Origin of the sequence: Streptomyces sp. NPDC085596, assembly GCF_044541565.1 — a bacterium.
Lineage (GTDB): Bacteria > Actinomycetota > Actinomycetes > Streptomycetales > Streptomycetaceae > Streptomyces.
The window spans coordinates 448,817-504,831 of record NZ_JBITTC010000002.1 but is presented as its reverse complement, the minus strand read 5'-3'; the positions used below and the strand labels follow the sequence as shown (position 1 = coordinate 504,831).

Below are 56,015 nucleotides of genomic sequence, written 5' to 3'. Positions count from 1 at the left end.
GCGCGGGTACCGGACCTGCTGAAGGCGGGCGTGCCGGTCGGCCTGGGCGTGGACGGCACGGCCTCGAACGAGTCCGGCGAACTCCACACCGAGCTGCGCAACGCCCTCCTCGTGGCCCGCCTCGGCCCGCACCGGGAGTCCGCGTTGACCACCCGCCAGGCCCTCCGCCTCGGTACCTACGGCGGCGCCCAAGTCCTGGGCCGAGCACAGGAGATCGGCTCCCTGGAGCCCGGCAAGCTCGCCGACCTGGTCCTGTGGCGCATGGACACCCTGGCCCACGCCTCCATCGCGGACCCGGTGGCGGCGCTGGTCCTCGGGGCGCCTGCCCCGGTCACGGCCTCCTTTGTGGGTGGGCGGCAGATCGTGGCGGACGGGGGACTGCTGCACGTGGACGAGGACGCGATCGCCCGCACCACCCGCGAGCAGGCGCAGCGGCTCGCGCGGAGCTGACCGGGGTCTCACACCCGGCGCGGGGACGCCAGGAGGTGGCGGGTTCGGGTGCGGGCCTCGGTGTACTCGCCGCACTGCCAGCCCGCCGCCTCCAGCGTGGCCGCGTACGGCTGGAGCGCCGGGCCGTACACCGCGACCGCCTCCGGCTGCGGGGTCGCGCGGACGCGGTATCCCGGCGTGTCCGCGCTCTCCGGCTGGTGGCCGGCCGCCTCCAGGGCGAGGGCGGCGGCCCGGACCAGATGGGTGCGCTCCCAGGCGCACGGACGGTCGGTGGCGCTGTCCTGGTTGGTCATGCGGCGCAGCTCCAGGAGGCCCTGCCAGGCGTCGCGCACCTCGCGCGCCCGGGAGGGGCCGGGCGGTATCTCCTCCGCGCCGCCGACCCGCGTGGCGAAGACACCGGCGGGTTCGGGGGCGGCGGGTTCCGGTTCGGTCTCGCGGAGGCGGTGGCCGGCCGGGGTCAGGAAGTGGTCGTGGGGCGGGCGGGGGTGCCGGAAGGCGAGGCCGAGGCGGACCAGGGCGGCGAGCTGGGCGTCCGTGCCCCGCAGCCGCCCGGTGTCGGGATCGGCGCCCTCGATGACACGCTGCTGGGCGGCGGTGGGCGGTCGTGCCATCGCGCTGCTCCCTCCGGTCCGCTGCTGGTCCTCGAAGCGTACGGCCGGGCACTGACAGCCCCCTGCGGAACTACTGCCGGTACCCGCTCAGGAACCGCCCGATCCGGCCGATCGCCGCCTCGAGGTCGTCCGCGTAGGGGAGGGTGAGGATGCGGAAGTGGTCGGGGGTGGGCCAGTTGAAGCCGGTGCCCTGGACGACCTGGATCTTCTCGCGGAGCAGGAGGTCGAGGACGAACTTCTCGTCGTCGTGGATCTTGTGCACCTTGGGATCGAGGCGCGGGAAGGCGTACAGCGCGCCCTTGGGCCGGACGCAGGACACGCCGGGGATCTCGTTCAGCTTCTCCCAGGCCACGTTCCGCTGCTCGTACAGCCGGCCGCCCGGCGCGGTGAGTTCGTGGATGGACTGGCGGCCCCCGAGCGCGGCCTGGATGGCGTACTGGGCGGGCGCGTTGGGGCACAGGCGCATGGAGGCCAGCATGGTCAGGCCCTCCAGATAGCTCTTCGCGTGCTGCTTGGGGCCGGTGACCACCAGCCAGCCGGAGCGGAAGCCCGCCACCCGGTAGGTCTTGGAGAGGCCGCAGAAGGTCAGGACCACCAGGTCGGGGGCGAGCGCGGCGGCCGAGTGATGGACCGCGCCGTCGTAGAGGATCTGGTCGTAGATCTCGTCCGCGAACACCATCAGGCCGTGGCGGCGGGCCAGATCGAGGATGCCCTCGACGACCTCCTTCGGATACACCGCGCCGGTCGGGTTGTTCGGGTTGATGATGACCACGGCCTTGGTGCGGTCGGTGATCTTCGACGCCATGTCGGCCAGGTCGGGCGTCCAGTCGGCCTGCTCGTCGCACAGGTAGTGCACGGCCTTGCCGCCGGCCAGCGTCGTCACCGCCGTCCACAGCGGGAAGTCCGGGGCCGGGATGAGGACCTCGTCGCCGTCCTCCACCAGCGCCTGTACGGCCATGGACACCAGCTCGGAGACGCCGTTGCCCAGGAACACGTCGTCGACGTCCACCTCCAGACCGAGGGCCTGGTAGCGCTGGGCCACCGCCCGGCGGGCCGAGAGGACACCGCGCGAGTCGGTGTAGCCGTGGGCGCGGGGGAGCATCCGGATCATGTCCTGGGTGATCTCCTCCGGCGCCTCGAAACCGAAGAGCGCCGGGTTGCCGGTGTTCAGGCGCAGCACGCTGTGGCCCGCCTCCTCCAGCGCGTCCGCGTGCTCGATCACCGGGCCGCGGATCTCGTAGCAGACCTCGCTGAGCTTGTTCGACTGCCGGAACTCCATGCGCCGCAACCCCTCCGGTAACTGGTGGTACTTGGTTTTACCAAGTGAGAGCTTGGAAAGTCCAACAACATGTCTAGACTGCGTCGCATGCCACCTCGCCGACGCTACGACCAGTACTGCTCCGCGGCCCGCGCCCTCGACCTCGTCGGGGACCGCTGGACCCTGCTGATCGTCCGGGAGCTGCTGGCCGGGCCCCGCCGCTACACCGACCTGCACGCGGATCTGCCCGGCGTGAGCACGGACGTACTCGCCTCCCGGCTCAAGGACATGGAGCGCGACGGACTCACCGGGCGGCGGAAGCTGCCCCCGCCGGGCGCCGCCTACGTGTACGAACTCACCCGGCGCGGACGTGAATTGCTGCCTGTGCTGCACGCCCTGGGGGAGTGGGGGAGCCTCGAACTCGCTGAACTGCGGCCGACCGACGCGGTACGCGCCCACTGGTCCGCGCTGCCTTTGCTGGCCGCGCTGAGCGGGGCGGAGGTGGGTGCCGGAGTGGTCGAAGTCGCCCTGGACGAGGGCGAGTTCCATCTGTACGTCGGCGCGGAGGAGGGGCCGGTGTACGGGCACGGTCCGGCGCCGGCGGCGGTGGACGCCCGGCTGGTGATGGACGCGGCGACCTGCAAGGAGGTGTGCCGTGGTGAGTCCGCGATCACGGACGCGGTCCGGGCGGGACGGGTCACCGTGACGGGTGACGGCGCTCTCGCCAAGGCGCTGCGGGAGGACTGATGACGACGAAGGCCCGCCGGATCGGCGGGCCTTCGTCCGGGTCAGGCGCCCGGTGGGACGTACGTCGGACGGCCCCGGCCCCGGGTCAGCGCGTAGCCGCCGATGCCCGCCAGGGCGGCCAGGACACCGCCGATGGCGGTCCACACCCAGCGGCTGGACCACCAGTGCGACGACCAGCCGTCGTCCGGCTCGATCGCGGAGAGCACGGCCGACTTCGAACCGTCCTTCTCCGCCTCGGACGTGACCGCGATGCCGGGGACGAGCGGCTTGCCCAGCGAGCCGTCCACCGCCGCCGCGCCGCCGATGTTCTCGGAGTCCACGCGCACTTCGGCCCGCACCGGCAGACCGAGGTCGGCGGAGCCGAGGTTCAGCACCGTCAGCCGCGCGTAGTACGTGCCCGGCAGTGGGTCGTTCGCCCACGGCTCGGACCAGGCGCGCACCGTGCGCAGCACACAGGCCAGTTCGACCGAGGCCGTGCCCTGCTCGGCGGTGCGGGTGGCCGCGCCGTACTGGCAGGACTGGTGGCGCCGGAGGCCGTCGTAGACATCGAGCTGCCAGGTCTGCGCGGCGTGCGAACCCGGCAGCTTCACCGTCGCCTTGACGGTGGGGCGCTGACCGGTGTCGGCCGGGAACGACCAGTACAGGTAGTCACCGGTGGACGCGGAGGCGGTGGCCGTCTGGCCCTGCTCCATCTCGGCCGCCGTGCGGAAAGAAGTGCCCGCCTGGGTGGGGGCCTTGCTGTCCGACGACGCGCTCGGGGAGGGGGAGGAGTCGGCCGCGGCAGGTGCGGCGGCCAGGCCCAGCGTCAGCAGGGCCGCGCTCAGCACACGTATCGCACGCATCAGTTCGTCCTCCAGACCGCGACCCGCCAGCGTGACAGCCAGCCCCACAGCAGACCCGCCACGAAGCCGGTCAGTACCAGTGCGCCCAGCAGCCACCAGCCACGGCCGAGGCCGAAGGAAGCCACGTCACCGGCGGCGGAGGGCCCGTCCACCACGTCGACCGTCAGCTCCAGCGGCATACCCGGCGTGGTCTTCACACCGGGGGCGGCCGAGAAGGAGTTGGTCACCTGGAGACAGACCGTCTCCGGGGTCGCGGTGTCGTCGTCGGCCTCGGGCTTCGGGTAGCGCAGGCCGGTGGAGATCGCGTCGGTACGGCCGGTGCCCGCGCCCTCGCCGCGTACGATCTCGCGGCCCTGCTGGGTCACCGCCCGCAGGAGAACACCGTAGTTGGGGTCCGTGGCGCGGTCGTCGGCGACGCTCACCGAGGCGCGCAGCTCCTGGCCGGGCTGGACGTCCACCTTGTACCAGCGCTGCTTGCCGAACTCCTCGCGGTCCGTGTACAGACCGGACTTGAGCACGGGGGCCCCGGCACACGCGTCGGCGCCCTCGGTGGCCACCGGGGTCACCACCGGGTCGGCGGCCCGCTCGACCAACTGGCCGACACGGTCCGTCAGTTCTTCCTTGTGCTGGACGGAGGTGTACGTGCCGCCGGTCGCGTCCGCGATGCAGCTGAGCTGGTCGCGGGTCTTGGCGTCCGGCACCAGGCCCAGGGTGTCGATGGTCAGGCCGATGCCCTTGGCGGCTATCTCGCGGGCCACCTCGCACGGGTCGAGGGGCTGGCAGGTGTCCTCGCCGTCGCTGATCAGGACGATCCGGCGGGTGCCGTCACCGTTCCCGAAGTCGTCGGCCGCCTTCAGCAGCGCCGGGCCGATGGGCGTCCAGCCGGTCGGCGTCAGCGTGGCCACCGCGGTCTTCGCCTCGGTGCGGTCCAGCGGACCGACCGGGTAGAGCTGTTCGGTGTCCTTGCAGCCCGTTCTGCGGTCGTTGCCGCGGTAGTTGGCGCCCAGGGTGCGGATGCCCAGCTCCACCTCCTCGGGTGTCGCGTCGAGCACCTCGTTGAACGCCTGCTTGGCCGCCGCCATCCGGGAGCCGCCGTCGATGTCGCGTGCCCGCATGGAACCGCTGACATCCAGGACGAGTTCGACCTTCGGAGCGGGCTGCGGCTCGGTCTCGTCCGCTGCGGCCCCGCCGGGATACGCGATCCCGGCCGCCAGGGCGGCGAGCAGGGCGCAGACGCCCGCCGCCAGCCGTTGTCTTCTGATCATCGGCGGATCTTATTGATCGTACGTGTCGGGCTCCAAAACGAAGGGGCTGGGGAGTGCCGTCCACAGGTCGCCCGGGGTCTCCGGAGACAGCCTCATCAGGGTCAACGCCTTGACGGGCAGCGGATTTTCACACAGCGCCGTCAGGTCGGGCGTACGGGGCAGATCCGGCAGCGCGGCCCGCAGCGCGGCACCCAGCGCCGGGCCGGAACCCGCCGTCGCGGCGAGCGCACCCCCGACCAGCGAGCCGAACAGCTTGCGGCGCAGGGCGACTTCATCGTCCGTGACGAGACGTCCCGTCAACTCCGGTATGGATACGCCGTTCCGGGCCAGTCGGCCGGGGCTGATACGGATGTCGGCCAGATCGCGGTAGATGAGTCGCAGCGGGGTGTCGTCCGGCGCGAGCACCACCAGGAGGTTCTGGCCGTGCGCCTCCAGCGCGACGCCCAGGTCCAGCAGCCGCAGACCCGCCGTGAGCGCGAGCCGGGTGAACGCGGCCAGCCAGCCCGGGGACCGGGGCAGCGCGGTGGTGGCCAGCGCGGCCACCGGCAGCACCCGCTCACCCGGACCCGCGTACGCCTCGGGCGACTCGCGCAGCAGCACCGCAAGATCCGGCGAGTGGGCCGTGGCCGCGCCCAGCGTGTGCGTGATGTCCAGCAGCCCGTCCATGCGCCCGACCAGCTCCGCCGCGAGCACGGACAGCGCGGCCGACGCCTGAACCGAGTACGCGGAGATGTCCCGCACCGAGGAGGTGAGCCGGGCGCTCAGCGCGGTCTTCACATGCGGTCCGCCGGGCAGCGCCAGCGTGCGCAGCGACATCAGCGGATGCGCCGGACGCCAGGGTGCGCAGGACCGCTTGAGCACATGCGCCGCCTGCCAGGGATGCACCGGCAGCAACAGGTCGGCCCCGGAGCGCAGTTCGTCCGGCCACTCACCCGACACCAGGCACTCACCCGCCGGCACCGCCACCGTGCCCAGCTCCACCACCGGCCGGTGCTCCGGGCCGTACGCCAGCTGGTCGGCCACCGAGAAGCCGGGCCGGGAACGGCAGTTGGGATGGAAGGGATGCCCGTCCACCACCCGCTGCTCCCACTCCCAGTCCCGCTCCGGCCACCCGGCACCCGGCTCCGCCGCCCCGGCGCGGGACAGCGCCAGCGAGGCCACACTGTTCGCCAACTCGGCGGCGAACGCGGCCGCGTGGGGCACAGCGAGGTCCGTTATCAGCCGCGCCGGGTCCGCGTACCGCTCCCGGTCCAGCCGGACCTCGGTGACGCGGTCGCCGGTCGCGTACGGGTCGGAACGCGGGCCGTGCAGCGCCCGTCCGTCCGCCGTCCGTACCGTCAGCCCGTGCGCCCCCGCCGTCCGGGCCGCGATCCACGGCAGCGGCTCGTGCGCCAGCGCCCGCCACAGCCGGGTCAGCACCGCCCCGCGGGCTCCCGGCAGCGCGGCCGTATAGCGGTCGCGCAGGGCGGGCCGTACGGCGGCCAGCTCCTCGGCGACCTCGGCCTCGGCGGTGGGAGAGTGGTACACGGTCGGCTCCTCGGGGACTGGCAGCTCAGGGCACGATTGTCGGATACGGCAGACATACTGAGCACGGTCGGCCCCTCAAGAGCCCGATCAGCACGACGAGAACGAGTGGAACGCGTGGACCTCAAGCCCTCGACCGACGCCGCCGCCCGGCGCGCCGACGCCTACGCTTCGGCGCCGCTGCTGAACTGCCTGCTGCGCGAGGTGGCCCAGCCGGTTCCGGACGCCGGTGCGCGGCCCGTGTACCGGCTGCCCGGCACCGGCCGGCTGCTGCGGGTGCGCCCCGGCCGCCGCCCGGCCGACCCCGAGGTGCGCACGGACGGGGCGTGGCGCCGGGTGACCCACGCCGAGCTGGTCAAACTCGTCGCCGAGGAACTGCGCGGCCACACCGGGCTGCCGGGCGACGACCTGCCCGCCGAGATGCTGGACAGCCGCGACACCGTCGCCGCCCTGCTCGCCGCCCGCGCCCGCACCCTCGCCCCCGAGGACCCGTATCTGCGCTCCGAGCAGTCGCTGATCACCGGCCACCCGCACCACCCGGCGCCCAAGGCGCGCGGCGGCGGCCCGGTCGCGGCGTGGCTGCCGTACGCCCCCGAGGCGCACGCCCGGTTCCCGCTGGTGCTGCTCGGCGTCCGCGAGGACCAGGTCGCCGAGGAGGGCGACACCAGCGCCCTGGACGCCCTCGGCACCGCCCCGCCCGGCTACCGGCTGCTGCCCGCCCACCCCTGGCAGCTGGACCTCCTCGCCCGCGAACTCGCCCCCGCCTTCGAGGACCGGCGTCTGATCCGGCTCGGCACGACCGAGTCCGTGGTCTGGCCCACGGCGGCCGTGCGCACGGTGTACGAGCCCGGCCGCGACCTGTTCCTCAAGTTCAGCCTGGACGTCCGCATCACCAACGACATCCGCCGGCTGTGGCGCCACGACCTGGAGAAACTCGGCCGCACCGACACCGCGGCCCGCGAAGCCTTCGCCGCGATGGAGCCGCCCGCGGCCTGGCTGAGCGACCGGGGCTACCGCACGGCCGCCTTCGCCTTCGAGGAACTCGCCGTCCTGGTCCGCGACGGCCTGCGCGGCCACCTCCTGCCCGGCACCACACCCCTGCTCGCGGCCGGGCTCGCCGAGGGCTTCGACGGCAGCCCGCTCGCCGCCGCGCCTGATCCGGACGCCTGGTGGGCCGCGTATCTCCGCCAGGTCGTCCCGCCCGCGCTCCGCGCCTTCGACGACCACGGGGTCGTGCTGGAGGCGCACCTCCAGAACACCCTGGTCGCCGTCGACGCCTCCGGCACCCCCGTGCAGGCGCTGTTCCGGGACGCCGAGGGCGCCAAGCTGCTGCCCGAGGTGACCCGCGAGGCCGGGTGGGAGCGGCTGGTGTACTGCCTGCTCGTCAACCACCTCACCGAGATCGCCGCCGCCCTCGCCGAACACCACCCCGGCTTCGCCCCCTGGCCCGCCGTCCGCGCCGAGCTGTCCCGCCACCCCCTCCCGGAGATCCCGGCCCTGCTCACCGCGCCCACCCTCCCCGGCAAGACCAACCTCCTGCTGCGCTGGACCGGCGCGGACGGGGCGGACGCCCGCTACCTGCCGCTGCCGAACCCGCTGCGCGAGGGCGAAGGCAGGTAACGGGGACGCGGTCAGGCGTCCGGAGCCTCGGTCACGCCCTTGCAGGCCGGGTTGTTGTCGGCGGTGCCGGGGCTGGCGGCGCCACGTACGGCGTTGTAACGGGCCACGTAGCTCGCGTAGATCGCCGGGTCGTCGACCTTCAGCAGCGCCTCGTCGTTGTTGGTCAGCGCGGGCCCGCTGTAGTTGTGGCTGCCGGTCCACATCACCTTGCGGCCGGTGTCGTCCCCGTACTTGCCCTCGATCAGCAGGAACTTGGAGTGGATGATCTGGCGCTGGGTGGGCTTGGAGATGTCCGGATTGTTCTCGTCGTTGTCGTCGTCGAAGTTCACGCACCGAACGGCCGGCCCGCCGCTGTAGTGCAACGCCTCCCAGGTGCCGGCGCTGCCGGTGGAGTCGGCGCTGTCCATCTCGGTGTAGACGATGTCGACGTTGCACCCGGCGTTCTTCAGCGCCTTGAGCTTGTCGGCGACGGCCTGCCGGGTGATCTTGTACATGCCGACCCGCACCGTGGAGTGCTTGGTGGTGCCGCCCTCGGTGTAGGTGCAGCCGACGTTGTCCAGCACGTTGACGATCGTGTCGCCAGGTCGCGGATCATCCTTCGGACGCGGGAAGAAGTAGTACGTGTACGGGCTGTGCGGGGTGGGGGTCAGATAGGCCCAGTCGGCCGCGTTCTTCGCCTTCAGCTTGGCGAAGTAGGTGGTGTACGCCTGGTACACGCCCTGGTCGTCCTGGACGACCATCGCGTCGTTCCAGAACTTGGAGTAGTTGGAGGGCGTGAGGTTCGACGACGACTGGATGACGGTGGAGGAGGCGCCGTTGTTCACGTCGTAGATCAGGAACTTGTTGTGGTTGATCGACGGCTTCACCGTGGAGTTGCAGGCGTGGTTGGTCCCGCAAAGCGTCGCGAAGGAGGCGGCCGAGGTGTCCGTGCCGAGGGCGGCGGCCAGCAGGGGGTAGCTGGTGCCGTCACCCTCGCTGGAGGTCTCGGTGCTGTCCATGATCACCTGGACGTTCACCCCGCGGTCGTGCGCGTCGGCCATGGCCTGCGCCACGGTCGGGTCCCACAGGTGGTACATCGCCATCTTGAGGGTGGAGCCCGGTACGGCGTTCTGTATGACGTTCAGGAACTGGGTGCGTATCGCCTCCTTCTCCGCCTGGCTGCTGTTCGGACCGGGAACGTTGAAGACGGGCCCGCTCCCCGCCGCGAAAGCGGGGGTGACACCGCCCGTGGCGTTCAGCCCGGCGGTCAGCAGCGTCACCGCCAGGACCGTACCCGCTCGCCGCACTCCGCCGACTCTGCCACCGCGCATGTGAACTCCCTTGTGAATAAACGGTGATCGAACGAGTCGTGATCTTGGCAGAGCGGTACGGGCATTTCCAGGGTCGGGAGGGAGCCAGCGCGATCGCATAACCTGGGTGAATGCTGACCGAGGTCACCGCAACCCGCTACATCGAGCCACTGCGCTCCGGCGGCTCCGTACCCGGAGTCGTCGAGGCCGACGACCTGGGGACCTACGTCGTCAAGTTCACCGGCTCCGCGCAGGGCCGCAAGGCGCTCGTCGCCGAGGTGATCGTCGGCGAGCTGGCCCGCGCCCTGGGCCTGCGCTTCCCCGAGCTGGTCCTCGTGCACTTCGACCCTGCCGTGGCCGCCGACGAACCGCACCAGGAGGTGCGCGAGCTGCACGGTGCCAGCGCGGGCGTCAACCTCGGCATGGACTATCTGCCGGGCGCCCGCGACCTCACCCCCGAGATCGCCCGGCACTTCCCCGTGGACCCGCTGGAGGCGGGCCGGATCGTCTGGCTGGACGCGCTCACCGCCAACGTGGACCGCACCGTCCACAGCTCCAACCTCATGGTCTGGCCCACCTTCGGCATCGCGCCCCCGCGCCTGTGGCTCATCGACCACGGCGCCGCCCTCGTCTTCCACCACCGCTGGGACACCACCGACCCCGGCCGGAAGTACGACTTCCGCCACCACGCCCTCGGCCAGTACGGCCCCGACGTGCGCGCCGCCGACGCCGAGCTGGCCCCGAAGGTCACCGAGGAGCTGCTGCGCGGCATCCTCGCCGAGGTGCCCGACGCCTGGCTCGCCGACGACCCCGCCTTCGCCACCCCGGACGCGGCCCGCGCCGCCTACGTCGACCATCTGCTGGCCCGCGCCCGGCTCTCCGCCGAGTGGCTGCCCACCGACTTCCCCGACCGCGCGGAACTCGCCGCCGAGGAGGCCGCCCGTGCCGAGCGGTCCCAGCGGGGGCGGCCGGACTGGCTCAAGCGGGTCCCCGACCTGCACGGCCGCCCGCCGGCGGAACAGGACTGGTCGGTACACCTGGGATGAAGGGATCTTTGTGAGTCACCGCGTCGAGATCGAGTACTGCACCCAGTGCCGCTGGCTGCCCCGCGCGGCCTGGCTGGCGCAGGAGCTGCTCACCACCTTCGAGACCGAGCTGGAGGCGCTCGCGCTCAAGCCCGGCACCGGCGGCGTCTTCGTCGTCCGGGTGGACGGCGAGCCCGTCTGGGACCGCCGTGAGCAGGGCTTTCCCGAGCCCACGGCGGTCAAGCGCCTGGTACGCGACCGGGTCGCGCCGGAGCGGTCCCTCGGCCACTCCGACAAACTCGGCCACTCCGACGAATGAGCGCGCTCAGCCGGTGAGGTGCCGGTAGGCCGGAAGAGTGAGGAAGTCGGCGTACTCCTCGTCCAGCGCCACCGTCAGCAGCAGGTCGTGCGCCTCCTGCCAGTGCCCGGCCGCGAACGCCTCCGCGCCGATCTCCGCGCGCACCGCCGCCAGCTCGGCCGCGGCCAGCGAACGGGCCAGCTCGGGGGTGGCGCGCTCACCGTTCTCGAACTCGACGCCCGCGTTGATCCACTGCCAGATCTGCGAGCGGGAGATCTCGGCGGTGGCCGCGTCCTCCATCAGGTTGAAGATGGCCACCGCGCCGAGCCCGCGCAGCCACGCCTCGATGTACCGGATGCCGACCCGCACCGCGTTGACCAGCCCGGCGTACGTCGGCTTCGCGTCCAGTGAGCCGATGTCGATCAGGTCCGCCGCCTTGACGTGGACGTCCTCGCGCAGCCGGTCCTTCTGGTGCGGCCGGTCGCCGAGCACCTTGTCGAAGGACTCCATGGCGATCGGCACCAGGTCCGGGTGGGCCACCCAGGAGCCGTCGAAACCGTCGGCCGCCTCGCGGTCCTTGTCCGCCCGCACCTTCTCGAACGCCACCTTGTTGACCTCGGCGTCCTTGCGCGACGGGATGAAGGCAGCCATCCCGCCGATCGCGTGCGCGCCCCGCTTGTGGCAGGTACGGACGAGGAGTTCGGTGTACGCGCGCATGAACGGCGCCGTCATCGTCACCAGATTGCGGTCCGGCAGCACGAACTCCGGCCCGCCGTCACGGAAGTTCTTCACGATGGAGAACAGATAGTCCCAGCGGCCCGCGTTCAACCCCGAGGCGTGGTCGCGGAGTTCGTAGAGGATCTCCTCCATCTCGTAGGCGGCCGTGATCGTCTCGATCAGTACGGTGGCCCGTACGGTGCCCTGAGGGATGCCGAGTTGATCCTGCGCGAAGACGAACACGTCGTTCCACAAGCGGGCTTCGAGGTGGGACTCGGTCTTCGGCAGGTAGAAGTACGGGCCCTTGCCCAGCTCCAGCAGGCGGGCGGCGTTGTGGAAGAAGTACAGGCCGAAGTCGACCAGGGCGCCCGGAATCGGTGTCCCGTCGGGGCCCACGAGATGCCGCTCGTCCAGATGCCAGCCGCGCGGACGCATCACGACCGTCGCCAGCTCCTCCTGCGGGCGCAGCGCGTACGACTTGCCGCTGCGGGCGTCGGTGAAGTCGACACGGCCGGCGTAGGCGTCGGTCAGGTTCAGCTGGCCGAGGATCACGTTCTCCCAGGTGGGGGAGGAGGCGTCCTCGAAGTCGGCGAGCCACACCCGGGCACCGGAGTTGAGCGCGTTGACCGTCATCTTGCGGTCGGCCGGTCCGGTGATCTCCACCCGGCGGTCCTCCAGCGCGGGCGGCGCCGGGGCCACCCGCCAGGAGTCGTCGGCCCGTACATCAGCCGTCTCGGGGAGGAAGTCCAGCGTGCCGGTGCGGGCGATCTCCGCGCGGCGCTCGGCGCGGCGGGCCAGGAGTTCGTTCCGGCGCGGGGTGAACCGCCGGTGCAGCTCCGCGAGGAAGTCCAGCGCCGGGCCGGTGAGGACCTCCTCCTGCCGGGGGAGCGGCTCGGCGTCGACGACGACCGGCGGGGACGCGGGTGCGGACATGAGCGGTCACTTCCTCCGTGGCGGGCTGGTCGGACTGGGCAGCGTAATTTCCTGATCGCCGAACCTCAATGGGCCCCGCCGGGGCGCAGCCTGCCGAGGTCGGCCCCGGTGTCGATGTCGTACGGCTCGGCCACGTCCCCGCACTCCACGAGCCGGATCTCGGCGGAGTGCTGCCGCAGATAGTCGCGGGCACCCCGGTCGCCCTCTGCGGTCGCGGCCACTTTGGGCCAGTGAGCGGCGCCGAGCAGCACCGGATGGCCGCGCTTGCCGTCGTAAGCGGCCGACACGAGGGAGGTCTCGTCGGAGAACGCGGCCAGCACCCGGGCGTGCGCCTCGGGGCCGATGCCGGGCTGATCGACCAGGCTCACCAGAGCGCCGCGCGCATCCGTACCCGCGAGGGAGCGAAGCCCGGCGCGCAGGGAGGAGCCCATCCCTTCGGCCCAGTCGGGGTTGTCCACGAGCACGCATCCGCTCAACTCGGCTTGTGCGCGCACCTCTTCGGCCCCCGCTCCGAGCACCACGTGCACGCGGGCACACCCGGCCTCCCACAGGGCGCGGGCCGCCCGCTCGACCAGCAGGGTCCCGTCGTGCCGCAGCAGCGCCTTGGGTCGCCCACCGAGCCTCCGCCCGCCTCCGGCGGCGAGCAGGAGCCCGGCGACTTGGGGGTGGCGGGGGGCTTGGCCGGGTGTCATGAGACCAGCATGCCGGGACGAGCCCGTGTGAGGTGCGGCAACACCTGCGGCCGATCCCCGTGACACTCCCTCGCCCGCTCAGGCCGCGCGGCCTCAGCGACTGGCACCCTTGACTCGTGCCCGAGCGTCCGGCGAGACTCCTTCAACAGAACGTTGAAGTCCGTTACGTGGGTGTTAATACCGTTTCCTGGGCGTGAACGGCGGAGAGGGGTTCGGGTGTCCGACGACATCGAGCTGGCGTTGCGTTCCACGCGGGTCATCACCCCGGAGGGGGTGCGGCCCGCCACGGTCACCGTCGTGGACGGGACGATCGAGGCCGTGCTGCCGTACGAGGTGGGGGTTCCGGCCGTCGACCTGGGCGACGACGCCCTGCTGCCCGGCCTGGTCGACACGCACGTGCATGTCAACGACCCCGGCCGCGCCGAGTGGGAGGGCTTCTGGACCGCGACCCGCGCGGCGGCGGCCGGCGGTATCACCACGCTCGTCGACATGCCGCTGAACTCCCTGCCGCCGACCACCACGGTCGACCACCTGGGGGTGAAGCGGGAGGCGGCACAGGGCCGGACCCATGTCGACGTCGGCTTCTGGGGCGGCGCGCTGCCCGGCAACGTCAAGGATCTGCGCCCGCTGCACGAGGCCGGGGTGTTCGGCTTCAAGGCGTTCCTCTCGCCGTCCGGTGTGGACGAGTTCCCGCACCTGGACAGTGCCCAACTGGCGCGCTCGCTGGGCGAGATCGCCGGATTCGGGGGGCTGCTGATCGTGCACGCCGAGGACCCGTCCCGCCTCTCGGACGCCCCCGCCGGACCGGCGTACGCAGGCTTCCTCGCCTCCCGCCCGCACGCTGCCGAGACCGACGCGATCGCCCAACTGCTGCACCTGGCACGGCCATTGCACGCCCGCGTGCACGTGCTCCATCTGTCCTCCGCCGCCGCGCTCCCGCTGATCGCAGCCGCCCGCGCGGACGGTGTCAGGGTCACCGTGGAGACCTGCCCGCACTACCTCACCCTGAGCGCCGAGGAAGTCCCGGACGGCGCGAGCGAGTTCAAGTGCTGCCCGCCCATCCGTGAGGCCGCCAACCGGGACCTGCTCTGGCAGGCGCTCGCGGACGGCACCATCGACTGCGTCGTCACCGACCACTCGCCCTCCACCGCCGACCTCAAGACGCCGGACTTCGCCACGGCCTGGGGCGGCATCTCCGGCCTCCAGCTGAGTCTCCCGGCGATCTGGACCGAGGCGCGGACACGCGGACACGAACTGACGGACGTGGTGCGCTGGATGTCCGCCCGGACCGCCGCGCTCGCCGGCCTCGACCGCAAGGGCGCCATCGCACCCGGCCGGGACGCCGACTTCGCCGTCCTCGCCCCGGAGGACACCTTCACCGTCGACCCGGCCCGCCTCCAGCACCGCAACCCGGTCACCGCGTACGCCGGGAAGACCCTCCACGGCGTGGTGAAGTCCACCTGGCTGCGTGGTCAACAGGTATACAGCGAAGGTGAGTTCACCGAGCCGAAGGGCCGCCTGCTCACCCGTACCGGCTGAGCCCGCCCAGCGAGTCGCACCCTGCCGAAAGGACCCTGATCACCGTGACGGCGCAGCAACCCCCCACCCCGCCCCGCTTCACCGGCGACGCGGCTCCCTACGGCGGCGGCGACCCCTACGCGGACTACCGCACCGCGGACTTCCCCTTCACCCACCACCCCGATCTCGCCGACCGACGCCTCGGGGCCGGGGTGATCGCCGCCAACGACGAGTTCTTCGCCCAGCGGGAGAACCTGCTGCTGCCCGGGCGCGCCGAGTTCGAGCCCGGCCGCTTCGGCCACAAGGGCAAGATCATGGACGGCTGGGAGACCCGCCGCCGGCGCGGTGCGAGCGCCGAGGAGCCCTGGCCGCGTGCCGACGACCACGACTGGGCGCTGATCCGGCTCGGCACGCCCGGTGTGATCCGGGGGATCGTCGTGGACACCGCGCACTTCCGGGGCAACCATCCGCAGGCCGTCTCCGTCGAGGCCACCTCGGTCCCCGGCACCCCGTCCCCCGAGGAGCTGCTCGGCGACGGCGTGAAATGGACGACGCTCGTCCCGCGTACCCCGGTCGGCGGCCACGCGGCGAACGGCTTCACCGTCTCCGCGCACCAGCGCTTCACCCACCTCCGGCTGAACCAGCACCCGGACGGCGGCGTCGCCCGCCTGCGCGTGCACGGCGAGATCGTCCCGGACCCGGAGTGGCTGGCGGCGCTGGGCACCTTCGACGTGGCCGCGCTGGAGAACGGCGGCCGGGCCGAGGACGCGTCCGACCGCTTCTACTCCCCGGCCGCCAACACCATCCGGCCGGGCCGCTCCCAGCGGATGGACGACGGCTGGGAGACCCGGCGCCGCCGCGACCGGGGCCACGACTGGATCACGTACCGGCTGACCGGGCAGGCGAGCATCCGGGCCGTCGAGATCGACACGGCGTATCTGAAGGGGAACAGCGCGGGCTGGGCGTCGGTGTCGGTGCGGGACGGCGAGAGCGGCGAGTGGACCGAGATCCTGCCGCGCACCCGGCTCCAGCCCGACACCAACCACCGCTTCGTCCTCCCGGCACCCGCCATCGGCACCCACGCGCGCGTGGACGTCTACCCGGACGGCGGCATCTCCCGCCTGCGTCTGTTCGGCTCGCTCACGGCCACCGGCGTGTCCCGGCTGTCCGCGCACCTACGGGAGTTGGGCGGCTGAGCAGGCCGGCCGGGGAGCCGGCCTCCGGGAACGTCAGTCCGCCGCGTAGGCGCGCACAAACGTGTCGACGGCGGCCTCGGCCAGTTCGCGCATCTCGGCCGTGGCCGGCTTGCGGGTGCCAAGACGGGAGCGTGTCTCCAGCGGGCCGGTGATCAGAGCGAGCAACTGCTCGGCCGCGACGGCGGGTTCGCAGGGCCGCAGGTGTCCGGAGAGAGTGAGCCGGGCGAGCCGGTCCGCCATGGCCTCGGCGATGCGCACCGAGGTGCGGTCCTGGACGACCTCGATCAGGTCGGGGAAGCGGGTCACCTGCGCGTAGGTCAGCCGGCGCAGGGAGCGGGAGCGGACGTCGCAACAGGAACGCACCAGTTGATACGCGACGTCGTTCAGAGTCGCGCGCAGGTCGTCGCCCGGGGAGCGCATCCGGTCGAGCACCGCGATGTTGCGGTCCATCACCGCCTGGGCCGCGGCCGTGAGGGTCTCCCGGAACAGGGTCTCCTTGTCCGTGAAGTGGTTGTAGACCGTCGGCTTGGCGACCTTCGCCCGCTCGGCGATCTCCTGCACCAGCGCGTTCGCGTAGCCGTGCTCCGAGAAGACGTCGAAGGCCGCGTCGAGGATCGCCTGCCGCTTGTCGATGCGGCCGCGTGGGGCTGTCCGGGCTGCCGTCGCCGCTGCTGATGCCATGGGTTCAGGGTAGCCGCCGACGGCCGGACCGTACCCGTCGGTGCAGTCTTCCGAACTCGGCTGTTTCTATACTCGCGAGGTTGGTAAATTGAACCCACAGGTTCATTTCGCAAGCGACTCCGTCGGGAGACGACGATGGCCACCCCCTTGGACGACAAGCTCGACCCGGCCTTGCGGCGGATGATCGGTGTGATCCTCATCGGCGGGATCATGGGCATCCTCGACGGGTCGATGACCGCCGTGGCCGTGGACACGCTGTCCACCCGCTTCGACGCCTCGCTCAGTACGACCGGCTGGGTGTCGACCGGCTACCTGCTGGCGCTGACCGTGACCATCCCCGTCACCGCGTGGGCGGTGGAGCGAGTCGGCGGCAGGCGGCTGTGGCTGTGCGGCCTCGCGCTGTTCATGGCCGGATCGGTCGCCTCGGGGCTCGCCTGGAACATCGGCAGCCTCATCCTCTTCCGCGTGGTGCAGGGCGTCGGCGCCGGAATCCTCGATCCGCTGATGCTCACCCTGCTGGCCCGTGCCGCAGGACCCGCCCTGGTCGGCCGGGTGATGGGCGTGATGGGGATCGTCGGCTCGACCGGCCCCGTGCTCGGGCCGATCGTCGGCGGGATCATCCTGCAGGGCCTCGACTGGCGCTGGATGTTCTTCGTCAACATGCCGATCGTGATCGTCGCCTTCGTCCTGGCCCGGCGCACACTGCCCGCTGATCCGCCCGAGGGGCGCGCGGCGGTGGGCCGGTTGGACGTCCTGGGCGTCGCGCTGATCGGCCCCGGCGTCGCGACCGGCGTGCTCGCACTGTCGGAGGTTGCCCGGCGCGGCTCGTTCGCCACGTGGCACGTGCTGCTTCCGCTGGCCCTCGCCGTCGTCCTGCTCACCGGGTACGCGGTCCACGCGCTGCGCACCCGCGAGACGCCGCCGCTGATCGAGCTCAGGCTGTTCACGCGGCGCGGCTTCACCGCGAGCGTCGTCGCGGCCGCGGTGCTGGGACTCGCCACGTTCGCCAGCATCTTCGTGATCCCGCTTTACTACCAACAGGTGCGCGGATACGGCGTGTTCGAGTCCGGGTTGCGCCTGGCGCCCTTCGGGGTGGGCTCCGCGCTGGTGATGCCGCTCGCGGGACGGCTGTCCGACAGCTGGGGTTCGCGCAACCTGGCCCTGACCGGTGCGGCGACCGCGCTGCTCAGCTCGCTGGCGTTCAGCCGGTTCGACGCGCAGACCGATCAACTGTGGCCGCTCCTGGCCGCCTTCACCCTCGGTATCGGTACGGGCTCGGCGGGGGCCCCGGTGATCGGTTCGGTGTACCGGACCCTGCCGCCACGGCTCGTCCCCCAGGGCAGCTCCGTGCTGTACATGCTCAACCAGCTCGGTGCGTCGATCGGCATCGCCGCGGTCGCACTGCTGATGCAGAGCGCGGGCGTGGACCGTCCCCGGTCCGGATTCCACCACGCCTACCTGGCCGTGGTGGTGGCACTGCTCGTGATGATCGTCGCCAGTCTGTTCATCCCGGGGCGCGCGGTCGCGGCACCGGAGCGGCCCGCAGAAGAGCCGGATGCCGAGCGGTCCGTCGCGCGTGCCGGACACCAGGAGAATGTCGACTGAGCCGGATTCCAGGGGGACTGAACAAAAACGGATTGCCTCGGACTGCTCGTGTTTTCCGGGGAAACGGTGACAGCCGCTCGAATATATCGGTGACGGGAATTCGGATACATCGGTGACGCATTTCGGATGCCCTGGCATCCGCCTGCGCGTGTGCCGGGAAATCGTTACATCGGCCCTGTCCCGGCCGCGACGAGTCCCGCGACCGGGGCCACGTAGCGGCGGCTGATGAGCCAGCGGCCGTCCTCCTTGTCGAAGTCGTCCTCCACGAGACCCACCACGGTCCAGTCCGCGGGCCGTGGTCGGCCGTCGCGTGTGCGGGTGGCGCTCCAGTGCCACACCGTGGCGTAAGCCTGCAGGTGGGGCCGTCTGTCGGTCCACTCGACGATCGTCTGGCCGAGGACGTGCGCGACCGTGGGCTCGCGCTTCCCGGGCCGGCCGGCCGACATGAAGGCGGTGAACTCGTCGCGTCCGTGGAAGCGCTGGGTGGGCCCGGGCATCACGTCGTACTCGATCAGCGCGTCCTTCGTGAAGCATTCGACGAGCTGTTCGTACCGGCCCGTGTCCACCAGTCGGAAGAACTTGTAGAAAGTCCGGTAGATTTCCCGCTCCGCCGCGATGATGGCGAGAAGATCGTCGTTCGTGGAGGCCATTTCGGTCCCTTCCGGGCCGCCGGACGAGTTTCCACTCATGTTTCCACTCATGATGCCACGGAGTTTCCATCATGAAAACGTTCCACCGGCCGTCCATGGCGCAAACTCGAAAGCAGTCGTGTCCCGGGCCGGACCGATGAGTTGCGCGCGGAAGCGGAGTCCGCACCGTTGACAACGACGGCCCTCCCCGGCCGGCAGTGGACCTCATCACCGGAAGAAGGCATTCCATGGGCAAGCTCGTCTCCACCGTCTTCGTCTCGCTCGACGGCGTGTACCAGGCCCCCGGCGGACCTGAGGAGGACACCAGCGGCGGCTTCGGCCAGGGCGGCTGGACCTTCCCGTACGCCGACGAGGACTTCGGCGGCTTCGTCGACGAGAGCTTCGGCCGGGCCGGCGCCTTCCTGCTCGGCCGCCACACCTACGACATCTTCGCCGGCTACTGGCCGAAGGTGACCGACCCCGCCGACCCGGTCGCGGGCAAGCTGAACACGCTGCCGAAGTACGTCGTCTCCGCCACCCTGGAGGACCCCGAGTGGGCCGGCACCACCGTGCTCTCCGGCGACCTCGGCAAGGAGGTCCAGGCGCTGAAGCAGCGCACCGAGGGCGAGGTGCAGATCCACGGCAGCGGGGCGCTGGTCCGGGCGCTGGTCAACCTGGGCCTGATCGACACCCTGCACCTGCTGACCTTCCCCGTGGTGCTGGGAGAGGGCCGCCGCCTGTTCGTGGAGGGCGCAGTCCCCACCCGCTTCCGGCACGCGGGCGGACAGGTCACCGGGAAGGGTGTCTCCATCCAGTCCTACGATCTGGCGGGCAGTCCCGAGTACGGGTCCTTCTAGTCGGCCGACGTGACGTCAACAGGAGCCCCAACAGCTCCTGTTGACGCAGGTTAACTCCTTGAGAACTCATCGGACCTGCCGGGAAAATCCACATCTTCGTCATTGACATGGACGTGTCTACGCGCGTCATCATGAACCCATGAGATTCCCCCCACGCACCACTCGTATCGGCGCTGCGGCGGCCCTCCTCTCCGCCCTCCTCGTCGGCGGCACCGTCTCCGCCACCACCGCGGACGCGGCCACCGCGTCGGTCGGCAGCATCTGCTACGGCTCCCTGCCGTCGCAGGCGCACGACACCCTCGACCTCATCGCGCAGGGCGGCCCCTACCCGTACTCCCAGGACGGTGTGGTCTTCCAGAACCGCGAGGGCGTCCTCCCCGGCCAGTCCTCCGGGTACTACCACGAGTACACGGTCATCACCCCCGGCGAGTCCACCCGCGGTGCCCGCCGCATCGTCACGGGTCAGGAGTACGAGGAGGACTACTACACCTCCGACCACTACGCCACGTTCAACCTCATCGACTACGGCTGCTGACCCCCCCCCGCACGGCCCGCCCCGCGACCCTTCCCCCCACGCCCGGGGTCGCGGGGCGGGGCCATGTCCGCGCGGCTCAGGTGTATGAGGGCTCCACCCGGCCCGGAACCTCCGCCAGGGCCACCGCTCTTCGTTCGTGGCGTGAGATCTCGCAGGCTTCGGCGATGCGGAGGGCCTGGAGTGCCTGCCAGCCGTCGCAGGGGTTGGGGCGTTCGCCGCGGACGACGTCGACGAAGGCGCAGAGTTCGGACTCGTAGGCGGAGCCGAAGCGTTCGAGGAAGCCCGCCCATGGTTTGTCGGCCGGGGGCGGGCCGGTGGGTTCGGTGGAGGCGATGGGGGTGCGGTCGTCCAGGCCGACAACGACCGTGTCCAGTTCGCCGGACAGCTCCATGCGTACGTCGTAACCGGCCCCGTTCAGCCGGGTCGCGGTCGCCGTGGCCAGGGTGCCGTCGTCCAGGGTGAGCAGGGCCGCGCCGGTGTCCACGTCACCGGCCTCGCGGAACATCGGGGGACCGGCGTCCGAGCCGGTCGCGTACACGTCCACCACCTCGCGGCCGGTCACCCAGCGCAGTACGTCGAAGTCGTGGATCAGGGTGTCCCGGAACAGGCCGCCGGACAGTGGCAGCCACTCGCGCGGGGGCGGGGACTGGTCGGAGGTCAGGGCGCGCACGGTGTGCAGCCGGCCGAGGCGGCCCGAGCGCACCGCCTCACGGGCGCCGGCGTACCCCGCGTCGAAGCGCCGCTGGAAGCCCATCTGGAGCGCGGTCCCGGCCGCCGCGACCTCGGCGAGCGCGTGCAGGGTGCCGGGCAGGTCGAGCGCGATCGGCTTCTCGCAGAACACCGGCAGCCCGGAGCGGGCCGCGCGGCCGATCAGCTCCGCGTGCGCCGCCGTCGCCGTGGTGATCACCACCGCGTCCACGCCCCAGTGGAAGACCTCGTCCACGCCCGGCGCCGCCGTCTCGCCCAGCCGGTGCGCCAGTTCCTGCGCGCGTAACGGATCGGAGTCCGTCAGGATCAGCGATCCGACCTCCCGGTGGCGGCTCAGCGTGTTGGCGTGGATGGTGCCGATGCGGCCCGTACCGATGACCCCGATGCGCATGAAGACACATTGAGGGGGAACAACGTGCACCTGTCAATTCAAATGTCCGGACAACCGGACTTCACGACTTCCCGTCAACCGGTCGCCGGACTACGCTCGAGCCCGTGCCGAAACCAGATGTGGACCCGACCGCGCCGCTCGACCTCCGCGTGGACCGAAGCTCCCCGGTGCCGTTGTACTTCCAGCTCGCCCAGCAGCTGGAGGCCGCCATCGAGCGCGGCGCCCTCACCCCCGGCAGCCTGCTCGGCAACGAGATCGAGCTGGCCGCCCGGCTCGGCCTGTCCCGGCCCACCGTCCGCCAGGCCATCCAGTCCCTCGTCGACAAGGGCCTGCTGGTGCGCCGCCGGGGCGTGGGTACCCAGGTCGTGCACAGCCAGGTCAAGCGCCCGCTGGAACTGAGCAGCCTGTACGACGATCTGGAGGCGGCCGGACAGCGGCCCGCCACCAAGGTCCTGGTCAACACGGTCGTCCCGGCCACCGCCGAGATCGCCGCGGCGCTCGGCGTCACCGAGGGCGGCGATGTGCACCGCGTCGAGCGGCTGCGGCTGGCCCACGGTGAGCCGATGGCGTACCTGATCAACCATCTGCCGCTCGGCCTGCTGGACCTCGACACCGCCCGGCTGGAGGCGACGGGCCTGTACCGGATGATGCGCTCGGCCGGCATCACCCTGCACAGCGCCCGCCAGTCCATCGGCGCCCGCGGCGCCACCCCCGCCGAGGCCGACCGGCTCGCCGAGGCCGAGGGCGCCCCGCTGCTCACCATGAGGCGCGTCACGTTCGACGACACCGGCCGCGCGGTCGAGCACGGCGACCACACCTACCGTCCGGCCCGGTATTCCTTCGAGTTCCAGCTCCTCGTGCGCTCCTGAGCCGCCCCCTGTCGCGTCACATTGTCCGGACAAACGCCCCATCAGGTACGCCCCGGACATGTAACGAGTGTTCCTTGTGTTCGATACTGAAGTGTTTGGGGCAGGTGGAGGCACCGTCGAGACGTTGAGAATCGGCGCGCTCGCCCGCCCCTCTCGCACGTAGGAGCACGTCAGAACACGGCAAGAAGGGGCATGGCCTCGTGGCACGGTTTCAGAACCGGGTAGGCATGACGGTGGCAGGAGCGCTCGCACTGCTCGCCTGCGTCTCGCTGACCGCCTGCAGCAGCACCGGCGGCAAGCGGGCCGAGGACGCCCGCAAGGCCGCCACGGCTCAGGGCAGGGCAGCGGTGACCACCCCCCGCTGGACCATCGCGATGATCACCCACTCCGGAGACGGCGACACCTTCTGGGACATCGTGCAGAGCGGCGCCAAGCAGGCGGCGATCAAGGACAACATCAACTTCCTGTACTCGCACGACGACGAGGCCCAGCAGCAGGCCCAGCTGGTGGACGCCGCGATCGACAAGAAGGTCGACGGGATCATCGTCAGCCTCGCCAAGCCCGACGCCCTCAAGGCGGCCGTGGCCCGCGCCCACAAGGCCGGCATCCCGGTGGTCACGGTCAACTCCGGCTCGGCGCGGTCCAAGGCGTTCGGCGCGCTCAGCCACATCGGCCAGGACGAGACCATCGCCGGTGAGGCCGTGGGCGAGGAGCTGAACAAGCGCGGCCGGAAGAACGCCCTGTGCGTCCTGCACGAGCAGGGCAACGTCGGCCACGAGCAGCGCTGCGACGGCGTCGAGAAGACCTTCAAGGGCAAGGTCCGCAAGCTCTACGTCAACGGCACCAACATGCCCGACGTGCAGTCCGCCGTGGGCGCCAAGCTCCAGGCCGACCGGGACGTGGACGCCGTCGTGACCCTCGGCGCCCCCTACGCCGACACCGTGGTGAAGGCCAAGGAGGACGCCGGCAGCAAGGCCGAGGTCGACACCTTCGACCTCAACGCCAAGGTCGCCGCCGAGCTGAAGGACGGCACCCTCGGCTTCGCCGTCGACCAGCAGCCCTACCTCCAGGGCTACGAGGCGGTCGACCTGCTGTGGCTGTACAAGTACAACGGCGACGTCCTCGGCGGCGGCAAGCCGGTCCTGACCGGCCCGCAGATCATCACCAAGGACCAGGCGGGCGCGCTCGCGGCGTACACCGATCGGGGCACCCGATGAGCACCACCACCGACATCCGCCCGGCCGGCGGCCCCGCCCCGGGCGGTGACCGGCCCGGCGACGAACGGCTGCTGCGCACCTCCCCGCTGCGCAAGCTGCTGTCCCGGCCCGAACTGGGCTCGGTCGTCGGCGCCCTCGCCGTCCTGGTCTTCTTCGCGGTCGCCGCCGACGGGTTCCTGCGCCCGTCCAGCATCGGCACCGTGCTGTACGCCTCCTCGACCATCGGCATCATGGCCGTCCCCGTGGCCCTGCTGATGATCGGCGGCGAGTTCGACCTCTCGGCGGGCGTCATGGTCACGTCCTCCGCGCTGATCTCCTCGATGTTCAGCTACCAGATGACGGCCAACGCCTGGGTCGGCGCGGGCGTCTCCCTGCTGCTCACCCTGGCCGTCGGCGCGTTCAACGGCTACATGCTCACCCGCACCAAGCTGCCCAGCTTCATCGTCACGCTGGGCACGTTCCTGATGCTCACCGGCATGAACCTCGGCTTCACCAAGCTGATCGACGACACCGTCTCCACCAAGTCCATCGGCGACATGGAGGGCTTCCCGAGCGCCCGCGCCGTCTTCGCCTCGACGCTCACCCTCGGCGGGCTCGACATCAAGGTCACCGTGCTGTGGTGGCTCGGCCTGGTCGCCCTCGGCTCCTGGGTGCTGCTGCGCACCCGCGTCGGCAACTGGATCTTCGCGGTCGGCGGCAACGAGGACGCGGCCCGCGCGGTCGGCGTCCCCGTCGCCAAGACCAAGATCGGCCTCTACATGGGCGTCGCGTTCGGCGCCTGGGTCTCCGGCCAGCACCTGCTGTTCTCCTTCGACACCGTCCAGTCCGGCGAGGGCGTCGGCAACGAGCTGATCTACATCATCGCGGCCGTCATCGGCGGCTGCCTGATCACCGGCGGCTACGGCAGCGCCATCGGCTCGGCGGTCGGCGCGCTGCTGTTCGGCATGACCAGCAAGGGCATCGTCTTCGCCGAGTGGAACCCCGACTGGTTCAAGTTCTTCCTCGGAGCGATGCTCCTCCTGGCGACCCTGCTCAACACCTGGGTCCGCAAGCGCGCGGAGGCCACGAAATGACCGTCACCGAAGAGCGCACCCCCCTGGTCGAGCTGACGGACGTCAGCAAGCGCTACGGCAACGTCCGCGCCCTGGAAGGCGTCTCCCTTCAGGTGCACGCCGGGGAGATCACCTGCGTCCTCGGCGACAACGGCGCGGGCAAGTCCACCCTGATCAAGACCATCGCGGGCCTCCACCAGCACGACGGCGGCACCCTGCGCATCGAGGGCGAGGAGACCCGGCTCGCCTCCCCGCGCGACGCCCTGGACCGGGGCATCGCCACGGTCTACCAGGACCTCGCCGTCGTCTCCCTGATGCCGGTCTGGCGCAACTTCTTCCTCGGCTCCGAGCCCCGCAAGGGCAAGGGCCCCTTCGCGCGCCTGGACACCGACCTCATGCGCCGCACCACCCGCGAGGAACTGCTGCGCATGGGCATCGACCTGCGCGACGTCGACCAGCCCATCGGCACCCTCTCCGGCGGCGAGCGCCAGTGCGTGGCCATCGCGCGCGCCGTCCACTTCGGCGCCAAGGTGCTCGTCCTGGACGAGCCCACCGCCGCCCTGGGCGTCAAGCAGTCCGGTGTGGTCCTCAAATATGTGGCCGCGGCACGGGACGCCGGCCTGGGTGTTGTCTTGATCACCCACAACCCGCACCACGCGCATCTCGTCGGCGACCGCTTCGTGCTGCTGCGCCGCGGCGCCATGGTGGGCAACCACACACGCGACGAGATCACCCTCGACGAACTGACCAAGCAGATGGCGGGCGGAGCGGACCTGGACGCTCTGCACCACGAGCTGAAGCGCGGCTGACCGGCGCGGGGCCGCGGGGATTCGCGGCTCCGCCCCTGACAGCGCCGCGCTCGGCGTGAGCGTGAGGCACAATCGAGCCCGATGAGCACCTACCGCGACCTCGCCGCCCCCATCGGCTCCCGCCGCGCCCCCGTCCTGCGCACGGTGGGCACCAGGGAACGCCGCTCCCACCTGACCGCGCCCAGGGTGCCGACGGTCGGGATCGACATCGGCGGCACCAAGGTCATGGCGGGCGTCGTGGACGCCGACGGCAACATCCTGGAGAAGCTCCGCGCGGAGACCCCGGACAAGTCCAAGAGCCCCCAGGTCGTCGAGGACACCATCGTCGAGCTGGTGCTCGACCTCTCCGACCGGCACGACGTGCACGCCGTCGGCATCGGGGCGGCCGGCTGGGTCGACGCCGACCGCAACCGGGTGCTGTTCGCCCCCCACCTGTCCTGGCGCAACGAACCCCTGCGCGACCGCCTCTCCGGCCGGCTGTCCGTGCCCGTCCTCGTGGACAACGACGCCAACACCGCGGCCTGGGCCGAGTGGCGCTTCGGCGCCGGGCGCGGCGAGGACCACCTCGTCATGATCACCCTCGGTACCGGCATCGGGGGCGCCATCCTGGAGGACGGTCAGGTCAAGCGGGGCAAGTTCGGCGTCGCGGGCGAGTTCGGCCATATGCAGGTCGTGCCCGGCGGACACCGCTGCCCGTGCGGCAACCGCGGCTGCTGGGAGCAGTACAGCTCCGGCAACGCCCTGGTCCGCGAGGCGCGGGAGCTGGCCGCCGCCGACTCCCCGGTCGCCTACGGGATCATCGAGCACGTCAAGGGCAACATCGGCGACATCACCGGGCCGATGATCACCGAGCTGGCCCGCGAGGGCGACGCCATGTGCATCGAGCTGCTCCAGGACATCGGCCAGTGGCTCGGCGTCGGCATCGCCAACCTCGCCGCCGCCCTCGACCCCTCCTGCTTCGTCATCGGCGGTGGCGTCAGCGCCGCCGACGACCTCCTCATCGGCCCCGCCCGCGACGCCTTCAAGCGCCACCTCACCGGCCGCGGCTACCGTCCCGAGGCCCGCATCACCCGCGCCCAGCTCGGCCCCGAGGCCGGCATGGTCGGCGCCGCGGACCTCGCCCGGCTGGTCGCCCGCCGCTTCCGCCGCGCCAAGCGCCGCCGCGTGGAGCGCTACGAACGCTACGAGCGGTACACCCAGACCCGCCGCGACCGGGACACCGCATGACCACCTCGCTTCCCCACCAGGCAGCCGCCCCCACCACGCCGCACCCGGCGGGCGAGGACCCGCGCCACCGCGTCAAGCGCCGCGCCCTCACCCTGCTGATCATCGTGCTGCTCACCGGCGTACCGGCCGGCTATCTGGTGATCTCCGCCAACCAGAGCCGCGACAGCGGCAAGGACAAGGAAGCGAAGTACTCCGCCACCGGCCTCGCCCCCGGCTGGCCCTCCAAGGTGCAGCGCCGCCTCTACCAGGTGCCCGTACCGCACCCCGCCGACCGGCTCGCCTACTACGAGACCAACAACTGGAAGACCAGCCGCCTGTACGTGCAGTTCCGCACCAACGGCGCGGGCCTGGACAGCTTCCTCGGCACCCTCGGCCTGCGCCGGGACCAGCTGAAGCAGGGCGCCGTCACCATCGGCGCCCGCGACCGGCAGATCTCCGGCTGGGACCTCACCGGCCCCGGCCCCTGGTCCGGCTTCACCCACAAGCAGAAGAACCCCGCGCCCACCCAGGACGTGGTCGTGAACATGTCCGACCCGCAGTACCCGATGGTGTACGCGGTCTCGCGCACGGTGCCCTGAGCACGCTCCGGAACCCGTTGTCAGACCCCACCCGTACAGTCGGAGACAGCTCATCCGGCACGGACGGGAGGTGACAGGACACATGAGCGACGGCACGGCCACGGCACAGGCCCCCACGACAGGCCGCGCGTGGACCGAGGACACGGTCCCGGCGCGCCTCGCCTGCGTGTACCTGCCCGCGCCCCTCCCGCGCGAGGCCCGCATCGCCTTCTGGGACCCCGCCGGCGACCCCCTGCCCGGCCCGGCCGCCACCGACGAACTGACCGTCGTACGCCCGCACGGTACGGGCGTACGACGCCGCCAGGTGCCCGCGCTCACCCTGCCCCTCGCCGACGCGCTGCCCCTGCTGGTCCGCGCCCGGCACGACCCGGCCGCCCACCCCGCCACCGCCTGCTGGGGCGCCGCCGCGCTGCACGCCCTGCGCCTGGCCGCGCGCGGACGCCTGCTGCCCGGCCTCACCCCGAGCGGGCACGACGCCTGGCGCGCCGGACCGCTGGAGCCCGACGACATCGCGCACCTGCGCGCGGTGGCCGCCGCCCTGCCGCCCGAGGGCCACGCCGTGCCGCTGCCCGGCCCCGGCCCGCTGACCCTGCCTGAACCCGAGGCGCTGGTCCGTTCCTTCCTGGACGCCGTCGCGGACACGCTGCCCCGCACCCCCGCCGCCCCGCACACCAGCGGGCGCCCCTTCGCCGCCCGCGAGCCCCAGCCGCTGCCCGGCGCCCACGACTGGGCCGCCGAGGTCGCCGCGGGCATGGACGCGGGCGTCCGCATCTCGCTGCGCCTGGACCTGTCCGGGTACAGCGTCTTCGACACCGGCGACGACCAGCGGGCGCGGGCCGCCGGTGCCGCCGTCGTCCAGGTCCACAGCCTCGCCGACCCCACCCTGGTGGCCGACGCGGCGACCGTGTGGGCCGGGGACGCGGACGCCTTCGGGCCGCGCGCGCACGTGGACGCCGCCCTCGCCGTCCGGCGCGCGGCGCGCGTGTGGGCGCCGCTGGACCGGCTCACCGAACAGGACGTGCCCGACGTGCTCGCCCTGTCCGAGGAGGAGGTCACCGACCTGCTCGGCGTCGCGGGGGGCCGGCTCGCCGCGGCCGGTGTCGCCGTGCACTGGCCCCGCGACCTCGCGAGCGACCTCGCCGCCACCGCCGAGGTCCGCACCGCCCCCGGCTCCGCGACCGACGGCACCGGCTTCTTCGAGAGCGAGGAACTGCTCAGCTTCCGCTGGCAGCTCGCGCTCGGCGGCGACCCGCTCACCGAGGCCGAGATGGACACCCTCGCCGAGGCACACCGCCCGGTCGTCCGGCTCCGCGACCGCTGGGTCCTGGTCGACCCCGCCCTGGTCCGCAAGGCCCGTAAGCGCGAACTGGGCCTGCTCGACCCCGTCGACGCGCTCTCCGTCGCCCTCACCGGCACCGCCGAGGTCGACGGAGAGACCGTGGAGGCCGTCCCCACGGGCGCCCTCGCGGCCCTGCGCGACCGGCTCACCGCGGGCATCGCCCCGGCCGAGCCGCCCGCCGGGCTCGACGCGACCCTGCGCGACTACCAGCTGCGCGGCCTCGCCTGGCTCGACCTCATGACCTCCCTCGGGCTCGGCGGCTGCCTCGCCGACGACATGGGCCTCGGCAAGACGATCACCCTCATCGCGCTCCACCTCAAGCGCGCCCGCACCGAGCCGACCCTCGTGGTCTGCCCCGCCTCCCTGCTGGGCAACTGGCAGCGGGAGATCAACCGCTTCGCGCCCGGCGTCCCCGTCCGCCGCTTCCACGGCGCCGACCGCACCCTCGACGGCCTCACCGGCGGCTTCGTCCTCACCACCTACGGCACCATGCGCTCCGCCGCAGCCCAGCTCGCCGAGCGGCCCTGGGGCATGGTCGTCGCGGACGAGGCCCAGCATGTGAAGAACCCGTACTCCGCCACCGCGAAGGCGCTGCGCACCATCAAGACCCCCGCGCGCGTGGCGCTCACCGGCACCCCGGTGGAGAACAACCTCTCCGAGCTGTGGGCCCTGCTCGACTGGACCACCCCCGGCCTGCTCGGCCCCCTGAAATCCTTCCGCGCCCGGCACGCGCGTGCCGTGGAGAACGGCGAGGACGCCGAGGCGGTGGAGCGGCTGGCCCGGCTGGTCCGGCCGTTCATGCTGCGCCGCAAGAAGTCCGACCCCGGCATCGTGCCCGAACTGCCCCCCAAGACCGAGACCGACCACCCCGTCCCGCTCAGCCGCGAACAGGCCGCGCTGTACGAGGCGGTCGTGCGGGAGTCGATGCTCGCCATCGAGGAAACGGACGGCATCGCCCGCCGGGGCCTGGTCCTGAAGCTGCTCGGCGCCCTCAAGCAGATCTGCGACCACCCGGCGCTCTACCTCAAGGAGGAGCCGTCCCACCCGGACCGGCTCTCCGCCCGCTCCGGCAAGCTCGCCCTGCTGGACGAACTGCTGGACACCGTCCTCGCCGAGGACGGCTCGGTCCTGGTCTTCACCCAGTACGTCGGCATGGCCCGGCTCATCACCGCCCACCTCGCCGACCGCGCGGTCCCTGTCGACCTCCTGCACGGCGGCACCCCGGTGCCCGAGCGGGAGCGGATGGTCGACCGTTTCCAGTCCGGTGAGATCCCGGTCCTGGTGCTCTCTCTCAAGGCGGCCGGCACCGGTCTGAACCTCACCCGCGCGGGACACGTCGTCCACTTCGACCGCTGGTGGAACCCGGCCGTCGAGGAACAGGCCACCGACCGCGCCTACCGCATCGGCCAGACCCAGCCCGTCCAGGTCCACCGCCTCGTCACCGAGGGCACCGTCGAGGACCGCATCGCCGAGATGCTCACGGCCAAGCGCGCCCTCGCCGACGCCATCCTCGGCTCCGGCGAGGCCGCCCTCACCGAGCTGACCGACCGTGAGCTGACCGACCTCGTGTCCTTGCGGAGGCCGGCATGAGTTCCGGGGAGAACAGCCCGGCGGAGGAGGCGCGCGAGGCGCTGCGCGCGGCTCGGTCGGGGGAGGACACCTCCGGCGCGGGGCGCGGTGCGGAAGAGAGTGCTGGGCGTGGTGCGGCGCGGGGCGCCTTCGGTGGGGAGCCGGCTGAGGAAGGTGCTGCGCCGGCCGATGCGCCCGAGGCGGAGAACCGGCCGAGCGGGGCTGCGCGGGCCGCGCTGCGAGGCTTTTCGGGCGGGGGGCAGGGTGGCGAAGACGCCTCGCTGCCCCGTCCGCCCGAGGCGGAGAACCGGCCCAGCGAGGCTGCGCGGGCCGCGCTGCGTGCTGCTTCCGGGGCGGATGGTGTCGCGTCCGACGGGCCTGAGGAGGAAGGCCGGGGGCAGGGGCAGGGGCAGGGGGCGGTGGCCGAGACCGAAACTCGGCCCGGTGAGGTTGCTCGGGCCGCGCTGCGGGCGGCTGTCGCGGCTCGGCGTGAGGGCGTGGAGGCGGACTCCGCTCCGGATGCTGGTGCCGATCCCGGTGGGCTGCCCACGCCCGCTGACCCTCCGCCGACCACCGAGCCGCCCACCCCAGCCGGCCCGCGCCCGGCCGACGTCGCCCGCGAGGCACTCCGCGCCGCCCGGCGGGAGGCCGAGCGTGGGGAGCGGCGCCCACGTCGGACGACCTCGCGCCCCGCACCCGCGCCCGCCGAGGGTTCCGGGCGCTCCGCCCATGCCCAAGTCGCGCGTGACATGCGGGACTTCCTCAGCAGCGCCTTCCGTATGCCCGAATGGGCCGACGCCCCTGAGGACACCGACGCCCCTGAGGACACCGAGGCCCGGCCGCCCACCGACACCCCCGAGCCCGTCAGCATGGCTTCTCTGCTGAAGGCCGGCCCGGTGATCCCGCCGCGCCCCACGTCCCCGGAACCGAGCCCCGAGCACGGGCCGACCCCGCCGGCCCCCAGCACCACCCCGACCCGCCCGGAACCCCATTCCGCCGACCACCCCGCTGCGCCCCCACAAGTCCCCCCATCCATGGCCACCCCCCACCGCGACAACGAACTCCGCCGCACCTTCCCCCCGTTCGCTCCCCGCCCCGAGCCGCAGCAGGACTTCGCCGGGACCTGGTGGGGCCAGGCATGGGTCGACGCGCTGGAGCGAGGCGCACTGGACGCCAACCGGCTGAGCCGAGGGCGCGGTTACGCCGACGCGGGCCATGTCGACGCGATCACCGTGACACCGGGGCTCGTGCTGGCGTACGTACGGGGGAGCCGCCCGCGTCCGTACCGGGTGCAGATGCGGTTGCGGACGCTGGACGACGCGGACTGGGACCGCTTCCTGGAAGCGGCGGTCGACAGCCCCACGGACATCGCCGCGCTGCTCGACAAGGAGCTGCCGCACACCCTGGCCGACTGCGGAGTCCCCCTGCTGCCCGGCCCCGGCGACCTCACCCCGCACTGCAGCTGCCCCGACTCCGGCCGCCCCTGCAAACACGCGGCCGCGCTCTGCTACCAGACCGCCCGTCTGCTGGACGCCGACCCGTTCGTACTGCTCCTGCTGCGCGGCCGGGGCGAGCGGGAGTTGCTGGACGTCCTCTCCCGGCGCAGCGCCGCCGGCGCGGCCCGTGCCGCGCGGGAGCGGGGCCCGGCCGCGCTGCCCGGCGTGCGGGCATCGGAGGCGCTCGCCGGCCGCCCGCTCCCGCCGCTGCCGGCACCACTGCCCCCGCCCGCGCACCCGGAAGCGCCACCGGCGTACCCGGCGGCGCCCGGCGGCCCCGACCCGTTCGCGCTGGACCAGCTGGCCACCGACGCCGCCGCCCGCGCGCACGCGCTGATCACCACCGGCCGTGATCCGGTGGGCGGGCTGACGCTGTGGCAGGACGCCGTGCGCCTGGCGGCGGCCCGCCCTGGCTCCGGCCTGACCGCCGCCACCCGCAGCCTGTACGCCACCCTCGCCGCCGCCGTGCACCGGACCCCCGCCGAGCTGGCCCGCGCGGTAGCCGCCTGGCGGCAGGGCGGCCTCGCCGGGCTGACCGTGCTGGAGGAGTCCTGGGACCCGCCCGCGGGCCGCTTCGACCGCGCCCGCCCGCTGCTGCTCGCCGCCGACCTCCCCGCGTTCCGCCCCTGGCGCAACCACCTCACCCACCCGGTGCGCCACGCCCAACTCCGCCTGGGTCAGGACGGCTTGTGGTACGCGTACGAGTCGGAGCCCGGCCATGACGACTGGTGGCCCCGAGGCGCGCCCGACCTCGACCCGGTCTCCGCCCTCACCACCCTGGACATACCGGACTCCCTCTGAGTGTCGTACGCGTGCCGTGGAGGCCGTGCGAGAGTTCACCGCGCTTCTCCGGAGGCATGACTTTGCTGGCACGACCCGCCGCGCGAAGGCACCCCTCGGTGCGAAATACTCTCCCGATGAGTCCACGCGTTTCCCCGATCAGCCGGCCGATCACGATACGGAGGGCCGTCGCGCGGGATGCCAAGCGGCTCACGCGGCTGGTGCGTGGCTCAAGCGCCTACGAGGGCAAGTACGCGTCCGCGGTCGCGGGCTACCGGGTCGGCCCTGACTACATCGAGGCGCACCGCGTCTTCGTGGCCGTCGGCGCCGACGAGCATGGGGGCCGGGTCCTCGGGTTCTACTCGCTCGTCCTCGCTCCACCGGAGCTCGACCTGCTGTTCGTCGCCGACGAAGCGCAAGGGCGGGGTATCGGACGCCTGCTCGTCGCGCACATGCAGTCCGAGGCCCGTGCCGCCGGGCTCGACCGCGTCAAGGTCGTGTCGCATCTTCCCGCCGAGGGCTTCTACCGCCGCGTCGGTGCAGTGCGGATCGGGACCGTGCTCGCGAACCCGCCCGCCGTGCTGTGGGACCGTCCTGAATACGAGTTTCGCGTTCCTTCGGAATGACGCGGTGTGCCGGTGCGCAGGGCACCGGCTTCGCCTGCCCGGATCAATATCTGTGCTCGCGAAGTAAGGCTTTGCCGGGCCGCGTAGTGAGAGTTTTTGTCGCAACGAGCTGAGTGGAATTGCATAATGCGCACGGACTGTTCCGGTGTGCTACTGTCGATCTCAGTTGCAGTTGTGGTTCCCGAAACTTCAGGTGCCTCGGCCGGTTCTGCCGGCTGGGAGCGCTTTTGTATTTCCGGTCATTTCCGGGCGGGGTAATCATCGCGGCGACACGGCATCCGCACAGTGCGGATTCCGATGTATTGCCCCAAAGGAGATATGACATGGCTGCTGGTACCGTGAAGTGGTTCAACGCGGAAAAGGGCTTCGGCTTCATCGAGCAGGACGGTGGCGGCCCGGACGTGTTCGCCCACTACTCGAACATTGCCGCGCAGGGCTTCCGTGAGCTGCTCGAAGGCCAGAAGGTCACCTTCGACATCGCGCAGGGCCAGAAGGGCCCGACGGCCGAGAACATCGTTCCGGCCTGACGCTGACGCACAGACTGCAGCTGGGGCCCGCATCCTTCGGGGTGCGGGCCCCAGCTGTACTCGTCTCCGGACCTTGTGCCGCCCCGTGTCACCCATTTCAGCACCTGCGCCCCCGGGTATTTTCGTCGGTCCATACCTGTAATTCTCCATGCCGCTCATTGCTGCGGGAATTCCTTGATATGTGCCACATCGAGGAAGGTTCCGCATGAACCGCACACGCACGAATGACCGCTTCAACCGCTCCGGCGGACACAGCCGCCGGCCGGCCGCGGTGCATGGTGAGTTCGCGCTGCCCAGGACGATCACCCCCGCGCTGCCCCCCGTTGAGGACTTCGCCGATCTCGGCATGCCCGAGCACCTGCTGACCGAACTCGGCAGGCAGGGTGTGACCGCACCGTTCCCGATCCAGGGCGCGACGCTACCGAACTCCCTGGCGGGCCGTGACGTACTGGGCCGCGGGCGCACCGGTTCCGGCAAGACCCTCGCCTTCGGCCTCGCCCTGCTCGCCCGTACCGCTGGACAGCGTGCTGAGCCCCGCCAGCCGCTGGGGCTGATCCTCGTACCGACGCGTGAGCTGGCGCAGCAGGTGACCGACGCGCTCACACCGTATGCCCGTTCCGTCAGGCTGCGGCTGGCCACCGTGGTGGGCGGGATGTCGATCGGCCGGCAGGCCGGCGCGCTGCGCGGCGGGGCCGAGGTCGTCGTCGCGACGCCCGGACGGCTCAAGGACCTCATCGACCGTGGCGACTGCAGGCTGAACCACGTGGGCATCACGGTGCTGGACGAGGCCGACCAGATGGCCGACATGGGTTTCATGCCGCAGGTCACCGCGTTGCTCGACCAGGTCCGTCCGGAGGGGCAGCGGATGCTGTTCTCCGCCACCTTGGACCGTAACGTCGACCTGCTGGTTCGCCGCTATCTGACCGACCCCGTCGTGCATTCGGTCGACCCGTCGGCCGGTGCGGTCACGACGATGGAGCACCACGTCCTGCACGTCCATGGCGCCGACAAGCACGCCGCCACGACCGAGATCGCCGCCCGCGACGGCCGCGTGATCATGTTCCTGGACACCAAGCAGGCCGTCGACCGGCTGACCCAGGACCTGCTCAACAGCGGGGTACGCGCCGCCGCGCTGCACGGCGGCAAGTCGCAGCCGCAACGCACCCGCACGCTGGCGCAGTTCAAGACGGGGCACGTCACCGTGCTGGTGGCAACCAACGTCGCGGCGCGCGGCATCCACGTCGACAACCTCGACCTGGTGGTCAACGTCGATCCGCCGACCGACCACAAGGACTACCTCCACCGCGGCGGCCGTACCGCCCGCGCCGGAGAGTCCGGCAGCGTCGTCACGCTCGTCACACCGAGCCAGCGCCGGGGCATGGTCCGTCTCATGTCGGACGCCGGAATCCGGCCGCAGACCACCCAGGTCCGCTCGGGAGACGAGGCCCTGAGCCGGATCACCGGCGCCCAGGCCCCGTCCGGCATCCCGGTCGTCATCACCGCACCGGTGGTCGAACGCCCCAAGCGCAGCGCCTCCTCCCGAGGCCGACGCCGCCCTTCCTCGGAGACCAGGCGCGCCCCCGTACGCCGTCCTGCCCTCGACGTGGTGGCCTAGAACGTTCGTGATCAGAGAGTTGACCCATCTCCGCAGGAGGCACCTTTTGACGCTGATCCAGATGAAGCCCCGCCCGGTGGACGCCAACCCCGTGCACAGGACGGCCGTGGAGGTCATGGACGCGGCCGGACCGCAGGTCTGTGACGACATGAGCGTCGAGGTGGCGCTGGCTGTCATGGCCGCCGCACGCACGGGCCGGCTGGTCGTCTGCGACCAGGACGACCAGCGCATCGGCCTGGTGACCCGAACCGATCTCACGGCCGTCCGTGACAGCGGTGCTCACCCGGACCGCGTCCGCCTGCGCGACATCCTCAGCGATCACGGATCGTTCACCCCGCCCGTGACCACGATGGCGAAGCCGAGCACACGATGCGCTCCCGTCGGCTCGGTGCTCTGCGCGTCGTAGACGGGCAAGGCGGCGCCCCGGGCATCCTCGCCCTCGGCCGCCGAAACGCCTCGCCCCTGGTCGGACCGTTCTTCCCTTCTCCCTGTGAGGCCACATGCGCTGCGTCATCGCCCGCTTCCCCTTCGAGCTCACCAAGGGCGGAGTGCTGGAATCGATGAAGGGCGTCAAGCCCGAACCGGTCACCGGAGAATCGGTGATCATCGGCCGCCGCCACTACCCCGCCAAGCAAGTCGGCCAAGTCATCACCCGCCAGGACCGCCGTGACTTCAGCGCCGCAGAAGTCCTCCGGGCCATGGCTCGGCTCGGCTTCACCTGCCGCGCCCTCCCCAAGGCCGCGCCTTTGGACATCCCCGGCTCGCCGCAGCACGCCTCCGCGATGCTCGGCACTCCCGTGACGGTCTGACCGGGCAGACAGGCGCGAGCCGACATCCGACCAGCAGTGTGGGCCCCACCGGTACGCCGGTGGGGCCCACACTGCGTGCGGCGGGTTCCCGTCGCCGTCGCTCGGTGGGAGCTGCTCGAACCACCCATGGACCGGTCGAGGCGGATTACCTCGTCTTCGAGCACGCGGAAATCTATGCCAGCCAGAGTAGACATTGGGTGGTGGTGTGGTTATGGTTTCTCTTGTAGCCGAGATCGAGCGAGGCCCGGCAGAGATGAACTGCCGGGCAGCAGTACCGCAGTTCGCAGTTCGCAGGACGGTGCGGTGGTGGAGTTCCGAAGCCGGAGCGGTAGCAGGAAGGCGACGGGACTGACGACCGGACCGGGTGGCCCGCAGTGATCAGGGGCCGCCATGAGCAGTACCGCAGTGGCAGTACCAGTCAGTGAGTAGTTGATCAAGAGGGAAGAACGGAGGAGCCGAGCGCCATCAGGATCGCCCGGGTGAAAGTCCAGGACCCGGGTACCGCAGGACATCGATAGTGAGGTGGTCTCCGGTCGAGCAACCGCGATCCCCGCGCCCCCGACAGCGACTCGGTCGGGTCCGCGGAAACAGAGGGCCGGTGCAGTATCAGGGCCGGCAGATGGTGTAGTAGTTCCTTCGGGGCCCTGGTGCCAGTACGGCACCAGGGCCCCTCCACGCGTGCCACAGAGAGGTGCAATGACAGCAGACGACACGTTCGGCCGTCTCGACGACGACGATTACCCCGCCTACACCATGGGCCGGGCCGCCGAGATGCTCGGTACCACGCAGGGCTTCCTCCGCGCCATCGGCGAAGCCCGCCTCATCACCCCACTCCGCTCCGCCGGCGGCCACCGCCGCTACTCCCGCTACCAACTGCGCATCGCTGCCCGTGCCCGGGAACTCGTCGACCGGGGCACCCCCATCGAGGCCGCCTGCCGGATCGTCATCCTCGAGGACCAGCTCGAGGAAGCCCAGCGCATCAATGCCGAATATCGTCGCGCCGCCGAATCAGGGAACCCGACGGCAGCAGAATGAGTGAGCGTGCCCGTCAGCGCCGGCGGGCATCGCACATACGGTCTTGGTGTGCGGTGTGATCATTTTCCTATGGTGACTCGGTGTGTGGGCGTGTAGCGTCTGCGTCAGCTGTCGTGGTTCGGAATTCCCTCTTGCCCACGCCTCCGGTGTGGGCGTTTTGCTGTGCTGTGCCGCAGGGACCAGGGCGATCACCTCCGTCTGCCACAAGGAGTGGGAGACGTTCATCGACTGGAAGGCATGACCATGGCTACGGGAACTGTGAAGTGGTTCAACGCGGAGAAGGGCTTCGGCTTCATCGCTCAGGACGGCGGCGGCCCGGATGTCTTCGCGCACTACTCCGCGATCAACTCCACGGGCTTTCGTGAGCTCCAGGAGGGCCAGGCCGTGACGTTCGACGTCACCCAGGGCCAGAAGGGCCCGCAGGCCGAGAACATCAACCTGGCCTGACCTCGCAGACCTGCCCGAGGGGTCGCGCACACCGCGTCCGGCAGGCGCCGCGCCTGCTCTCGCGTAGGTCGGCACACGATCAGGGGCCGCGCAGCAACAGCTGCGCGGCCCCTGATCGTGCTGTGGCTCAGGCGTCGATGATGACGGGGATGATGAGGGGCTTGCGGCGGTAGGTTCGGAACGCCCAGTTCGCCACGGCGCGGGCGACGAGTTGTTCGAGTTGGCGCGCGTCCCCGACGCCTTCCTCGGCCGCGGTGGCCAGGGTCTTCTCGATGACGGGGATGACCGGCTCGAAGGTGGTGTCGTCGTGGACGAAGCCCCGGGCCAGGAAGTCGGGGGCCTCGGCGAGGGCGCCGGTGTCCGCGTCGACGATCGCCACCACCGTGACCACGCCTTCCTCCGCGAGGGTGAGGCGGTCCTTGAGCGACGCTTCGGTGGCGCCGCCGACCTCCATGCCGTCCACGTAGACGTTGCCGGCGGGCACCTTGCCGGTGATGGACGCGCGCCCGTCGACGAGGTCGACGACGACGCCGTCCTCGGCGATGACGACCCGTTCGGGATCGACACCCGTACGGATGGCGAGGTCGGCGTTGGCCCGCAGGTGGCGCCATTCGCCGTGCACGGGCATGACGTTGCGGGGTTTGACGATGTTGTAGCAGTAGACGAGTTCGCCGGCGCTGGCATGCCCGGAGACGTGCACCTTGGCGTTGCCCTTGTGGACCACGTGGGCGCCCCACCGGGTGAGTCCGTTGATCACCCGGTAGATGGCGTTCTCGTTGCCGGGGATGAGGGAGCTGGCGAGCAGGACGGTGTCGCCCTTGCCGATGCGGATCATGTGGTCGCGGTTGGCCATCCGCGACAGCGCGGCCATCGGTTCGCCCTGGGAGCCGGTGCACACCAGAGTGATCTTGTGGTCCGGGAGCTTCTCCAGCTCCTTCGTGCTCACGACCAGACCGGAGGGGACCTTCAGATAGCCCAGGTCACGGGCGATGCCCATGTTGCGGACCATCGACCGGCCGACGAAGGCGACCTTGCGGCCGTGCTGGTGGGCGGCGTCCAGGACCTGCTGGATGCGGTGCACATGGCTGGCGAAGCTGGAGACGATGACCCGGCGCGGCGCGGTGCGCATCACCTGCTCGATCGCCGGGTTCAGCTCGCGCTCGGAGGTGGTGAAGCCGGGCACCTCGGCGTTGGTGGAGTCGGTGAGGAACAGGTCCACGCCCTCCTCACCGAGGCGGGCGAAGGCGCGCAGATCGGTGATGCGGTCGTCGAGAGGGAACTGGTCCATCTTGAAGTCGCCGGTGTGCAGCACCATCCCGGCCCGGGTGCGGAGCGCGACCGCGAGGCTGTCGGGGATGGAGTGGTTGACCGCCACGAACTCGCAGTCGAAAGGCCCGAAGTTACGCCGGTCGCCCTCCCGTACGCGCACCGTCCGCGGCCGGATGCCGTGTTCCTTGAGCTTGGCCTCCAGGAAGGCCAGCGTCAGCTTGGAGCCGACGACGGGAATGTCGGACCGCTCGCGCAGCAGGTACGGCACGCCGCCGATGTGGTCCTCGTGACCGTGGGTGAGTACCACGGCCACGATGTCGTCCAGCCGGTCCCGGATCGAGGTGAAGTCCGGCAGGATCACGTCCACGCCGGGCTGGGTCTCTTCGGGGAACAGTACGCCGCAGTCGACGATGAGCAGCTTGCCCTCGTGCTCGAAGACGGTCATGTTGCGGCCGATCTCACCCAGGCCGCCCAGGGCGATGACCCGCAGCCCTCCTTCGGGAAGGGGTGGGGCGGCTTTCAGTTCGGGGTGCGGATGACTCATACCCTGACGGTACCTGGAAGCGGGACAGGGAGATCCATCGCCTGTCTGATCCAGTGAGCACTCGCTGCCCGGGAGGTCTTCCACCTGATCAGGGCCATACAGTCATGCCCCCGTTATAGGGGCGCCCGTGAGAGATGAGAGGGTCTGACGGGTGAGCGAGACACCACCGAACACCCTGCAATACCGCTTTGACGGGCCAGAAGACGCACCTGTCCTGATCCTGGGCCCTTCCCTGGGCACGACCTGGCACATGTTCGACCGCCAGGTGCCGGAACTGGTCAAGCAGTGGCGGGTCCTGCGCTTCGACCTGCCGGGCCATGGCGGCGCCCCCGCCCATCCGGCCGGTTCGGTCGCGGAGCTGGCCACGCGCCTGCTGGCCACCCTGGACAGCCTCGGCGTGCAGCGCTTCGGCTACGCGGGCTGCGCCCTCGGCGGCGCCGTCGGTATCGAGCTGGCCCTGCGCCACCCCGAGCGGCTCGCCTCGCTCGCGCTGGTCGCCGCCTCGCCCCGGTTCGGCACGCCCGACGAGTTCCGTCAACGTGGCGTGATCGTACGCACGAACGGGCTCGACCCGATCGCGCGAAGCGCCCCCGACCGCTGGTTCACCGGAGGCTTCGCCGCCGCCCAGCCCGCGATCACCGAGTGGGCGGTGCAGATGGTGCGCACCACCGACCCCGGCTGCTACATCGCCGCCTGCGAGGCGCTCGCCGCCTTCGACGTACGCCCGGAGCTGGGCCGTATCGGGGTGCCCACGCTCGTACTGGTCGGCTCCGAGGACCAGGTGACCGGCCCGGCCGAGGCCCGCACCCTGGTCGCCGGCATCCGGGACGCCCGGCTCGCGGTCGTACCCGGCGCCTCCCACCTGGTGCCGGTCGAGCAGCCCGCCGCCGTCACCGACCTCCTCGTCCGGCACTTCTCCACCGCCTGGCAGCAGACCTTCGACACCGGCCAGACCGCCCTCCCGGCCGCCGCCCCGGTCACCCCGGCCCCGGCCGCCCCGGACCCCGTCGCCATGCCCACCGTCGCCCCCGCCCCCGTGACGCCCCCGCGTACCGCGCCGGTCGCCGAGATCGCGTCCGCCGCCGAGCCGCCGCAGCCGGTCGCGTCGCCGGACCGGTACGAGACCGGCCTCAAGATCCGCCGCGAGGTGCTGGGCGACGCGCACGTCGAGGGCGTCCTCGCGCGGGCCGACGAGTTCTCCGGCGGCTTCGAGGAACTGGTCACCCGCTACGCCTGGGGCGAGGTCTGGGACCGGCCGGGCCTGGACCGCAGGTCCCGCAGCTGCGTCACCCTCACCGCGCTGGTCGCGGGCGGCCACCTGGACGATCTGGCCGTCCACACCCGCGCCGCGCTCCGCAACGGCCTCACCCCGCAGGAGATCAAGGAGGTGCTGCTCCAGGCCGCCGTCTACTGCGGCGTCCCGGCGGCGAACAGCGCCTTCCGGGTGGCCCAGCAGGTTATCCGCGAGGAGACCACACCCGCCGAGTGAGGCCCCCGGCCGCCCGAGGCGGCACGATGGAAGCGACGCGGTCTAACGAGCAGGACGGGAAGTCATGAAGTTCATCAAGAAGTCCCACTCCTGCGTCCGCCTGGAGAAGGACGGCCGGACGCTCGTCATCGACCCCGGCGGGTTCAGCGAGCCGGACGCGGCGCTCGGCGCGGACGTCGTCCTCGTCACCCACGAGCACCCGGACCACTTCGACGAGGGCCGGCTGCGCACCGCGCTGGAGGCGAACCCGGACGCCGGGATCTGGACCCTGAAGTCGGTCGCGGACCAGCTCACGGCGGCCTTCCCCGGCCGGGTGCACACCGTGGGCCACGGTGACACCTTCACCGCCGCCGGCTTCGACGTGCAGGTCCACGGCGAGCTGCACGCCGTGATCCACCCGGACATCCCGCGCATCACCAACGTCGGCTACCTCATCGACGGCGGCAAGGTCTTCCACCCCGGCGACGCCCTCACCGTCCCCGACCGGCCGGTGGAGACCCTGATGCTCCCGGTGATGGCGCCGTGGAACAAGATCGCCGAGGTGATCGAGTACGTCCGCGAGGTCAGGCCGCGCCGGGCCTACGACATCCATGACGCCCTCCTCACCGACCTGGCCCGGCCGATCTACGACCGCCAGATCGGCGCCCTCGCCGACGCCGAGCACCTGCGCCTGGCACCGGGAGCCTCCGCCGAGCTGTGAGGCCGGTTGTCATACCCGGCGGGTAGGTTGAGGGACATGCGTATCGCCACCTGGAACGTGAACTCGATCACCGCCCGTCTCCCGAGGCTGCTGGCCTGGCTGGAGAGCAGCGGCACCGACGTGCTCTGCCTCCAGGAGGCCAAGGTCGCCGAGGCACAGTTCCCGGTCGAGCCGCTCCGCGAGCTGGGATACGAGGCGGCGGTCCACGCCACCGGCCGGTGGAACGGCGTGGCGGTGCTCTCCCGCGTGGGCCTCGAGGACGTGGTCAAGGGCCTGCCCGGCGACCCCGGCTACGAGGGCGCCCAGGAGCCCCGCGCCCTGTCCGCCACCTGCGGCCCGGTCCGCGTCTGGTCGGTGTACGTCCCCAACGGCCGCGAGGTCGACCACCCGCACTACGCGTACAAGCTCCAGTGGCTCGACGCCCTGAAGACCGCCGTCGCCGGTGACGCGGCGGGCGGCCGCCCCTTCGCCGTCCTCGGCGACTACAACATCGCCCCGGCCGACGACGACGTGTACGACCGCGCCGCCTTCGAGGGCGTCACCCATGTCACCCCCGCCGAGCGCGCCGCCCTGGCCGCCCTGCGCGAGACCGGCCTGAGCGATGTCGTGCCCCGCCCGCTGAAGTACGACCACCCCTACACCTACTGGGACTACCGCCAGCTCTGCTTCCCCAAGAACCGTGGCATGCGCATCGACCTGGTGTACGGCAACGGCCCGTTCGCCGGGGCGGTCAAGGACGCCTACGTCGACCGCGAGGAGCGCAAGGGCAAGGGCGCGTCCGATCACGCGCCGGTGGTGGTCGACCTCGACGTCTGATGCCACGCTTGAGTCCATGAACATCCCGTTCCTGGGCCACCGGCGCGGCAAGAGCGGTGACGCGGCGCTCCCGGCCGACCCCGAGGCCATCGCCGCGCTGCTCTCCGAGTGCGAGCTGCTGCGCTCCCAGGCGGACAGTGCCGGTGTCCGCCTGGACGACACCCCGGCCTCCCTGGAGGCCCTGGACCAGCTCGTCCCACGCTGGCGCGACGACCCCGAGCTGCTGCCCTGGCTCGGCAACGACGCCGGGCTCTACCTCGGCACCGTCGTCGTCCGCACCGTACCCGGCGCCGCCTGGCGCATCAGACCGGACGGAGAGCCCGTCCTGCGGCTCGCCTCCGGCCGGGAGATGGAGGTCGTGGAGCCGGGCCGCCAGTGGGCCACGAGCGGCCTCCCCGAACTGTCCCAGCTGTACGCGGAGATCGCCGAACCGTGACCCCCGCCCATCCCGGCGCCGCACAACTGGGGCTTAAATACGGCTAATGCCCCCAAGTGCGTGTCGTCCCCGCGCTCCGGCACCGTCTGGATAGTTTCGGCCACTACGACTCGGCTGAGAGTGAGTAGGGCTGCGGATGGCCGTCGATCCGTTGATCGAACTGCGTGACGTCAACAAACACTTCGGGGAGCTGCATGTCCTGCAGGACATCGACCTGACCGTCGGCAAAGGGGAGGTGGTCGTGGTCATCGGCCCCTCCGGGTCGGGGAAGTCGACGCTGTGCCGGGCCATCAACCGGCTGGAGACCATCGAGTCCGGCACCATCACGCTCGACGGGCAACCGCTGCCCGAGGAAGGGCGGTCGCTGGCCCGGCTCCGCGCCGAAGTGGGCATGGTCTTCCAGTCGTTCAACCTGTTCGCGCACAAGACGGTCCTGGAGAACGTCTCCCTCGCGCAGACCAAGGTGCGCGGCCGCAAGAAGGCCGAAGCCGACCGCCGTTCCCGTGAACTCCTCGACAGGGTCGGTCTGTCGGCCCAGGCCGACAAGTACCCCGCCCAGCTCTCCGGCGGCCAGCAGCAGCGCGTGGCCATCGCCCGCGCCCTCGCCATGGACCCCAAGGCCCTGCTCTTCGACGAACCCACCTCCGCGCTCGACCCCGAGATGATCAACGAGGTGCTGGAGGTCATGCAGCAGCTCGCCCGCGAGGGCATGACCATGATCGTCGTCACCCATGAGATGGGCTTCGCCCGCTCCGCCGCCAACCGCGTCGTCTTCATGGCCGACGGCCGGATCGTGGAGGACCGCAGCCCCGAGGAGTTCTTCACCGCACCGCGCAGCGAACGCGCCAAGGACTTCCTCTCCAAGATCCTCAAGCACTGACCGGGGGAGTGCGACCCATGTCCCGCCACACCCGTGCGCCCCGCGCCATCGGCCTGCTCGCCCCCCTGCTGACCTCGCTCGCCCTGCTCGCCGCCGCCTGCGGCAAGGACGGCAGCCCGCCCACCAAGGGCCCCGCCCCCGACCAGCTCCCGCACTACTCGGTGGCCCGCGGCTACAGCCTCCCCGGCTCCCCGACCTGGGCCCGCGCCAAGAAGCGCGGCCACTTCGTCGTGGGCGCCAAGGAGGACCAGCCCTACCTCGGCGAGAAGGACCCGGCGACCGGCCGGTACTCCGGCTTCGACATCGAGATCGCCAAGATGCTCTCCGCCTCCCTCGGCTTCCCCGGCGACTCCGTCCGCTTCCGCACCATCGCCTCCGCCAACCGCGAGACGGCCCTGCAGAACGGCCAGATCGACTACTACGTCGGCACCTACACCATCAACGACAACCGCAAGAAGCTCGTCGGCTTCGCGGGCCCCTACTACATGGCCGGCCAGTCCCTGCTGGTCCGCAAGGACACCGACGACATCCACGGCCCCGAGGACCTAGACGGCAAACGCGTCTGCTCGGCGGCCGGTTCGACGCCGTACCAGCGGATCAAGGACGACTTCCCGAAGGCGGTCCTCGTCGCCTACGACACCTACTCGGTCTGCGTCGACAACCTCCTCACCTACCAGGTCGACGCGGTCACCACCGACGACGCCATCCTCATCGGCTACGCGGCCAAGGCCCCCGACGAACTCAAGGTCGTCGGCAAACCGTTCTCCGAGGAGCCGTACGGCATCGGCGTCCCGCGCAAGGACAACACCCTGCGCTTCGCCCTCGACGATGCCCTCGCCGCCCGCGAGAAGGACGGCGACTGGAAGAAGGCGTACGACGCCACGCTCGGCCTGTCCGGCGTGCCCGCGCCCAAGCCCCCGCCGATCGACCGCTACCCGGCGAGCTGACCGAGGACGCCATGAACGTACTGACAGACAACTTCGCCCTCTACGCCGAGGGATTCCTCGGCACGGTCGAACTGACCGTCTACGCCTCCCTGCTGGCCCTCGCGCTCGGCTTCCTGATGGCGTCCTTCCGGGTCGCGCCGGTGGCCTCGCTGCGCGTCTTCGGCACGGTGTGGGTGACCGTGCTGCGCAACACCCCGCTCACCCTGCTGTTCTTCGCGGTGCTGCTCGGGCTGCCCCGGTTCGGACTCGTGCTGCCCTTCCAGGCGTTCGCGGTCCTCGCGCTCGGCTGCTACACCTCCGCGTTCATCTGCGAGGCGCTGCGTTCCGGCATCAACACCGTGCCCAGGGGCCAGGGCGAGGCCGCCCGCAGCCTCGGCATGACCTTCTCCCAGACGCTCAGCGTGGTCGTCCTCCCGCAGGCGTTCCGCTCGGTGATCCCGCCCGTCGGCTCCACCCTGATCGCGCTGGCCAAGAACTCCGCCATCGCCGGCGCCTTCAGCGTCACCGAACTGCTCGGCACCTACAAGACATTGAGCGAGCTGGGCTACAACATCATCTGGACCTTCGTCTGGATCGCCGTCGGCTACCTGATCATCACGCTCGCCATCAGCGCCCTGTTCAACCTGCTGGAACGCAAGTGGGGAGTGGCCCGATGACAACCGAGACCACCGCGCTCTACGACGTCCCCGGCCCCGGCACCCGCCGACGGCACGCGCTGTACGCGGCCCTGTCCACCGCCGTCCTGCTGGGCCTGGTCGCCTGGCTTCTCTATCTCCTGTTCTCCACCGGCCAGTTCACCGCCACCAAGTGGATGCCGTTCGAGTACAAGGGCATCCAGGAACTGCTGCTGCGCGGCCTCGGCAACACCCTCAAGGCGTTCGCCATGGCCGCTGCGCTCTCCCTCGCCCTCGGCGGGGTGCTGGCCGCCGGACGCCTCTCCGACCACGCCCCGGTGCGCTGGCTGGCGACGCTCGTCGTGGAGTTCTTCCGCGCGATGCCCGTCCTGGTGATGATCTTCTTCATCTTCGTGGCGCTGAAGGTGCAGCCGCTGCCCGCGCTCGTCGCCGGACTGAGCCTCTACAACGGCTCCGTGCTCGCCGAGGTCTTCCGCTCCGGGGTGAACTCCGTCGAACGCGGCCAGGGCGAGGCCGCGTTCGCGCTCGGCATGAGGAAAACGCAGGTCATGTCCTACGTCCTCGTGCCGCAGGCGGTGCGCGCCATGTTGCCCGCGATCATCAGCCAGTTGGTCGTCGCGCTGAAGGACACCTCGCTGGGCTTCCTCATCACCTACGAGGAGTTCCTCCACGCCGGGAAGCTCATCGCCTCGAACCTCGACTACGATTTGCCGTTCATCCCCGTGGTGATGGTGATCTCGCCGATCTACATCGGGATGTGCATGCTGCTCTCGTGGTTCGCCGTCTGGGTGTCCCGCCGGGAGCAGCGCAGTCCCAAGACCGAGGCCGTGGCTGTCGCCGCGCCCGGCCCTGGGGCGCCGCTGCCGGGTGGGGAGCCACCCACGGCTCCGAAGCCGTGACGAAGGCGGCGGTTCACACGGGCCATGCTCGTCCGGCGGCGGCCGGAGATCACTGCTCGCGCAGGGGGACCGACACGTACGACGGGTCGTCCTCCTGCGAGGAGAAGGTCAGCCGCGCGCCGGACGGGTTGTGCTCGATGTAGAGCGGATCGACCGTGTCGGCCACCAGGGCCAGCCGGTGCCCGGCCGGGACGTCGTAGGCCGTGGCGAACAGGTCCAGATCCACCCCGAACGGCTCGCCGGGGGTGCGGCCGTGCCAGGTCAGGGGCGCGTGCGTGACCAGCTTGGCGATGCCGAGCGGGCCCACGTCGTACAGGTAGGCCACGAAGGTGCCGCTCTCGGCGGTCGGGGTGAGCGTGGTGTGCAGCCTGGCGGTGCCGCGTACGCGCTGGGGCGCCGGGTACCGCTCCGACTGCCAGACGGCCGCCCAGCGGCGCGGCAGCAGCGGGATGGAGGCCATCGGGGGCACCTTGGCGACCTGGTCCAGGAGGCCGGAGAGCAGCACGACCCCGCCGTCCGCGCCCGAGTCGACGTTGGTGTGGATGGTGGTGCTGCCCGCCAGCGCGATCTTGCGGTCGGTGGCGGCGACCGACTTCCAGTCCGGGTAGCCCTCGTAGCCGCCGCCGCTACGGGACTCCAGCTGGACCGGCTGCTCGCGGTCGACGCCGTTGTCCACGCCCCGCAGATAGTGGTCGAACCAGCGGCCGGTGTCCTTCCACACGTCGTTGGGCAGCCCGAACAGGCCGGTCAGCTCCGGGGTCGCGTGGTCGCCGGGGCGCAGCTGGAGGCGTTTGGGGCCGGTCAGCTTCTCGTAGAAACCCGCGTACTGGTTGGCCGGGAAGACCGAGTCGCTCCAGGCGTTGGCGAGCATGACGGCGGGCTTGTTGGCGTTGAGCCGGTCCAGGTAGGTCAGGGCTGAGCGCCGCTCGCCCCAGTCGATCAGGCTCTGCTCGTCGGAGAGGTCGGAGGCGTAGAAGCTGTCGAAGATCTTCCGTAGTTCGGGGCTCTCGCGGCCGGTGACGAGGCCCGCGCCGTCCAGCAGGGCGCCCGCCTGGACGTGCTGGGTGCGGCCGGAGTAGATCGAGCCGATCAGGTCGGCCCAGCCGCTGAGCGCCGCCACCGCCCTGATCCGCTTGTCGTGGGCGGCGGCGAGCAGGCTGATGCCCGCGCCGTAGGAGACGCCGGCCATGCCGATGCGGGCCGGGTCGGCGGGGGTGTTCGCCAGCGCCCAGTCGATCACCTTGGAGGCGTCCGCCATGTCGGGCGGGCCGGCCACCTCGATCTCGCCGCCGGACTGCCAGAAGCCGCGCACGTTGTAGGTGAGGACCACATAGCCGGAGTCGGCGAGCTTGCGGGCCTGGGCGAGGTACTCGATCTGTGGCAGGCCCCAGCTGGTGGGCAGCACCAGGAGCGGATGGCTGCCCGAGCCGGCCGGGGTGACGACGTTCGCCTTCAGTACGGTGCCCCCGTCGCCGGGAATGTCGACGAACCGTACGGCGGGGGCCGCCTGGGCGACGGGAGCCAGTCCGACGACCGTCCCGGCGATCAGCGCCGCCGAGAGGGTGCCGACGGCGCAGGTGCGCAGGGGTTTACGAGCGGGGGCCATGGTCACTCCTGACGCGTGCCAGTGCGAAAGTGACCTGACAGTAGTGGGTTGTTCTTACCTCAAGTAACCCGTGGGTAAGTTACGTACGGGTAACAATTGTTGAAGGTTTGAGGCGCCGTCTCTTTTGGTGCTGGTGCGGGGGCGTCGGCGGTAGGTACGGGTACTCATGCGCGATTCGCCGGCCGGCGGGACAGTGGCACAGGGGGCCACGGTCGGGAGTGCGGTCCGCGTCGGCTTGGGGGAGAGGGCGTGTCAGGAGTTCGCAGGTCCGCGTGGGGCGCGCTCGCCGCCGTCGTCGTCATGGCCCTTTCCGCCTGCTCGGCCGACCGCGCCACAAGTCCGGAGGAAGTGCGCAGGCTGGCGGGGAGCGCCAAGGCGGCAGAGGCCCGGCGTGGCGCGGAGGACCAGCTCAGGGCTGCCGTACGCGAGTACGTCGACCACACTTCCCTCGATCTCGGCCTCGTCGTCCTGCGTGACACATGCTCCGGAGGAGCGGCGAAGCAGTGGCTGGAATCCAACGGTGACGACACATACAAGATCAACTGCTATATGAGCATCACCGCGTACTTCGGAGCCGAGCCGAAACGTGTTGCCTCCGTCCTCGATGAAGTGCTCGACGCCGGTGAACGGCCCGGATCGCACATCCCGTTCACGCGCGCAGGGTACGGGGCGCTCCGTGACTACTACCGCCATCCCGGTGCCGGCGGTCAGACGGAGCCGGCCAGGATGGACGCCGGGGCGTACAGCTTGTCCTGGGACACGCTGTTCCACGATCGGCCTCCTATGACGGTCGAGGAGCCGGAAACATGCTTCGCCGACGATCCGCCCGTGCGGCGGTGCGTGCGGGAGCCCGAGGCGGCGAGCGTGGCCGGCATCCGAAAGCGCCATGGGACGGTGTTCCAGCTCTCGCTGAGCGTCCCCCAGTACTTCAAGGTGCCCAAGAGGTAGAGAAGCCTCGCAGCCGAGGGTGTCGGCCGCGACAGGCGGCCGGTACTCAAGAGGCGGGCGTCGCCGCGGCCGGCGTCTCCTCGGTCTCCGGGAACGGGGCCTGCGCCGCCCGCGTGACATCGGCGACCAGCTCCACCAGATCGGGGCCGTACGCCTGGGAGTTGACCACCTTCAGCAGCAGTACGAACGATCCGGAGCCGTGCTTGCGGGCCAACCGCTCGTAGTTGCGGGCCAGATAGCGGGTCGCGGCCTGATTGGTGATCGCCCGCTGCCCGCAGAACAGGAACACCGGCCGCGTCTGCCGACCCGCCGCGACCTTCGCCAGCAGCACGTACTCGGTCGTGCCGGGCTCCATCCGGTAGGTCTCGGCGCCGATCCGGAACGCGCCCCGGTTCGGGCCCTTCTCCTTCTCGGTGTTCATCCGCACCCCCGGCAGCATCGCCGACATGTGCGCCAGCATCCGCCGGTTGGACGCCGGGCCGCCCACGCAGAACTCGGTCCGCTCGCCGAAGCCCTGGTGCGACACGTCCTGCGTCACCAACTGCATATGTGCGCCACAGTCCTTGATCAGCGCGGACAGCTCCAGCAGCGCGAACACGTCGAAGCGGTGCACCGCCGGCTCGGTCGCGGCCGGGTCCCGGTTCACGACGAACAGCGACTCCGAGTTGTCCGGCAACCCGAAGAACACCTGCTTCCGCCGCAGCTTCCGCCGCCACAGATAGGTGCGAGCCACCCACCCGAGCGCGGCGCTTACCCCCGCGGCTATGACCCCTAGGGCGATGTTGCGCACGTCGTCGTTCATGCCGGGGGATGCTAGCGGGTCCCCTGGCCGGGGGTACGGGCGCGGTGTCAGCCGATCGGCTCATCCCGCATGCGGGGGTCCAAGTGGCGAGGCATACTGTCGAGGGCCTCGGGGATCTGGTTACGCTGCGCGGACGGTGTTCTCGGGAGGTTCGGATGGGTCGTCCTGGTACGCGGAAGCTGGCGGTGCTGGTGGTCTCGGCCGCCGTCGCCTCGATGGGGGCCGCCGCTCCACCGGGCGCGCCGGGCGGGCCCGGCGGGAAGGTGCCCGTGGCGGTCGGGTACGGGGGCGCCGTCTCCAGTGTCGATGCCGACGCCAGTGCGGCGGGCATCGAGGTGCTGCGCAACGGCGGCAACGCGGTCGACGCGGCCGTGGCCACCGCCGCCGCGCTGGGCGTCACGGAGCCGTACTCGGCGGGCGTCGGCGGAGGCGGCTACTTCGTCTACTACGACGCCAAGTCCCGCACCGTGCACACCATCGACGGCCGCGAGACCGCCCCGCTCAGCGCCCGCTCCGACCTGTTCCTGGAGAACGGCAAGCCGCTGGCCTTCGCGGACGCCGTCACCAGCGGGCTCGGCGTCGGCACTCCGGGCACCCCCGCCACCTGGCAGACGGCGCTGCGCAGTTGGGGCACCAACAGCCTCGCCAGGGTGCTGCGGCCGGCCGAGCGGATCGCCCGCGACGGCTTCACCGTGGACGACACCTTCCGCTCCCAGACCGCCGCCAACGAGACCCGGTTCCGCTACTTCCCGGACACCGCCCGGCTGTTCCTGCCCGGCGGCAAGCTCCCCGTCGTCGGCTCGACCCTCAAGAATCCTGATCTGGCCAAGACCTACCAGGAGTTGGGCCGTCAGGGTGCCGACGCCGTCTACCGGGGCGACCTCGGGCGGGACATCGTCGCCACCGTCAACAAGCCCCCGGCCGCCCCGGCTTCCGGCTGGAACGCCCGCCCCGGCAAGCTGACCGCCAAGGACCTGTCGGGCTACCGCGCGAAACTCGAACGGCCCACCGACACCTCGTACCGCGGCCTGAAGGTGTACTCCATCGCGCCCTCCTCCTCCGGTGGCACCACGGTGGGCGAGGCCCTCAACATCCTGGAGAAGAGCGACCTTTCCAAGGCGAGCGAGACGCAGTACCTGCACCGCTACATCGAGGCGAGCCGGATCGCCTTCGCCGACCGGGGGCGCTGGGTCGGCGACCCGGCCTTCGAGGACGTACCGACCAAGCAACTGCTGTCGCAGCGGTTCGCCGACTCGCGCGCCTGCCTGATCAAGGACGACGCCGTCCTCACCAGTCCGCTCGCCCCCGGCGACCCCCGCCACCCCGCCGCCTGCGCCACCAAGGGCAAGGCCGCGCCGACCACGTACGAGGGTGAGAACACCACCCACCTCACCGTCTCCGACAAGTGGGGCAATGTCGTCGCCTACACGCTCACCATCGAGCAGACCGGCGGCAGCGGCATCACCGTGCCCGGCCGGGGCTTCCTGCTCAACAATGAGCTGACCGACTTCTCCTTCGCCCCCGCGAGCCCCGGAGTGCACGACCCGAACCTGCCCGGCCCCGGCAAGCGCCCCCGCTCCTCCATCTCCCCGACCATCGTCCTCGACCGGCACAACCGGCCCGTGGTGGCGCTCGGTTCGCCCGGCGGGGCCACCATCATCACCACCGTGCTCCAGACCCTCACCGGGTTCCTCGACCGGGGCCTGCCGCTGGTCGATGCCATCGCCGCACCCCGCGCCAGCCAGCGCAACGCCGCCCAGACCGAACTCGAACCCGCCCTGTACGACAGCGCGTTGCGGGACCGGCTGGAGGCGCTCGGGCACAGCTTCAAGGCCAACCCCGAGATCGGCGCCGCGACCGGCGTGCAACGGCTGCCGGACGGGCGGTGGCTGGCCGCCGCCGAGACGACCCGGCGCGGCGGCGGCTCCGCCATGGTGGTGAATCCGACGGGCTGATCCGAGGCCCTCAGGCGCCCTCGCGCTGCGCCTCGGCCGGCTGGGCCTCCTGGCCCTGGACCCGGAAGTCCAGCCGCCCGTCCGCCACATCGACCGTCACCTCGCCACCCTCGGCCACCGTGCCGTTCAGCAGCAGCCGGGACAACTGGTTGTCCACCTCGCGCTGGATCGTACGGCGCAGCGGCCGGGCACCGTACTCCGGCTGATGGCCGCGCTCGGCCAGCCAGTCCACGGCCGCGTCGGTGAACTCCACCGTCACGCCCCGGGCGTTGGACAGTTCGCGGGTGCCGTTCAGCAACAGGTCGGTGATCCGGCGCAGTTGCTCGGGCGTGAGCTGGCGGAACACCACGATCTCATCGATCCGGTTGAGGAACTCCGGCCGGAAGTGCTCCCGCAGCGGCCGCAGGATCTGCTCCCGCCGGGCCTCCTCGTCCGCGTCCGCGCCGCCGGGCCCGAAGCCGATACCGGCACCGCGCCGGGTGATGACGTCCGAGCCCAGGTTGCTGGTCATCACGATCACCGTGTTGGTGAAGTCCACCGTCCGCCCCTGGGCGTCGGTCAGCCGGCCGTCGTCCAGCACCTGGAGCAGGATGTTGAACACGTCCGGGTGCGCCTTCTCCACCTCGTCCAGCAGCAGCAGCGAGTACGGATGCCTGCGCACCACCTCGGTGAGCTGGCCCGCCTCCTCGTGGCCGACGTAACCGGGCGGCGCCCCGACCAGCCGGGACACGGTGTGCCGCTCCTGGTACTCGCTCATGTCGAGCCGCACCATGCGGTCCTCGCTGCCGAACAGCGACTCCGCCAGCGCGCGGGCCAGTTCGGTCTTGCCGACACCGGTCGGGCCGAGGAACAGGAAGCTGCCGATCGGCCGGTCCGGGCTGGACAGGCCCGCGCGGGAGCGCAGTACGGCGTCGGCGACCACGTTGACCGCCTGGTCCTGGCCGATCACCCGCTCATGCAGATGCTCCTCCAGACCGAGGAGGCGGTCCTTCTCCTCCTGGGTCAGCCGGCTCACCGGGACGCCGGTCTGCCGGGACACCACCTCGGCGATGGCCTCCGCCGTCACTTCGAGGTTCTGCCCCTCGACGGCCTCCCCGTCGTCGGCCGCCTCCGAGATCCGCCGCTGGAGATCCGCGATCCGGTCCCGCAACTGCGTGGCCTGCTCGTACTGTTCGTCCGCCACCGCCTGGTCCTTGTCCCGCACCAGCTGCTCGGCCTCGCGCTCCATCGCGCGCACGTCCGCGCCCTTGGTCCGGGCGCCGAGCCGTACCCGCGCGCCCGCCTGGTCGATCAGGTCGATCGCCTTGTCGGGGAGCCGGCGGTCGGTGAGATAGCGGTCGGACAGCTCCACGGCCGCCGCCAGCGCCTCGTCCGAGTAGCGGACCTGGTGGTGGGCCTCGTAGCGGTCGCGCAGCCCGCGCAGGATCTCCAGCGCGTCCTCGACGGTCGGCTCCGGTACCTGGATCGGCTGGAACCGGCGGGCCAGCGCCGCGTCCTTCTCGATCCGCCGGAACTCCTCCAGCGTCGTCGCGCCGACGATGTGCAGCTCGCCACGGGCCAGGGCGGGCTTGAGGATGTTGCCCGCGTCCATGGCGCCGCCCTCACCACCGGTGCCCGCGCCCACCACGGTGTGCAGCTCGTCGATGAACACGACCAGCTTGTCCGAGTTCGCGCGGATCTCCTGCACGATGTTGTTCAGGCGCTCCTCGAAGTCACCCCGGTAGCGGGTGCCGGCCACCACCGAGGTCAGGTCCAGCGCCACCACCCGGCGCTCCTCCAGACCCTCGGGCACGTCGCCGTCCGCGATGCGCTGCGCCAGCCCCTCGACCACGGCCGTCTTGCCGACGCCCGCGTCACCGATCAGCACCGGGTTGTTCTTGCCGCGCCGGGACAGCACCTCGATGGTCTGCTCGATCTCGTTCTCCCGGCCGATCACCGGGTCGATCCGGCCCTCGCGGGCCAGCTCGGTCAGATCGCGCCCGTACTTGTCCAGCGTCGGCGTGGACGAGGGCCGGGGACGGTCCTGGCGGCCCTGCGCGGTGTCCGGCGCCTCGGGCTGCGCCGGTTCCGCCCGGAACCGGGCCGCGTGCAGGATGTGCCCGGCAGCCGAGTCGGGGTTCATGGCGAGGGCGCTCAGCACGTGCTCGGGGCCGATGTACCCGGCACCGCTCGCCCGCGCCATCTCGTGCGCCTCCATCAGCGCCCGCTTCACGGCCGGGGTCAGGGACAGCGCGGTCGGCGGCACCTTGCCCGGCTGGTGCTGTACGGGTCCAGCCCGGCCGTCGATCTCGGTCGCCATCGAGTCCGGGTTCGCCCCGGACCGGCTGAGCAGGCTGCGCGTGGGCTCGCTGGACAGCGCGGCGCGCAGCAGGTGCTGGGTGTCCAGATCCCGGCTGCCGTGCTCCGCGGCGTACTGCGCGGCCCCCTTGACCAGCTCGCGCGCGGGCTGGCTCAGCAGGCGGCCGATGTCGATCTGGCGGGGGCCGCCGGGCTGGCCCTGGCCCCCGGAGCCGCCGAAGAAGCGGGAGAAGAACTCCCCGAAGGGGTCGCCCTCGGGGCCGATGTAGCCGCTGGTCATCGTTTCCGTCCTTCGCAGACGACGTGCGGAGCGGCCGGGTACCCCGGATCGGCCGCTCTTGAAACGATGGCACGAGGAGGGGGGAAGGGCACCCGCAGGCTTCCCGGACTCCGGCGCCGCGCTACGACGCCGTGCCCTGCCTCGCCGTCTCGCGGGCCGTGAGGATGCGCGGGCCCGCGTCCGTGATGGCCACCGTGTGCTCGGCGTGGGCCGCGCGGGAGCCGTCGTCGCTGCGCAGGGTCCAGCCGTCGGGGTCGGGGTGGTAGCCGTCCTCGCCGCCGGCGATCAGCATCGGCTCGATCGCCAGGACCATCCCGTGGCGCAGCGGCATGCCCCGGCCGGGGCGGCCCTCGTTCGGCACGCCGGGGTCCTCGTGCATCTTGCGCCCGATGCCGTGGCCGCCGAAGTCGGCGGGGATGCCGTACCCGGCCGCGCGGCACACCGTGCCGACGGCATGCGCGATGTCGCCGATGCGGTTGCCGACGACCGCCGCCTCGATCCCGGCCGACAGCGCGCGCTCGGCCGTCTCGATCAGGGTCAGGTCCTCGGCGCGCGGGCGCCCGACCACGAAGCTGATCGCCGAGTCACCGGCCCAGCCGTCCAGCAGCGCGCCGCAGTCCACGGAGAGGAGATCACCGTCGCGCAGGCGGTAACCGGTCGGGATGCCGTGCACGATCGCGTCGTTCACCGAGGCGCAGATCACCGCCGGGAAGGGGGTCGGGGCGAAGGAGGGCCGGTACCCGAGGAAGGGCGAGGTCGCCCCCGCCTCGCGCAGTACCTCCCTGGCCACCTCGTCCAGGTCCAGCAGGCGTACGCCCACGTCCGCGGCGTCCCGTACCGCCGTCAGGGCACGGCCGACGACCTGGCCCGTCGTGTACATGGCCTCGATGGAGGCGTCCGTCTTGAGTTCAACCATGCCAATTACTATACCGGTATTAGAATGGTGGGCATGGTGCGCACCCCCCTGACCCCCGAAGAGCGCGAACGCGGCGAACAGCTCGGCCGGCTGCTGCGCGAGGCGCGCGGCGCGCGGAGCATGGCCGAGGTCGCCGCGGTCGCCGGCATCTCCGCCGAGACCCTCCGCAAGATCGAGACCGGCCGGGCGCCGACCCCCGCCTTCTTCACCGTGGCGGCGCTCGCGCGGGCGCTGGAGCTGTCCATGGACGAACTGGTCGTCCGCTGCGCGCTGGTGCCCGTCTGAGGGTGCCCTCGTTCCGCAAACTGTGCGTAGCAGGCCCGTAACACGCCTGGTGTTGCCTGGCTCCCGCAGTGCTGGCAATCGGGCGGGAGCCGGTCGATGGCGGAACAACTCACGGCAACGGTGGGGGAGTTCGGGTACTACCTGGACGGCCTCCTGGCCCGCCTCGACCAAGGCGCGGGCTGGTGCGGGGTCTTCTGGGAGCGCGACCCGGACGGCATGCGCGCCTGCCGCGAGGGGCGCGAGGTGCCTCCGTGGGACCTGGTCGACGCCCTGCTGCGGGACCTCGCGGCGGCATACGGCACGGCCCCGGCCCTCGCCGAGCGCGAGCGGGCCCGCACCCTGCACACGGCCGCCCTCACCGCGTACGACGCCCACCCCGGCGCCCACGACACCCTGACCCACCGCCTCCACGCCACGCTCCGCGCGCGCCACCACGCCGACGAACGCGAGGCCGCCCTGACCCGCCGCCTCCACGAGGCGACGACGGAGTCCGAGGCGGAGTCTCTCCGTATCGACCTGGCCTGGGCCCGGGACGACCGGCATCGGGCGACGGCCCGGTGTGCGGAACTCCGGGACCGGTTGTCCCGGATGACCCGCACGGGGCCGTCGGCCGTACGTGTTCCCGGGCAGGCGGCGTCGTCCGTTGGCGGCACGCCCTACGCGGGTGGCCGTTCGGCTATGGCCGGCTTCGCGCCCGATGGCCTGGCCGACGCCCACCCAGGCTTCGATGGCCGCGCGGCAACCTCCGGGGTCCCGGCCACCCCGCCCCCTGCCGCCGGTGGCCCTCTGAGCGCACCCGGCGCTGCCCTCGCTGAAGCCCCCTCCGCCAAGCCCCGCAAACGCCGCCGCGGGAGCGCCCGTTTCGCGGGGCTGGACGACGACACCGCCGCGCCGCTGGTTCTCCCCGGCGCCCAGCAGGCCACC

At 71.5% G+C, this 56,015-nt stretch carries 52 protein-coding genes and 1 pseudogene (2 of these 53 running past the window's edge); 37 read left to right on the top strand and 16 right to left on the bottom strand.

What is annotated here, in order from left to right; genetic code table 11:
* Positions 1–450: the final stretch of an 8-oxoguanine deaminase gene (locus tag ACIGA3_RS07935; RefSeq protein ID WP_399711622.1), read on the top strand. Its footprint begins 918 nt before the window's first position; the window shows 450 of its 1,368 coding nt (coding positions 919–1,368); the start codon falls outside the window, past its left edge; its stop codon occupies positions 448–450.
* Positions 451–458: 8 nt separating this feature from the next.
* Here ACIGA3_RS07935 and ACIGA3_RS07930 read toward each other — a convergent pair whose 3' ends face one another.
* The gene (locus tag ACIGA3_RS07930) at positions 459–1,061 is read right to left on the bottom strand and encodes a hypothetical protein (RefSeq protein ID WP_399711620.1); all 603 of its coding nucleotides are present in this window, start codon (positions 1,059–1,061) and stop codon (positions 459–461) included.
* 70 nt (positions 1,062–1,131) lie between these two features.
* Positions 1,132–2,340 (bottom strand): pyridoxal phosphate-dependent aminotransferase, encoded by a 1,209-nt coding sequence (locus ACIGA3_RS07925; protein ID WP_399711618.1) that lies wholly within the window; start codon positions 2,338–2,340, stop codon positions 1,132–1,134.
* Between the two features lie 87 nt (positions 2,341–2,427).
* Between ACIGA3_RS07925 and ACIGA3_RS07920 the strand changes: the two genes are divergently transcribed.
* Positions 2,428–3,066, top strand: coding sequence for a winged helix-turn-helix transcriptional regulator (locus tag ACIGA3_RS07920; protein ID WP_399711616.1), 639 nt, complete (start codon positions 2,428–2,430; stop codon positions 3,064–3,066).
* Between the two features lie 41 nt (positions 3,067–3,107).
* Here ACIGA3_RS07920 and ACIGA3_RS07915 read toward each other — a convergent pair whose 3' ends face one another.
* Genes ACIGA3_RS07915 through ACIGA3_RS07905 form a run of 3 tightly spaced genes read right to left on the bottom strand, consistent with a single transcriptional unit; the run spans position 3,108 to position 6,700 of the window.
* Complete coding sequence (locus tag ACIGA3_RS07915; RefSeq protein WP_399711615.1) at positions 3,108–3,908, bottom strand: hypothetical protein; 801 nt, start codon at positions 3,906–3,908, stop codon at positions 3,108–3,110.
* The gene (locus tag ACIGA3_RS07910) at positions 3,908–5,173 is read right to left on the bottom strand and encodes a VWA domain-containing protein (RefSeq protein ID WP_399711613.1); all 1,266 of its coding nucleotides are present in this window, start codon (positions 5,171–5,173) and stop codon (positions 3,908–3,910) included. Before ACIGA3_RS07910 ends, ACIGA3_RS07915 begins: the two co-directional genes overlap by 1 nt.
* A gap of 9 nt (positions 5,174–5,182) precedes the next feature.
* A complete protein-coding gene (locus tag ACIGA3_RS07905) occupies positions 5,183–6,700 on the bottom strand; it encodes an IucA/IucC family protein (protein WP_399711611.1) in 1,518 nt (505 codons plus the stop codon).
* A gap of 105 nt (positions 6,701–6,805) precedes the next feature.
* Between ACIGA3_RS07905 and ACIGA3_RS07900 the strand changes: the two genes are divergently transcribed.
* A complete protein-coding gene (locus ACIGA3_RS07900) occupies positions 6,806–8,317 on the top strand; it encodes an IucA/IucC family protein (protein ID WP_399711609.1) in 1,512 nt (503 codons plus the stop codon).
* An 11-nt stretch (positions 8,318–8,328) separates the two neighbouring features.
* On the opposite strand, the gene ACIGA3_RS07895 is transcribed toward ACIGA3_RS07900, so the two are convergent.
* Entirely contained in the window at positions 8,329–9,627 is a 1,299-nt protein-coding gene (locus ACIGA3_RS07895; protein WP_399711607.1) for a phospholipase D-like domain-containing protein, read from the bottom strand.
* A 110-nt stretch (positions 9,628–9,737) separates the two neighbouring features.
* On the opposite strand from ACIGA3_RS07895, the gene ACIGA3_RS07890 reads away from it, so the two are divergent.
* Entirely contained in the window at positions 9,738–10,652 is a 915-nt protein-coding gene (locus ACIGA3_RS07890; RefSeq protein ID WP_399711605.1) for a HipA family kinase, read from the top strand.
* Positions 10,653–10,662: 10 nt separating this feature from the next.
* Complete coding sequence (locus ACIGA3_RS07885; RefSeq protein WP_399711603.1) at positions 10,663–10,950, top strand: SelT/SelW/SelH family protein; 288 nt, start codon at positions 10,663–10,665, stop codon at positions 10,948–10,950.
* A 6-nt stretch (positions 10,951–10,956) separates the two neighbouring features.
* Here ACIGA3_RS07885 and aceB read toward each other — a convergent pair whose 3' ends face one another.
* Together aceB and ACIGA3_RS07875 are read right to left on the bottom strand one after the other, a co-directional pair.
* The gene (aceB, locus tag ACIGA3_RS07880) at positions 10,957–12,579 is read right to left on the bottom strand and encodes a malate synthase A (RefSeq protein ID WP_399711601.1); all 1,623 of its coding nucleotides are present in this window, start codon (positions 12,577–12,579) and stop codon (positions 10,957–10,959) included.
* Between the two features lie 65 nt (positions 12,580–12,644).
* On the bottom strand, positions 12,645–13,271 hold the full coding sequence (locus ACIGA3_RS07875) for an NTP transferase domain-containing protein (RefSeq protein ID WP_399711599.1): 627 nt from the start codon (positions 13,269–13,271) through the stop codon (positions 12,645–12,647).
* 216 nt (positions 13,272–13,487) lie between these two features.
* On the opposite strand from ACIGA3_RS07875, the gene allB reads away from it, so the two are divergent.
* Both allB and alc read left to right on the top strand, forming a co-directional pair.
* Entirely contained in the window at positions 13,488–14,810 is a 1,323-nt protein-coding gene (gene allB, locus ACIGA3_RS07870) for an allantoinase AllB (RefSeq protein WP_399711597.1), read from the top strand.
* Between the two features lie 35 nt (positions 14,811–14,845).
* On the top strand, positions 14,846–15,985 hold the full coding sequence (gene alc / locus ACIGA3_RS07865; protein WP_399712492.1) for an allantoicase: 1,140 nt from the start codon (positions 14,846–14,848) through the stop codon (positions 15,983–15,985).
* Between the two features lie 33 nt (positions 15,986–16,018).
* On the opposite strand, the gene ACIGA3_RS07860 is transcribed toward alc, so the two are convergent.
* Positions 16,019–16,666, bottom strand: coding sequence for a TetR/AcrR family transcriptional regulator (locus tag ACIGA3_RS07860; protein WP_399711595.1), 648 nt, complete (start codon positions 16,664–16,666; stop codon positions 16,019–16,021).
* 135 nt (positions 16,667–16,801) lie between these two features.
* On the opposite strand from ACIGA3_RS07860, the gene ACIGA3_RS07855 reads away from it, so the two are divergent.
* Positions 16,802–18,271, top strand: a complete 1,470-nt coding sequence (locus tag ACIGA3_RS07855) for an MDR family MFS transporter (RefSeq protein WP_399711593.1) — start codon at positions 16,802–16,804, stop codon at positions 18,269–18,271.
* A gap of 164 nt (positions 18,272–18,435) precedes the next feature.
* On the opposite strand, the gene ACIGA3_RS07850 is transcribed toward ACIGA3_RS07855, so the two are convergent.
* The gene (locus ACIGA3_RS07850; protein ID WP_399711592.1) at positions 18,436–18,921 is read right to left on the bottom strand and encodes a nuclear transport factor 2 family protein; all 486 of its coding nucleotides are present in this window, start codon (positions 18,919–18,921) and stop codon (positions 18,436–18,438) included.
* Positions 18,922–19,148: 227 nt separating this feature from the next.
* Between ACIGA3_RS07850 and ACIGA3_RS07845 the strand changes: the two genes are divergently transcribed.
* The gene (locus ACIGA3_RS07845) at positions 19,149–19,757 is read left to right on the top strand and encodes a dihydrofolate reductase family protein (protein WP_399711590.1); all 609 of its coding nucleotides are present in this window, start codon (positions 19,149–19,151) and stop codon (positions 19,755–19,757) included.
* Between the two features lie 139 nt (positions 19,758–19,896).
* Complete coding sequence (locus tag ACIGA3_RS07840; RefSeq protein WP_399711588.1) at positions 19,897–20,292, top strand: ribonuclease domain-containing protein; 396 nt, start codon at positions 19,897–19,899, stop codon at positions 20,290–20,292.
* A 76-nt stretch (positions 20,293–20,368) separates the two neighbouring features.
* On the opposite strand, the gene ACIGA3_RS07835 is transcribed toward ACIGA3_RS07840, so the two are convergent.
* The gene (locus ACIGA3_RS07835; RefSeq protein ID WP_399711587.1) at positions 20,369–21,391 is read right to left on the bottom strand and encodes a Gfo/Idh/MocA family oxidoreductase; all 1,023 of its coding nucleotides are present in this window, start codon (positions 21,389–21,391) and stop codon (positions 20,369–20,371) included.
* Between the two features lie 119 nt (positions 21,392–21,510).
* On the opposite strand from ACIGA3_RS07835, the gene ACIGA3_RS07830 reads away from it, so the two are divergent.
* From ACIGA3_RS07830 to ACIGA3_RS07760, 15 genes and pseudogenes are all read left to right on the top strand, one after another.
* Positions 21,511–22,260 carry a GntR family transcriptional regulator gene (locus tag ACIGA3_RS07830; RefSeq protein WP_161147059.1) on the top strand — a complete coding sequence of 250 codons (750 nt, stop codon included), beginning with the start codon at positions 21,511–21,513 and terminating at the stop codon, positions 22,258–22,260.
* Positions 22,261–22,460: 200 nt separating this feature from the next.
* Positions 22,461–23,477, top strand: a complete 1,017-nt coding sequence (locus tag ACIGA3_RS07825) for a sugar ABC transporter substrate-binding protein (RefSeq protein ID WP_399711585.1) — start codon at positions 22,461–22,463, stop codon at positions 23,475–23,477.
* Positions 23,474–24,550: an ABC transporter permease gene (locus tag ACIGA3_RS07820; RefSeq protein ID WP_399711583.1), complete on the top strand. Its 1,077-nt coding sequence runs from the start codon at positions 23,474–23,476 to the stop codon at positions 24,548–24,550. Before ACIGA3_RS07825 ends, ACIGA3_RS07820 begins: the two co-directional genes overlap by 4 nt.
* Positions 24,547–25,338 carry an ATP-binding cassette domain-containing protein gene (locus ACIGA3_RS07815; RefSeq protein WP_399711581.1) on the top strand — a complete coding sequence of 264 codons (792 nt, stop codon included), beginning with the start codon at positions 24,547–24,549 and terminating at the stop codon, positions 25,336–25,338. Before ACIGA3_RS07820 ends, ACIGA3_RS07815 begins: the two co-directional genes overlap by 4 nt.
* An 81-nt stretch (positions 25,339–25,419) precedes the next feature.
* A complete protein-coding gene (locus tag ACIGA3_RS07810) occupies positions 25,420–26,565 on the top strand; it encodes an ROK family glucokinase (protein ID WP_161150764.1) in 1,146 nt (381 codons plus the stop codon).
* Complete coding sequence (locus tag ACIGA3_RS07805; RefSeq protein WP_399711579.1) at positions 26,562–27,143, top strand: sugar kinase; 582 nt, start codon at positions 26,562–26,564, stop codon at positions 27,141–27,143. Before ACIGA3_RS07810 ends, ACIGA3_RS07805 begins: the two co-directional genes overlap by 4 nt.
* An 82-nt stretch (positions 27,144–27,225) precedes the next feature.
* Positions 27,226–30,072, top strand: a complete 2,847-nt coding sequence (locus ACIGA3_RS07800) for an SNF2-related protein (protein ID WP_399711577.1) — start codon at positions 27,226–27,228, stop codon at positions 30,070–30,072.
* A 728-nt stretch (positions 30,073–30,800) separates the two neighbouring features.
* Positions 30,801–32,348: an SWIM zinc finger family protein gene (locus ACIGA3_RS07795; protein ID WP_399711576.1), complete on the top strand. Its 1,548-nt coding sequence runs from the start codon at positions 30,801–30,803 to the stop codon at positions 32,346–32,348.
* Positions 32,349–32,464: 116 nt separating this feature from the next.
* Positions 32,465–32,953: a GNAT family N-acetyltransferase gene (locus tag ACIGA3_RS07790; protein WP_399711574.1), complete on the top strand. Its 489-nt coding sequence runs from the start codon at positions 32,465–32,467 to the stop codon at positions 32,951–32,953.
* Positions 32,954–33,276: 323 nt separating this feature from the next.
* Positions 33,277–33,480, top strand: coding sequence for a cold-shock protein (locus ACIGA3_RS07785; RefSeq protein ID WP_045556499.1), 204 nt, complete (start codon positions 33,277–33,279; stop codon positions 33,478–33,480).
* A 205-nt stretch (positions 33,481–33,685) separates the two neighbouring features.
* Positions 33,686–35,095 carry a DEAD/DEAH box helicase gene (locus ACIGA3_RS07780; protein ID WP_399711571.1) on the top strand — a complete coding sequence of 470 codons (1,410 nt, stop codon included), beginning with the start codon at positions 33,686–33,688 and terminating at the stop codon, positions 35,093–35,095.
* A gap of 46 nt (positions 35,096–35,141) precedes the next feature.
* A pseudogene (locus ACIGA3_RS07775) lies at positions 35,142–35,542 on the top strand (CBS domain-containing protein); the annotation flags it as partial.
* Between the two features lie 53 nt (positions 35,543–35,595).
* The gene (locus ACIGA3_RS07770; protein WP_399711569.1) at positions 35,596–35,904 is read left to right on the top strand and encodes an SCO5918 family protein; all 309 of its coding nucleotides are present in this window, start codon (positions 35,596–35,598) and stop codon (positions 35,902–35,904) included.
* 696 nt (positions 35,905–36,600) lie between these two features.
* The gene (locus tag ACIGA3_RS07765; RefSeq protein WP_399711567.1) at positions 36,601–36,939 is read left to right on the top strand and encodes a MerR family transcriptional regulator; all 339 of its coding nucleotides are present in this window, start codon (positions 36,601–36,603) and stop codon (positions 36,937–36,939) included.
* A 243-nt stretch (positions 36,940–37,182) separates the two neighbouring features.
* Positions 37,183–37,386, top strand: a complete 204-nt coding sequence (locus ACIGA3_RS07760; protein WP_030052720.1) for a cold-shock protein — start codon at positions 37,183–37,185, stop codon at positions 37,384–37,386.
* A 127-nt stretch (positions 37,387–37,513) separates the two neighbouring features.
* Here the strand turns inward: ACIGA3_RS07760 and ACIGA3_RS07755 are convergent, their stop codons facing one another.
* Positions 37,514–39,199, bottom strand: coding sequence for a ribonuclease J (locus ACIGA3_RS07755; RefSeq protein WP_399711566.1), 1,686 nt, complete (start codon positions 39,197–39,199; stop codon positions 37,514–37,516).
* Positions 39,200–39,350: 151 nt separating this feature from the next.
* Here ACIGA3_RS07755 and ACIGA3_RS07750 point away from each other — a divergent pair, with 151 nt between their 5' ends.
* The 8 genes from ACIGA3_RS07750 to ACIGA3_RS07715 all read left to right on the top strand — a co-directional run bounded on the left by ACIGA3_RS07750 (position 39,351) and on the right by ACIGA3_RS07715 (position 46,001).
* Positions 39,351–40,688, top strand: a complete 1,338-nt coding sequence (locus ACIGA3_RS07750; RefSeq protein WP_399711564.1) for an alpha/beta fold hydrolase — start codon at positions 39,351–39,353, stop codon at positions 40,686–40,688.
* 64 nt (positions 40,689–40,752) lie between these two features.
* Complete coding sequence (locus ACIGA3_RS07745) at positions 40,753–41,388, top strand: MBL fold metallo-hydrolase (RefSeq protein WP_399711562.1); 636 nt, start codon at positions 40,753–40,755, stop codon at positions 41,386–41,388.
* A gap of 36 nt (positions 41,389–41,424) precedes the next feature.
* Positions 41,425–42,204: an exodeoxyribonuclease III gene (locus tag ACIGA3_RS07740; RefSeq protein WP_399711560.1), complete on the top strand. Its 780-nt coding sequence runs from the start codon at positions 41,425–41,427 to the stop codon at positions 42,202–42,204.
* Positions 42,205–42,220: 16 nt separating this feature from the next.
* Positions 42,221–42,640, top strand: a complete 420-nt coding sequence (locus ACIGA3_RS07735) for a DUF6278 family protein (protein ID WP_399711558.1) — start codon at positions 42,221–42,223, stop codon at positions 42,638–42,640.
* A gap of 136 nt (positions 42,641–42,776) precedes the next feature.
* Entirely contained in the window at positions 42,777–43,520 is a 744-nt protein-coding gene (locus ACIGA3_RS07730) for an amino acid ABC transporter ATP-binding protein (RefSeq protein ID WP_399711556.1), read from the top strand.
* A 17-nt stretch (positions 43,521–43,537) separates the two neighbouring features.
* Positions 43,538–44,467 carry a glutamate ABC transporter substrate-binding protein gene (locus tag ACIGA3_RS07725; protein WP_399711554.1) on the top strand — a complete coding sequence of 310 codons (930 nt, stop codon included), beginning with the start codon at positions 43,538–43,540 and terminating at the stop codon, positions 44,465–44,467.
* Between the two features lie 11 nt (positions 44,468–44,478).
* The gene (locus ACIGA3_RS07720; protein ID WP_399711552.1) at positions 44,479–45,123 is read left to right on the top strand and encodes an amino acid ABC transporter permease; all 645 of its coding nucleotides are present in this window, start codon (positions 44,479–44,481) and stop codon (positions 45,121–45,123) included.
* A complete protein-coding gene (locus tag ACIGA3_RS07715) occupies positions 45,120–46,001 on the top strand; it encodes an amino acid ABC transporter permease (RefSeq protein WP_399711550.1) in 882 nt (293 codons plus the stop codon). Before ACIGA3_RS07720 ends, ACIGA3_RS07715 begins: the two co-directional genes overlap by 4 nt.
* Before the next feature lie 49 nt (positions 46,002–46,050).
* Here ACIGA3_RS07715 and ACIGA3_RS07710 read toward each other — a convergent pair whose 3' ends face one another.
* The gene (locus ACIGA3_RS07710) at positions 46,051–47,607 is read right to left on the bottom strand and encodes an alpha/beta fold hydrolase (protein ID WP_399711548.1); all 1,557 of its coding nucleotides are present in this window, start codon (positions 47,605–47,607) and stop codon (positions 46,051–46,053) included.
* A gap of 249 nt (positions 47,608–47,856) precedes the next feature.
* Between ACIGA3_RS07710 and ACIGA3_RS07705 the strand changes: the two genes are divergently transcribed.
* Complete coding sequence (locus ACIGA3_RS07705) at positions 47,857–48,555, top strand: hypothetical protein (protein ID WP_399711546.1); 699 nt, start codon at positions 47,857–47,859, stop codon at positions 48,553–48,555.
* Between the two features lie 46 nt (positions 48,556–48,601).
* Here the strand turns inward: ACIGA3_RS07705 and ACIGA3_RS07700 are convergent, their stop codons facing one another.
* Complete coding sequence (locus tag ACIGA3_RS07700) at positions 48,602–49,357, bottom strand: hypothetical protein (protein WP_399711545.1); 756 nt, start codon at positions 49,355–49,357, stop codon at positions 48,602–48,604.
* Positions 49,358–49,512: 155 nt separating this feature from the next.
* On the opposite strand from ACIGA3_RS07700, the gene ggt reads away from it, so the two are divergent.
* Positions 49,513–51,312 (top strand): gamma-glutamyltransferase, encoded by a 1,800-nt coding sequence (gene ggt, locus ACIGA3_RS07695; protein ID WP_399711543.1) that lies wholly within the window; start codon positions 49,513–49,515, stop codon positions 51,310–51,312.
* A 10-nt stretch (positions 51,313–51,322) separates the two neighbouring features.
* On the opposite strand, the gene ACIGA3_RS07690 is transcribed toward ggt, so the two are convergent.
* The gene (locus tag ACIGA3_RS07690; protein ID WP_399711542.1) at positions 51,323–53,890 is read right to left on the bottom strand and encodes an ATP-dependent Clp protease ATP-binding subunit; all 2,568 of its coding nucleotides are present in this window, start codon (positions 53,888–53,890) and stop codon (positions 51,323–51,325) included.
* Between the two features lie 121 nt (positions 53,891–54,011).
* On the bottom strand, positions 54,012–54,806 hold the full coding sequence (gene map, locus ACIGA3_RS07685) for a type I methionyl aminopeptidase (protein ID WP_399711540.1): 795 nt from the start codon (positions 54,804–54,806) through the stop codon (positions 54,012–54,014).
* A 33-nt stretch (positions 54,807–54,839) separates the two neighbouring features.
* Between map and ACIGA3_RS07680 the strand changes: the two genes are divergently transcribed.
* Together ACIGA3_RS07680 and ACIGA3_RS07675 are read left to right on the top strand one after the other, a co-directional pair.
* Positions 54,840–55,091, top strand: a complete 252-nt coding sequence (locus ACIGA3_RS07680; protein ID WP_399711538.1) for a helix-turn-helix domain-containing protein — start codon at positions 54,840–54,842, stop codon at positions 55,089–55,091.
* A 96-nt stretch (positions 55,092–55,187) separates the two neighbouring features.
* Positions 55,188–56,015, top strand: partial view of a hypothetical protein gene (locus ACIGA3_RS07675; protein ID WP_399711536.1) — the 5' portion only. 612 nt of this gene lie beyond the right edge of the window; the window shows 828 of its 1,440 coding nt (coding positions 1–828); it begins with the start codon at positions 55,188–55,190; the stop codon falls past the right edge of the window.

Bases quoted from the DNA above. Each gene is read 5' to 3' on its own strand.
- ACIGA3_RS07930 (WP_399711620.1), bottom strand. From the start codon at position 1,061: ATGGCACGACCGCCCACCGCCGCCCAGCAGCGTGTCATCGAGGGCGCC.
- ACIGA3_RS07925 (WP_399711618.1), bottom strand. From the start codon at position 2,340: ATGGAGTTCCGGCAGTCGAACAAGCTCAGCGAGGTCTGCTACGAGATC.
- ACIGA3_RS07920 (WP_399711616.1), top strand. From the start codon at position 2,428: ATGCCACCTCGCCGACGCTACGACCAGTACTGCTCCGCGGCCCGCGCC.
- ACIGA3_RS07915 (WP_399711615.1), bottom strand. From the start codon at position 3,908: ATGCGTGCGATACGTGTGCTGAGCGCGGCCCTGCTGACGCTGGGCCTG.
- ACIGA3_RS07910 (WP_399711613.1), bottom strand. From the start codon at position 5,173: ATGATCAGAAGACAACGGCTGGCGGCGGGCGTCTGCGCCCTGCTCGCC.
- ACIGA3_RS07895 (WP_399711607.1), bottom strand. From the start codon at position 9,627: ATGCGCGGTGGCAGAGTCGGCGGAGTGCGGCGAGCGGGTACGGTCCTG.
- ACIGA3_RS07890 (WP_399711605.1), top strand. From the start codon at position 9,738: ATGCTGACCGAGGTCACCGCAACCCGCTACATCGAGCCACTGCGCTCC.
- aceB (WP_399711601.1), bottom strand. From the start codon at position 12,579: ATGTCCGCACCCGCGTCCCCGCCGGTCGTCGTCGACGCCGAGCCGCTC.
- ACIGA3_RS07875 (WP_399711599.1), bottom strand. From the start codon at position 13,271: ATGACACCCGGCCAAGCCCCCCGCCACCCCCAAGTCGCCGGGCTCCTG.
- ACIGA3_RS07860 (WP_399711595.1), bottom strand. From the start codon at position 16,666: ATGGCATCAGCAGCGGCGACGGCAGCCCGGACAGCCCCACGCGGCCGC.
- ACIGA3_RS07855 (WP_399711593.1), top strand. From the start codon at position 16,802: ATGGCCACCCCCTTGGACGACAAGCTCGACCCGGCCTTGCGGCGGATG.
- ACIGA3_RS07850 (WP_399711592.1), bottom strand. From the start codon at position 18,921: ATGGCCTCCACGAACGACGATCTTCTCGCCATCATCGCGGCGGAGCGG.
- ACIGA3_RS07845 (WP_399711590.1), top strand. From the start codon at position 19,149: ATGGGCAAGCTCGTCTCCACCGTCTTCGTCTCGCTCGACGGCGTGTAC.
- ACIGA3_RS07840 (WP_399711588.1), top strand. From the start codon at position 19,897: ATGAGATTCCCCCCACGCACCACTCGTATCGGCGCTGCGGCGGCCCTC.
- ACIGA3_RS07835 (WP_399711587.1), bottom strand. From the start codon at position 21,391: ATGCGCATCGGGGTCATCGGTACGGGCCGCATCGGCACCATCCACGCC.
- ACIGA3_RS07820 (WP_399711583.1), top strand. From the start codon at position 23,474: ATGAGCACCACCACCGACATCCGCCCGGCCGGCGGCCCCGCCCCGGGC.
- ACIGA3_RS07815 (WP_399711581.1), top strand. From the start codon at position 24,547: ATGACCGTCACCGAAGAGCGCACCCCCCTGGTCGAGCTGACGGACGTC.
- ACIGA3_RS07810 (WP_161150764.1), top strand. From the start codon at position 25,420: ATGAGCACCTACCGCGACCTCGCCGCCCCCATCGGCTCCCGCCGCGCC.
- ACIGA3_RS07805 (WP_399711579.1), top strand. From the start codon at position 26,562: ATGACCACCTCGCTTCCCCACCAGGCAGCCGCCCCCACCACGCCGCAC.
- ACIGA3_RS07800 (WP_399711577.1), top strand. From the start codon at position 27,226: ATGAGCGACGGCACGGCCACGGCACAGGCCCCCACGACAGGCCGCGCG.
- ACIGA3_RS07795 (WP_399711576.1), top strand. From the start codon at position 30,801: ATGCGGGACTTCCTCAGCAGCGCCTTCCGTATGCCCGAATGGGCCGAC.
- ACIGA3_RS07790 (WP_399711574.1), top strand. From the start codon at position 32,465: ATGAGTCCACGCGTTTCCCCGATCAGCCGGCCGATCACGATACGGAGG.
- ACIGA3_RS07785 (WP_045556499.1), top strand. From the start codon at position 33,277: ATGGCTGCTGGTACCGTGAAGTGGTTCAACGCGGAAAAGGGCTTCGGC.
- ACIGA3_RS07780 (WP_399711571.1), top strand. From the start codon at position 33,686: ATGAACCGCACACGCACGAATGACCGCTTCAACCGCTCCGGCGGACAC.
- ACIGA3_RS07770 (WP_399711569.1), top strand. From the start codon at position 35,596: ATGCGCTGCGTCATCGCCCGCTTCCCCTTCGAGCTCACCAAGGGCGGA.
- ACIGA3_RS07765 (WP_399711567.1), top strand. From the start codon at position 36,601: ATGACAGCAGACGACACGTTCGGCCGTCTCGACGACGACGATTACCCC.
- ACIGA3_RS07760 (WP_030052720.1), top strand. From the start codon at position 37,183: ATGGCTACGGGAACTGTGAAGTGGTTCAACGCGGAGAAGGGCTTCGGC.
- ACIGA3_RS07755 (WP_399711566.1), bottom strand. From the start codon at position 39,199: ATGAGTCATCCGCACCCCGAACTGAAAGCCGCCCCACCCCTTCCCGAA.
- ACIGA3_RS07745 (WP_399711562.1), top strand. From the start codon at position 40,753: ATGAAGTTCATCAAGAAGTCCCACTCCTGCGTCCGCCTGGAGAAGGAC.
- ACIGA3_RS07740 (WP_399711560.1), top strand. From the start codon at position 41,425: ATGCGTATCGCCACCTGGAACGTGAACTCGATCACCGCCCGTCTCCCG.
- ACIGA3_RS07735 (WP_399711558.1), top strand. From the start codon at position 42,221: ATGAACATCCCGTTCCTGGGCCACCGGCGCGGCAAGAGCGGTGACGCG.
- ACIGA3_RS07730 (WP_399711556.1), top strand. From the start codon at position 42,777: ATGGCCGTCGATCCGTTGATCGAACTGCGTGACGTCAACAAACACTTC.
- ACIGA3_RS07725 (WP_399711554.1), top strand. From the start codon at position 43,538: ATGTCCCGCCACACCCGTGCGCCCCGCGCCATCGGCCTGCTCGCCCCC.
- ACIGA3_RS07720 (WP_399711552.1), top strand. From the start codon at position 44,479: ATGAACGTACTGACAGACAACTTCGCCCTCTACGCCGAGGGATTCCTC.
- ACIGA3_RS07715 (WP_399711550.1), top strand. From the start codon at position 45,120: ATGACAACCGAGACCACCGCGCTCTACGACGTCCCCGGCCCCGGCACC.
- ACIGA3_RS07710 (WP_399711548.1), bottom strand. From the start codon at position 47,607: ATGGCCCCCGCTCGTAAACCCCTGCGCACCTGCGCCGTCGGCACCCTC.
- ACIGA3_RS07700 (WP_399711545.1), bottom strand. From the start codon at position 49,357: ATGAACGACGACGTGCGCAACATCGCCCTAGGGGTCATAGCCGCGGGG.
- ggt (WP_399711543.1), top strand. From the start codon at position 49,513: ATGGGTCGTCCTGGTACGCGGAAGCTGGCGGTGCTGGTGGTCTCGGCC.
- ACIGA3_RS07690 (WP_399711542.1), bottom strand. From the start codon at position 53,890: ATGACCAGCGGCTACATCGGCCCCGAGGGCGACCCCTTCGGGGAGTTC.
- map (WP_399711540.1), bottom strand. From the start codon at position 54,806: ATGGTTGAACTCAAGACGGACGCCTCCATCGAGGCCATGTACACGACG.
- ACIGA3_RS07680 (WP_399711538.1), top strand. From the start codon at position 54,840: ATGGTGCGCACCCCCCTGACCCCCGAAGAGCGCGAACGCGGCGAACAG.